The following is a 54,238-nucleotide window of genomic DNA, read 5'->3' on the forward strand; positions in this document are numbered from 1 at the left end:
GACCCTATCCCCACTCAGAGCGCAGAGCCGAAGAGCTGCCGCGCTGGCTCCATCATTACAATTGGCATCGCCCCCACGGCGGAATCCAGGCCAAGACACCCATCAGCAGACTCGCTCGCGACGAGGACAACCTGTTGACGCTCCACAGCGTGATCGACTCTCATAGTTTAGAGCATGCTTTATGCGAAAAACCGTTGCCACTTTTCGCGGCATGCTCTTGGCCTCGCTTCGCTCAGGGCACCAGCACGATCTTGCCGGCCGAACGCCGGCTTTCCAATGCTTCATGCGCCGCGGCCGCCTGCTCCAGGGGAAAGCTGCCGCCGGAAAGCACGGTGAGCTCGCCACGCTCGGCCAGGCCGAATAGCATGGCGAGGTCGGTTTTGACGTTCTCGGCGGTCAGTAGCGGCAGCAGGCTGAAACCGGCAAGCAATTGATTGCTGGAGATGAGCTTCTGCAACTGGGACATGTCCAGTCCAGCATCCCGGGTGTTCAGCGCTCCGAAGAGGACGATCCAGCCAGAGGGAGCGAGCAGCTCCAGACTTGTCACTGCAATCTTTCCGCCCGCTGATTCGTAGATGATGTCGGGCCCCGCGCCGCCGGTCGCGGCCTGGACCTGAACACCCCAATTGGGTTGCGTGTAATCGACGCCCGCATCGGCCCCGAGGTCCCGGGTGAGGGCGAGCTTGTCCTGCGAGCTTGCTGCCGCGATGACACGCTTCGCTCCTGCATGTTTGGCCATCTGCACGAGCAGGCTGCCGACGCCCCCTGCTGCGGCATTGATCAGGACTGTCTTGCCCGCAGGCTGTGCCTGTCGAAAGAGATGGAGGGCTGTCAGGCCCTGCACCATCAGGGCCGCGGCTGTCTCAAACGGAAGGCCCGGGGGGAGCGCAACGACGTGAGCCGCATCGGCTGCGACATATTCAGCGTAGCCGCCTGAGAAGATGCCGGCCGCGAAGAGCGGGACGGCGACCCGATCGCCGCGCTGAAAGCCGGAGGCCCCTTCGCCGAGAGTCTCGATCGTGCCGGCGATCTCGACGCCGGGGATCATGGGCAGAACGGGCGTCGCGCCATAGCGATCCTGCCTCTGTAGCGTCTCGAAGAAGTTGACCCCGGCTGCGCGGACGCGGATCAGCACCTCGCCGGGGCGGGGGAGCGGCTTCGCGACGTCGGTGGGTATGAGCATATCGGGGCCGCCGAAGCGGCTGATCTGGATGGCCTTCATGGGCGCCTCGCGACAGTGAATGATCCTGCCGGGCGTTCTGGGCTATGATGCGGTCCAACGACTACACACCGATTTGTCTCTTACAGACCGGAAGGTAACCATGGCCGATCCGATGAAGCGCCTGCCGGTACAGCCGGTCGAGCGCGCGCTGAAGGTGATTGCGGGACGCTGGAAGGCGATCATCCTCTACCAGCTCTTCGATCAGCCGAGGCGTCTCACGGAGTTGAAGAAGCAGATGCCGCGGATCAGCCAGAAGGTCCTGATCCAGCAATTGCGCGAGATGGAAGAGCATGGGCTCGTCCATCGCGAGATCCTTCAGCAAGTGCCGCCGCGCGTCGATTATTCCGTGACCGCACTCGGGCACAGCCTGGAGCCGATCATCCGGTCCCTATGCGACTGGGGACGCAAGCACGCGGCCGATCTCGACGATCTCGCCAGCCTGTCGGAATGCCGGCTTCCTCCGGCTGAGCGAGCTGCTGCAGCCTGACCTTGCCTTCAATTGGGTGGACCAAGCGGATCCTGGGGAGCTGTTCTGGCCCGATCGGGCCGTCGCCTACAGCATGCTCGGCAGCACGCGGTCCGGCGGCTTGTGACCATCCATGAAGGTCTTGATGTTGACGATGACCTTCTCACCCATATCGGCCCGGCCTTCATGCGTTGCCGAACCCATATGGGGCAGCACGACGATCTTGTGGCTGCGGGCCAGCTTGAGCAGGCGCGGGTTCACGGCGGGCTCGTGCTCGAACACGTCGAGACCGGCGCCGGAAAGTTCTCCCGCTTCCAGCATGCGCGCAAGCGCCGTCTCGTCGACGATTTCGCCGCGCGCCGTGTTCACAAGGATGGCGTCGGGCTTCATCAGCTTCAGACGGCGGGCCGAGAGCAGGTGATAGGTCGCCGGTGTGTGCGGGCAGTTGATCGAGACGATATCCATCCGCGCCAGCATCTGGTCGAGCGAATCCCAGTAGGTCGCGTCGAGTGCCTCCTCGATGCGCGCATCGACGCGCCGGCGGTTGTGATAATGGATCGAGAGGCCGAAGGCCGCGGCCCGCTTCGCCACCGCCTGGCCGATCCGGCCCATGCCGACAATGCCGAGGCGCTTGCCGGTGATGCGCCGGCCCAGCATCCAGGTCGGCGACCAGCCGCCCCACTCGTCGTCCGAGATGATGCGGGCGCCCTCCGAAATCCGTCGCGCCACGGCCAGGATGAGGGCGATCGTCATGTCGGCCGTGTCGTCGGTCAACACGCCTGGCGTGTTAGTCACGGTGATGCCGCGCTGCACGGCGCTGGCGACATCGATATTGTCGACGCCATTGCCGAAATTGGCGATCAGGCGCAACTGATCGCCAGCCTGGGCGATGATCCCGGCATCGATCCGGTCGGTCACGGTCGGAACCAGCACGTCAGCGGTCTTGACCGCCTCGACCAGCGCAGCCTGGCTCATCGGGGCGTCATCGATATTGAGACGGGCGTCGAACAGCTCGCGCATGCGCGTTTCGACGACGGCCGGCAGCTTGCGTGTGACCACGACCAGCGGCTTCTTCTTCGTCATTGACGGCTCCTCTCCCCGCAGCCCTGCGACAACGCCGCCGTTCCGCCTCAACCCGCCATTAACTAAGGCGTATCAGGAATGAGAACGACGTGTTCACGCGCTGGTTCGTGTCTAGAAGGCGGCGCGTCGGATGACAACATGACCCTTCGCCGGGTACCCGGACCATGGCGGAGCACGAACATGATGCGGAGATGGTGCGGATGAGCGGTCTGATGATGCGGAGCCTGGTTTTGGCGGCGGCAATGCTTGCAAATCTCGGCTCAGGCTCGGCTGTTCTCGCCCAGGACATGACGGCCGGTTCCGTGACCGGGCTGCCGATCCCGCGCTATGTCAGTCTGAAGTCGGACCGGGTCAATCTGCGCGAAGGCCCCTCCAAGGAGCATCGCACGAGCTGGGTGTTCCAGCGTGCGGGTCTGCCCGTCGAGATCACCGCCGAATTCGAGACCTGGCGCCGCGTGCGCGATGCCGACGGCTCGGAGGGCTGGGTGCTTCACAGCCTGCTCTCGGGGCGGCGCACGGCCCTTGTCGCCCCCTGGTCGAAGGTCAAGGACGAGGTCTTCACGCTCCATGCGAACGCCGACGCCGGATCGGCCGTGACCGCCCGTCTGCAGCCGGGCGTGATCGTCAATGTGGTGAACTGCGCGAATTCCTGGTGCCGCGTCGGCGTCGCCAAGATGAACGGCTATATCAAGCAGGAGCGTCTCTGGGGGGTCTACCCGAACGAGAAGGTCGACTGATCCCTTTACGCGCTACATCCTGGCGAGACGCATGATCGGCGAGCCGCCCGCATCCAGCAGGACGAGCTTGTCCTGGCGCTGGTCGATGCGCCAGCCGCGAGCGGCTTCCAGCGCTGCGAAGAACTTGCTTTCCTGATTCATCGCAGCCGGCGTGCAGGCCATGCGCGTGGAGGCGAGCGGGCCGAAGGCGATCTGGGGCCCGCTGATCTTAGCGCTGCCGCTCATGCGGTTGCAGCCGCCCGTGCCACTGACCTTGCCGTCCGCCGCGAGCTCAAGCACCGATTGCAGCCGGTCCATCACGCCGCCGCTGCGAATATCCTCGGCGAGCCAGCGCCCGACCGGCGTGGCTGGTCGCGGCGCTTCAGCCTGGTCGCGGGCGACATGTTCGACCCGGATCGTCGTGTCGTTGCGGCCGCCGTCGAAGACGGTGTGGCGGGTCGTGTTGATGAACAGCAGGCGCTCGCCGTCGGTGATGCGCGCCTGCAGGGCATAGGTCCAGCGCGGCTCGATCAGCGCGCGGTCGAAACGCAGCGTGTAACGGATCGGATTGCGGCGCGCCCGAAGGCGTGTCTCGGCAATCGTCTTGGCGGGCGCGTCGGCCAGCGAGACATCGAGCAGGCGGACCTCGACGATCGCCGTCCGTGGCAGCGCGATGCGCTCGCGGAAGAACACCGTTCCACGCAATGTCATCGGCGAGGCGATCGCGCTTCCGGCGGGAGTGACCAGCGCCAGGGCCACGAGGCCGGTCAGACTGCGGCGGGAGATCAGGGCCTTGCTCGGCTCATTGGTCACGCATGGTCTCCTGGCGACGCAACAATGCCCGCGCAGAGGGCTCGCAGCATAGGCATCCTGTGAGTGAAGGCTGGACGCGTTGCGTCAGCCGGCGATCTTGCGCAAACGCACGACGACATCGACGCGAGCGATTTCGTAACCTGTCGGAGGCTCCGGCAGAGCAGCGACGTCGACCGCCGAGGCTGGAATATCGATCACCGTATTCTCGCCATCGACCACGAAATGATGGTGGTCGCTATTGTCTGTGTCGAAAAAGGTCTTGGCGCCGTCGATTGCGAGCTCGCGCAGCAGGCCGGCCTGGGTAAACTGGTGCAGCGTATTGTAGACGGTCGCAAGCGACACCGGCACGCGCGCCTTCATCGCTTCCTCATAGAGCATCTCGGCGTTGACGTGCCGGTCGCCCTTGGCGAACAGCAGCCAACCGAGCGAAACGCGCTGCCGTGTCGGACGAAGCCCGACGCGGCGCAGCCGCTGGCGTACGTCATGGAACGGACAGCCCTGCCGATCGCTCGATCCGTAGCCCTGGTTCTGGGAGATCAGATCGCTCATGCGCAGGCTCGGTCCTTCTGGTTTGCAGTGATCGGCGTGCCGCGATGATGCGGCGCCTAGTTTAGATGAGATGTAAGGCCTTGCTTTCGCCCTCGCAAGCTTCCGCCAGCCTCCTGACAGGATTCGGGTGCCTCTCCACGCATGATCGCGGCTGATGGTTCGGAGGCTGCCATGTCCGAGACCGTACATCTCTGGCTCTTCTTCAGTCTGGTTTTCGGTATCGTCATCGTGCCGGGCATGGATATGGCTTTCGTGCTGGCGAACGCGCTCGCCGGTGGGCGCCGCTCTGGCCTCTATGCGACGGCGGGAGTGATCGCGGCCGGCATCTGCCATGTCGTGGTGGGTGTCCTGGGCGTGAGTGCGGTGCTTCGGCTCGTGCCGATGGCCTTCGACGTCATGCTGCTGCTGGGCTCGGCCTATATCGCCTGGATCGGCCTTGCATTGCTGCGCGGAGGCGCATCCTTCGCGCCGGTCCTGGAGACGCGGCGTTGCAATAGCTGGACAGCGTTCCGGCAGGGGGCCTTGACCAATCTGCTGAATCCGAAAGCCTATCTCTTCATGCTGGCCGTCTTCCCGCAGTTCCTGAGGCCGGAGGCKGGCGCGATCTGGTTGCAGGCCGCGATCCTGAGTCTGATCATCGCCGGGACGCAGTTTGCGGTCTACGGCTCGCTCGCACTCGCTGCGGCAGGCAGCCGCACCGTGCTTGCGGGCAACCGCCAGGCAACCATGCTGGTTGGTCGTGCGGTCGGTGCGTTGCTTGTTCTGGTGGCCGCCATGACGGCCTGGCAAGGCTTGCGCAGCCTGTGATCGCCGATCTTTCGGGCGGAAGACCCGGGTTGCGCCCTTTCGTTTCGGCGCAGGCCCGTGTTACGCACGGCTCCGAGAGCACATGACCATCGCCAATGCCGGATAGGGCTTGGCCAAACGGTCGATACGGAGCGGGGCAGTATGGAGCGTCAGTCGTCATTCAGCTACGAGGAGATCCTCAGCTGCGGTCGCGGGGAACTTTTCGGACCTGGTAATGCGCAGTTGCCGCTGCCGCCGATGCTGATGTTCGATCGCATCACCGAGATCGCCGAGAATGGTGGTCCTCATGGCAAGGGCTTCGTGCGCGCCGAATTCGATGTCCGGCCGGATCTTTGGTTCTTCGATTGCCATTTCAAGGGCGATCCGGTGATGCCGGGCTGCCTCGGGCTCGATGCGCTCTGGCAGCTCACCGGCTTCTTCCTCGGCTGGCTCGGGCTGCCGGGCCGGGGCAGGGCACTTGGCGTCGGCGAGGTGAAATTCGCGGACCAGGTCCTGCCCAGCGTCAAGCAGGTCGTCTACGGCGTCGAATTCAAGCGGGTCTTCAAGTCCAAGCTTGTGCTCGGCATCGCCGACGGCTGGCTGGAGGCGGATGGCAAGCGAATCTATACGGTCTCAGATATGCGCGTTGGCTTGTTCAAGCCTGAAGGCGCCTGAGTAAAACCGCGCACCGGCCTTGCGCTCGCCGTCTGAGCGGTCCATCTGCGCGTGATTGAGAAGATAGACCGGACCTCCGCGAGGTCCGGTCCGTGACGAGAAAGCCGGAGAAACGAGCATGAGACGCGTTGTGGTCACAGGGATGGGCATTGTCTCGTCCATCGGCAACAATACGCAGGAAGTGCTGTCCTCGCTGCACGAGGCCAAATCCGGCATCGCCTTCATGCCAGAATTTGCGGAACATGGTTTCCGCAGCCGCGTCGGCGGCGCTCCGACACTCGACGCCGCCAGCGTGGTCGACCGTCGCGCCATGCGCTTCCATGGCGGCGGTTCCGCCTGGAACCATGTTGCCATGGAGCAGGCGATTGCGGATGCCGGCCTCGAGGCCGGCGAGATCAGCCACGAGCGGACCGGCATCGTCATGGGCTCGGGCGGTCCCTCGACCCGCGCCCTGATCGACGCCTATGACAAGGCCCGCGAAAGCGGATCGTCGAAGAAGGTCGGCCCGTTTGCGGTGCCCAAGGGCATGTCCTCGACCGCGTCGGCTACGCTTGCGACCTGGTTCAAGATCAAGGGCGTGAACTACTCGATCTCCTCGGCCTGCGCGACGTCGAACCACTGCATCGGCAATGCCTATGAGCTGATCCAGTGGGGCAAGCAGGATGTGATCTTCGCTGGTGGCTGCGAGGAACTGGACTGGACGCTCTCCGTCCTGTTCGACGCTATGGGCGCCATGTCGACCAATTTCAACGAGACGCCGTCACGGGCGTCGCGCGCCTATGACGTCAGGCGCGACGGCTTCGTCATCGCCGGCGGGGCCGGCGTGGTGGTGCTTGAGGAACTGGAACACGCCAAGGCGCGCGGCGCACGCATCTATGGCGAGATCGTCGGCTATGGCGCGACGTCGGACGGTTACGACATGGTGGCCCCCTCCGGTGAGGGCGCGGTGCGCTGCATGAGGATGGCTCTGCAGGGCGTGAAGGCCAAGGTCGACTACATCAACCCTCACGGCACCTCGACCCCGGTCGGCGATGCCAAGGAGATCGAGGCGATCCGCGAGGTCTTCGGCGCCGGCGAGAAGAGCCCGCCGATCTCGGCGACAAAGTCGCTGACCGGCCATTCGCTGGGTGCGACCGGCGTTCAGGAGGCGATCTATTCGCTCCTGATGCTCAACAACGATTTCATTTGCGAAAGCGCCCATATCGAGGAGCTCGATCCCGCCTTTGCCGACATGCCGATCGTGCGCAAGCGCATCGACAATGCCGGCCTTGGTTGCGTGCTCTCGAATTCCTTCGGCTTCGGCGGAACGAATGCGACCATCGTGATGAAGCGGCTGGAGGTCTGAGCCTCCATGCTGTTCATGGTCATCGAGCATTTCGACCAGGCGCGGGTGAAGGACATCTATCGTCGCTTCCACGAGCGTGGCCGCATGATGCCCGATGGCCTGCGCTATGTGGACAGCTGGATCCAGGCAGACCTGGCGCGTTGCTTCCAGGTGATGGAATGCGACGATGTCGCGGTGCTGCAGGAATGGGTGCTGGAATGGAGCGATCTCGCGCGCTTCGAGATCGTGCCGCTGGCATCATCCAAGGCGACGGCCGCAGCCATCGCCAAGCATCTGTAGCAAGAGCCAAGCCTACCCGCCTGATCCAGTCTTACTTCCTGTTGCTTAAGTACCCTTCCAAGACCCGAATAGAGTCATCCCATGCTCCCCTTGATGCATAACAAGCGCGGCCTCGTCATGGGCGTCGCCAACCAGAATTCCATCGCCTGGGGCATTGCGCGGACCCTCCACGCCCATGGCGCCGAGATGGCCTTCACCTATCAGGGCGAAGCGCTCGGCAAGCGCGTGAAGCCGCTGGCGGAGAGCATCGGATCGAAGCTGGTCCTGCCTTGCGATGTCGAGGATATCGCAAGCGTCGATGGCGCCTTCGCTGCGATCGACGAGGCCTGGGGTGGGGATCCCGAGCGCAACACGCTCGATTTCATCGTTCACGCCATCGGCTTCTCCGACAAGAACGAGCTCAAGGGCCTCTATGCCGACACCAGCCGCGAGAATTTCTCGCGCACCATGGTGATCTCCTGCTTCTCCTTCACGGAAGCCGCCAAGCGCGCCGCCGAGCGCATGCCCAGAGGCGGCAGCATGATCACGCTGACCTATGGCGGATCGACGCGGGTGATGCCGAACTACAATGTGATGGGTGTGGCCAAGGCGGCGCTCGAGGCGAGCATGCGCTATCTCGCCGCCGATTTCGGTCCGCGCGGCATCCGCGTCAACGCACTCTCGCCCGGGCCGGTGCGCACGCTTGCCGGCGCCGGCATTTCGGATGCGCGCGCCATGTATTCATGGCAGCGGGCCAATTCGCCCTTGCGCAAGTCGGTGACGCTCGAGGAGATCGGTGGCTCGGCGTTGTACTACCTCTCGGATCTGTCGGGCGGCGTGACCGGCGACGTTCATCATGTCGATGCCGGCTATCACGTCACCTCGATGCCGGTGCTCGAAGGTTTGCGCGCGGCTGATAGCGGTAACGGCGAGTAGCCGAAGCCGATTTGGGTCTTCATCATCGGGCCGGCTCGGACTATCTTCGAGGCGGTGGAACCCGAGGGGCGTCCGGCGGTTCCGCTTGTGATCCTCGGAGGACGGCCATGGTCATGGTGAAGTACGAGATCGTCGAGCACGATGGCGGCTGGGCCTACAAGGTCGGCGGTGCGCTATCCGAGACCTTCCGGTCGCATGACGCCGCGCTCAAGGCGGCCAACAAGGCCGCTGCCCGCCAGAAGCGACCAGGCGTCACCGACGGCATCGTCTATCAGGATGCCCGGGGTGATTGGCACGAGGAGCTCGCGCAGGGCAGCGATCGGCCCCATACCTGGATCGTCGACAAGCCGTGACGAAGCTCGGCCACTTCATCTGCGCGGCCTAGGTCACCTGTGCTTGCATCGGCTTTTCCCGAAAACCGCAATCCACTTTTTGGGCCGATGCTCTAGCTGCGCCGGCGCGAGTGCCCTTGGGAGCATCCGAACCGGCACCCCGAGCGCGACAGTGCGTTTCGAGACCAGCCTGCAATGCACCGGCAATCCCCAGGTCGACCTTGAGCCTGAGCCGCCAGCCTTCGGCGCGGCATAGGATACCCAAGGTCCCGAATGACAGTTTCAGTGATCCCGCCGATCGATGCTGTGGCGCAGGCGGTGCCGGCGGCCAGCGAGTTTCGCGAGCCGCCACGCGAAGCCTGGTACTGCGCCAAGAGCAAGGGACGACTTGCTCCCGGCGCCCGCGAGAGCGTGACGATCCTTGGCGAACAGATCGTGATCGGTCGCAGGCGCAGCGGTGAAGTCTTCGCTTTGCGTGATCGTTGCCCGCATCGGGGCGCGCCGCTATCGCAAGGACAATTCGACGGGGTGGCTCTCACATGTCCCTTCCATGGCTGGCGCTTCGGCACGGACGGACAGTGCCTGGCAATGCCGACCCTGGTTCATGATGATGCGACGGATCCCGGACAGGTCAGGGTCCAGGGCTTTCCGGTGCGAGAGGCGGACGGCATCATCTGGGTCTATCTGGGCTCGCAGCCGGCCGAGGCCCCGCCGGTTCCCGAGCTGATGCTGCAGCGCGTACCGCGGTGCCGCGTGTCCGTTTCCGTGCTGGTCGAGGCCTCCTACGATCTATGCGTGCTCAGCCTGATCGATCCTGGCCATGTCGGCTACGTCCATAATTCCTGGTGGTGGCGGCCAACCGCGACGGCGCGGGAGAAGACCAAGGACTTCGCCCCTCTGCCATTTGGCTTCCGGATGACGGCCCATAGGGCAGCGGCGAACTCCAGGGGCTATCGGTTGCTCGGCCGGCCGCAGACCGAAGTGGATTTCCTGTTGCCGGGACAACGGATCGAGCGGATCACCGTGGGCAACCGTACCATCGTGAACGCGACCTTCGCGACGCCGATCGATGCGAAGCGGACGCTGCTGACGAATGTGCTGCTCTCCGACCTGCCGCAACTGGTGCCGCTGGCCCTGCCGATCCGCTGGGCCGCCCGGGCCTTTCTGCGTCAGGACCAGGATATCCTGGAACTTGCCCAGCAGGGTCTCGAGCGCAAGCCGACAATGCTGCTGATGGGTCAGGCCGACCGGCTGGCGCAATGGTATTTCCGGCTGAAGCGTGACTATGCCGCGGCCCGGCGCACGGGCGTGGCATTTCAGAACACGCTGGCACCCGAGCGTTTGCGCTGGCGCACCTGACGCTGTTGCAAGCCTCGTTGATCAGGGCCGGGACGCTCGGCCCGGCCGCTGACTGATCAAGACTATCGGCGCCTCGCTCTGATCGGGCTCAGCCAGCCTGATCGGTTTCGCGCGCGACCGAGCCGTTCTCTTTCATCGCGCGGTCCGGTCCGCGCTGCAGCGGTGAACGCCGCAGCGCGTGAGGGACAAGCCCGATCAGAGACCGAGCTTCTTCTTGCGCTGGCCGAGTGTCCGCAGGCGCAGCGCGTTCAGGCGGATGAAGCCCGCCGCGTCGCGGTGATCATAGGCGACTGCGCCCTCCTCGAAGGTCACCAGATCCTGGTCGTAGAGCGAATAGGGGCTGGAGCGGCCGACAACGTGGACGCCGCCCTTGTACAGCTTCAGGCGAACCTGGCCGGCGACGAATTCCTGGCTCTTGTCGATCAGCGCCTGCAGCATCTCGCGCTCAGGCGAGAACCAGAAGCCATTATAGATCAGCTCCGCATATTTCGGCATGATCTCGTCCTTGAGATGGGCCGCGCCCCGGTCGAGCGTGATCGACTCGATCGCCCGGTGCGCCGCGTGCAGGATCGTGCCGCCGGGCGTCTCATACATGCCGCGCGACTTCATGCCGACGAAGCGGTTCTCGACGAGATCGAGGCGGCCGATGCCGTTGTCGCGGCCGAGATCGTTCAATTTCGCCAGGAGCGTGGCGGGTGAAAGCGAGACGCCGTCGATGGCGACCGCATCACCCTTGGCGAAGTCGATGGTGATATAGGTCGGCTTGTCCGGCGCATCCTCGGGCGAGATCGTGCGCGAGTAGACGTAATCCGGCACTTCCTGCGCCGGGTCCTCCAGCACCTTTCCTTCCGAGGAGGCGTGCAGCAGGTTGGCGTCGACCGAGAAGGGCGCTTCGCCGCGCTTGTCCTTGGCGATCGGGATCTGGTGCTGTTCGGCGAAGGCGATGAGCTGCTCGCGCGAACGCAGGTCCCATTCGCGCCAGGGCGCGATCACCACGACATCGGGCTTCAGCGCATAGGCGGTGAGTTCGAAGCGGACCTGGTCGTTGCCCTTGCCGGTTGCGCCATGAGAGATGGCGTCCGCGCCGACCCTCTCGGCGATCTCGATCAGCTTCTTGCCGATCAGCGGGCGAGCGATCGAGGTGCCGAGCAGGTAGACGCCTTCATAGGCGGCATTGGCCCGGAACATCGGGAAGACGTAGTCGCGGACGAATTCCTCGCGCAGGTCCTCGATATGGATGTTCTCGGGCTTGATGCCGAGCAGCAGCGCCTTCTGGCGAGCGGGCTCCAGCTCCTCGCCCTGGCCGAGATCGGCGGTGAAGGTCACCACCTCGCATTCATAGGTGGTTTGCAGCCATTTCAGGATGATCGAGGTGTCAAGGCCGCCGGAATAGGCGAGCACGACCTTCTTCACGCGCTTGTCGGACATCGATGATCTTCCTGCTCTGACGGCATGTTTCCATGCCGGGGACGCTTCGACTGTGGATGGCCCTGTTTTCGGCTCAATGGCGCACTATCGCAGCCCTCGGGACGACGCAATCGGAACCTTCTGATCGATCAAACGTCATCCCGTGATGGGTCGGTATCAACGATGCCGATTGTGCAACACGCGTCCTGCGTGCTTGCAGTCGCGCCGCGACAGGTCGAAGCTTCCCGAGCGCGACTCAAACCGATGACCGACCTGGAGGCTGAATGCCGAATCGTCCCGTCCTCGACTTCTGGTACGAGTTCGCGTCACCCTATTCCTTTCTGAGTGCCTTGCGGGCTGAAGCCGTGGCAGACGAAGCGGGAGTGGCGCTGCGTTGGCGGCCCTTCCTGCTTGGACCGATCTTTGCCGGCCAGGGCTGGACGACGTCACCTTTCAACCTGTTCCCGAACAAGGGCCGCTATATGTGGCGCGATCTCGAGCGCCAGACCGCCCGTGCCGGCATCAAGCTTGTCCGGCCCAACCCGTTTCCGCAGAATTCCCTCGTCGCGGCGCGCGTCGCGCTCGCAGGGCGCGAGGCGGGCTGGATGCCCGCCTTCTCGAAGGCGCTGTTCAGGGCTGCGTTCTGCGAGGGACGAAACATTGCCGAGGAAGCCGTACTGGTCGCGGCGCTGAAGGAGGCTGGCGCGGATCCCGGCTCCGCGTTCTCGGCCTCGCGAAGCGAGGAGGTCAAGGGCAGGCTGAAGGCCGAGACCGAACTCGCGAAATCGCTCGGGATCTTCGGCGCTCCGGCCTTCGTCACTGGCGATGGCGAATTGTTCTGGGGAGATGATCGGCTGGGGGAGGCCCTCCGCTGGGCCCGGGATGGGTGTTAGATCATGGGGCCGGATCCTGTATCCGGTCCGGTGAACCAACCTTCTGTGTGTGCACCGGCTTTCCAAAGGACTGCAATCCACTTGTCGGACCGATGCCTTGAGCACGAGGCTGCCGCGGGTCAGTCCTGCGGCCTGGCGCCCCACGGACCGCGCGCCGTCCCGACCATGGTCGGCAGATCCTGACGCTCTGACATCCTGGGCGGATGCGGCGGCATCGCCGGCATCCGGCCGCCTGCCGTCTCGACGAGTGCCTGCACGCGTTTGGTGATCGAGGGATGTGTCGAGAACAGGTCGGCGAAATCGTCGGGATCGTTCTCGAAGCACATGTCCATGACGCCCGACGGCACTCCGTCGATATCGGCGCGCCCGGCGATCTTGAGCAGCGCGGAGATCATCGCGTCCGGATTCTTGGTCAGTTCGACCGCCCCGGCATCGGCCAGATACTCGCGCGAACGCGACAGAGACAGGCGGATCACCACGGCGAGCAGCCAGGAGATTGCGATGATTGCGACGCCGAGCAGGATGGCGACGCCGTTGCCTTTCTTGTCATCGTTGGACGAGACCCGCACGCGCCCCACGCTGCGGAAGATGATCTCGCCGATGAGCGAAATCACGCCTGCGATCACCACGGCGATGATCATCATCCGGACGTCGCCATTGCGGATATGGGTCAGCTCATGCGCAAGAACGGCCTCGATCTCATCATCCGTGAGGGTCTGGATCAGGCCGGTCGTGACCGTGACGGTGAACTGCTTGTCGTTGACGCCGCTGGCGAAGGCATTGAGGGCTTCGCTTTCAACGATCGAGAGCTTGGGCACGGTGAGCCCCCGCGAGATGCAGAGGTTCTCCAGCATCCGGTAGAGCTTGGGGTTCTGTTCCCGCGTCACGCCTTTGGCGCCGGTGACCGCGCCGATCAGCCCGACATTGATCTTGAAGCCGATGAAGACCCAGGCCGTGGCCGCGAGCGTGATGAACGGAAACCAGGACCAGAACAGGTGGATCGTCTCTGAATAGACGCTCTGTCCGCGCGCGACCCCACCATAGCCATAGGCAATCAGGATCAGGCCGTAGCTTGTCAGATAGACCAGCAGGAACAGCCCGGCGATCAGGAAACCCGACCGGATCCGGTTGTTGCGCATATGGGTATAGAGCCCGAAGGCCTGACCCGGCATGGCGCCGCTCCGTTGCCGCTCTCGAGCCGGTCAGAACTTCACAGTGGGGGCGACATCGAGCTGCGCGCGTGCTTGCTCGCCGACATCGAAGAACTCCCGCGGGGTGAAACCCATCTGCGGCGCGAAGAACACGGCCGGAAAAGCCTGGATCGCAGCGTTGAACTCGCCGACGGCGTTATTGAAGAAGCGCCGCGCCGCCGCGAGCTTGTCCTCGACATTGCTGAGTTCGCTCTGGAGCTGCTGGAAATTGGCGCTTGCCTTGAGGTCGGGATAGGCCTCGGAAAGAGCGAGCAGGCGGCCCAGCGCGCCGGATAGCTGCTGTTCCGCGGCTGCCTGCGCTTGCGGGCCTTGGGCCGACAGGGCCGCGTTGCGTGCCTTGACGACCGCGTCGAAGGTCTCGCGCTCATGCGAGGCGTAACCCTTTACGGTCTCGACAAGGTTCGGGATCAGATCGTGGCGCTGCTTCAGCTGGACGTCGATATCGGCGAAGGCCTGGTTGACCCGCTGCCGCATCGCAACGAGCCCGTTATAGGTCATGACAAGATAGATGGCAGCGGCCGCAAGGAGCCCGAGAACGATCCAGCCCATGAATTTCTCCTCAGCGCCGGACAGCGCGGCGCGCAAGGTGGCATGAAGAGCAACTCTGGGGAAGCGGGGCCGGGCGCCGAGTTGTAAGGACCTAGGGAGCGCCGACGTCCCGTTTTGTTTCCTCCACATGCCACCATCCGGGCCGCCCGTCGCGATAGCTGTGGGAGGTCGGCATCAGCTCCGCCGAGAGCGGCTTGTCGAAACAGCCGAGGAGCAGCGCCATGACGGGATCGTCATCGACTGCGCCGATGCTGCTTCCACAGGCCGGGCAGAAGGCCCGGCTCGAATAGTCCGACGAACGGAAGAGCGACGGTGCCCCGCCGGGGCCGGTCCAGGCGATTGCGTCCCTGGCGAACTCGACCCAGGCGACTGTCAGTGCTCCGGTATGGCGCTGGCATAGGGTGCAGGAGCAGGTGTGCGGCTTCTCGGCCGGGCCCTTGGCCTCGAAGCGGATCGAGCCGCAAAGGCATCCGCCGGTATAGTGCGTCGGCCTGGCCGTTCGCCGGTCGTCATGATTCACTGCCCCAACTCCCGCGGTGTCCTCACCGCCGGTTCGCCCTATCCCGTCGCCGCGTGGACTGGAACCCCCATCGGTCATCGGAGTATGTCCAACGCGATTGCCGAGTGCTGCGGAGCGATGAATGACTGGATGTGACATGGCCGAAATCACGATCCGCCTCGCCGTGCCGCAGGACGCCGGCCGCCTTCCGGAGGTCGAGCGTTCCGCCGGCCAGATTTTCCGAACCGTACCAGACCTGGCCTGGATCGCGGACGATGCCGTGATGTCGGCCGAGCCCCATCTCGTCAGCATCGTCGCTGGCACGAGTTGGGTTGCTCTTGACGTGACAGGCGAGGTCGTCGGCTTCCTCAGTGCCGAGCGGATCGACACCGAATTGCATGTCTGGGAGCTGGCGGTCCGTGCAGACCGCCAGGGCAGGGGCATCGGCACTCACCTGGTTGGCGCAGCCATCGGCCATGCCAGGGCAAGTGGGCTGCGGGCCCTCACACTCACCACCTTCCGGGCTCTTGCCTGGAATGAACGCTTCTATGTCCGGCTCGGCTTCGTGACGCTCGAGGACGGCGCGATCGAGGGAAGGCTCCGCGCGGTCCTGGAGCGCGAAGAGATACACGGGCTTCCCATCGCGCGCCGCTGCGCCATGCGCTTCGACCTGATTGCGAGCAGCTGACGGGCAAAACTCTTGCCGTGCGTCGCTTGATCGACTACATCCGCCTCGTCCGAAGGGCCGTGATCGATCACAGCCGGGGGCGGCCTTTGAGGCTGGCTCCCGTTTGGTGTTGGAAGCGAGCTCGTCGGATACGGATCATGTTCGACGGCTCAGCGCCGCCAGCCTCCCTGCGAGGCAGCCTCCATGAGGCGCCGTCGGAGACGGTCCGGACCGCAGCACCAACCCAAACGGCGCTTGCCGGCTATCGCGGGATACGCGACCGGCGTCAGGAGAATGCATGTCAGCCGTAGAAAGCTATCACGCGGGTCGCGAGGACTTCGCCGCCCTGCTCGAGGAATCCTTCGCCCGTAACGACGCGCTTGAAGGTTCCGTTATCAAGGGCATCGTCGTCGCCATCGAGAAAGATATGGCGATCATCGATGTCGGCCTGAAGACTGAAGGCCGCGTCGCCCTCAAGGAATTCACCGGCCCCGGCCGCGACCAGGACATCAAGGTCGGCGACGAGGTCGAGGTCTATCTCGACCGGGTCGAGAACGCCCTCGGCGAAGCCGTGATCTCGCGCGACAAGGCTCGCCGCGAAGAAAGCTGGGTCAAGCTCGAGAAGGCCTATGAGGCTCGCGAGAAGGTCACCGGCATGATCTTCAACACGGTCAAGGGTGGCTACACCGTTGACCTCGACGGCGCCGTCGCCTTCCTGCCGCGTTCGCAGGTCGACATCCGTCCGATCCGCGACGTCGGCCCGCTGATGGGCCAGCCGCAGCCGTTCGAGATCCTCAAGATGGATCGTCGTCGCGGCAACATCGTCGTTTCGCGCCGCACGGTTCTCGAAGAGACCCGCGCCGAGGCCCGTTCCGAGCTGGTCGCCAGCCTCGAAGAGGGTCAGGTCATCGACGGCGTCGTCAAGAACATCACCGAATACGGTGCGTTCGTTGACCTCGGCGGCATCGACGGCCTGCTGCACGTGACCGACATGGCCTGGCGCCGCGTCAACCATCCGTCCGAGGTCGTAACCATCGGTCAGACGGTCAAGGTCAAGATCATCAAGATCAACCAGGAGACGCACCGCATCTCGCTTGGCATCAAGCAGCTGCTGGCCGATCCGTGGGATGGCATCGCCGCCCGTTATCCGGTCGGTGCGCGCCTCAAGGGCCGCGTCACCAACATCACGGACTACGGCGCGTTCGTCGAAGTGGAGCCGGGCATCGAAGGCCTCATCCACGTCTCCGAGATGTCGTGGACCAAGAAGAACGTCCACCCCGGCAAGATCGTCTCGACCTCGCAGGAAGTCGACGTCGCGATCCTCGAGGTCGATCAGGTCAAGCGCCGCATCTCGCTCGGTCTCAAGCAGACCCTGCGCAATCCGTGGGAGGTCTTCGCCGAGACCCACCCGTCGGGTTCGGTGGTCGAGGGCGAGGTCAAGAACAAGACCGAGTTCGGTCTCTTCCTGGGTCTCGAAGGCGACATCGACGGCATGATCCATCTCTCCGATCTCGACTGGAACCGTCCGGGCGAGCAGGTCATCGAAGAATACAAGAAGGGCGATATGCTTCAGGCTGTCGTTCTCGATGTGGACGTCGAGAAGGAGCGCATCTCGCTCGGCCTGAAGCAGCTTGGCGGCGATCCCTTCGTGGATGCCGGCGAGTTCAAGAAGGGCCAGGTCGTCACCTGTGAGGTGATCGAGGTCAAGGAAGCCGGTCTCGACGTCAAGATCACCGGCACCGACATGACCACCTTCATCAAGCGCGCCGAAATCGCACGCGAGCGCTCCGAGCAGCGCCCCGAGCGCTTCGCGGCTGGCGAGAAGGTCGATGCCCGCGTCATCCTGTTCGACAAGAAGGCTCGCAAGATCCAGGTGTCGATCAAGGCGCTGGAAATGGCCGAAGAGAAGGAAGCGATCGCTCAGTTCGGCTCGTCCGACTCCGGCGCCTCGCTTGGCGACATCCTCGGCGCGGCCCTCAAGAAGGCCAGCACCGAGAAGAAGTGATCTTCGGGCCGCGTCTCGCGGCCTGACACATCCATCAGCCCGCGCGGAGAAATCCGCGCGGGCTTTTGTTTCGGCGAAAGGAAGCGGCATGAACGACATCGCGATCGGCATCGATTTCGGCACCACCAACAGCGTGGTCGCCCTGGCACGGCCGGATGGTTCGGTCTCGACCCGCAGCTTTGCGACGAAGCAGGGCGCCGTCGACGCCTACCGCTCGGCGCTGATGTTCTGGCGTGAGGGCCGGCCGCCGCAGGCCCGTGTCGTGCATGTCAGCGGACCTGATGCGCTCGACATGGCGCTGGGCATGACGACCGAGCATCGCTTTCTGCAATCGCTGAAGACGCATCTGTCCAGCCGCGCCTTCCAGGAGACGCGCCTGTTTGGAAAGCTGTATCGGCTCGAGGACCTGATCGGCGTCTTCCTCGCCGATCTCAGTGCCGGGCTCGACGATCTCTCGGAGACGCCACTGATCTCGGGCCGCCCGGTCGTCTTCGCCGGCGAGCGCCCGGACGAGGAACTGGCCGTGAAGCGCCTCTCGGCCTCCTATGCGAAGGCTGGCATGCCCAAGGTCGATTTCGCCTATGAACCGCTCGGCGCGGCCTACTGGTATGCGCGCGACCTGAAGACGCCCCAGACCATGCTGGTCGCCGATTTCGGCGGCGGCACGAGCGACTTCTCCGTGATGCGCTTCGAGCCTGGCGGGGCAGGGCGGCTGGAAGCGATCCCGCTCTCGCATGCCGGTGTCGGCGTCGCCGGTGACACCTTTGACTATCGCATCATCGAACACGCCGTTTCGCCGCGGCTCGGCAAGGGCTCGCAGTATCGTTCCTTCGAGAAGCTGCTGCCGATTCCCGCCCATTACCACGCGGCCTTCGCGCAGTGGCACAGGCTCTCGCTGATGAAGAGCCGCGAGACCATGGCCGAGCTCAAGGCGCTGATCCGCGACGCGGTCGAGCCCGGCAAGCTCGAGGATCTGCTGACCGTGATCGAATACGATCTTGGCTATGAACTCTATCGCGCCGTCTCGGCGGCCAAGGTTGCGCTGTCGTCGCAGGACGAGACCGTGCTGAACTTCCGCCAGATGGATGTCAGCATCGAGGGGACGATCCGCCGGACGGATTTCGAAAGCTGGATCGCCGAGGACGTCGCGTCGATCGAGGCGGCGCTCGATCGCGCCCTCGTCGAAGCCAAGGTCGAATCCGGTGCGATCGAGGCCGTCTTCATGACCGGCGGAACATCGCATGTCCCGGCCGTGCGCGCCCTGTTCGATCGTCGCTTCGGCTCGGAACGTGTTCACATCGGTGACGCCTTCCGGTCTGTCGCGAGCGGCCTTGCGCTATTGGCGCTCGATCGGCAAAGAGCGACGCTCGACGCCTGAGGCCGAGCGTCGCCTTGCCCCGTCGCTGCGGCGAGGCTACATCACGGGCCCAGCCAGCGTCCGTGACCACAGGAGCGTTTACCCCATGTCGTCCGATGCAGACCTGCTCGCCGACCGCCGCAACCTGCGGCGTAAGCTGACGCTCTGGCGCCTGCTCGCCGTTCTTGGCGTCATCGCGGCGGCTGTCGTCGCGGGGCTGGCCTGGAGCGGCAACGCGCCCGGTTCGACCTCCCGCGCGCATATTGCGCGGGTCACCATTTCGGGTTTCATCTCAGGGGACAGGCGCACGCTCGATCTCATCAAGTCGCTCGAGGACAGTCGGGCGTCCGCCGTCGTGGTTCGGATCGACAGTCCCGGCGGCACCACCAGCGGTTCCGAGGCCTTGCACATCGCGCTGCGCAGTCTGGCGGCCAAGAAGCCGATGGTGGCGGTCGTTGACGGGCTCGCCGCCTCGGGCGGCTATATCGCGGCCATGGGCGCGGACCGCATCGTGGCGCGCCAGACCTCGCTCGTCGGCTCGATCGGCGTGCTCTTCCAGATTCCCAATGTCGGCCGCCTGCTCGACACCGTCGGGGTCAAGGTCGAGGAGATCAAATCGAGCCCGCTGAAGGCGGCGCCGAACGGCTTTGAGCCGACCTCGCCTGAGGCGCGCGCCGCGCTGCAACGTGTGGTCGAGGATAATTACGATTGGTTCAAGCGCCTCGTCGGGGACCGCCGCAAGCTCGGAGAGACCGAGATTGCCGTCGTATCGGACGGCCGCGTCTATTCCGGCCGGCAGGCCGTCGGCCTTAAGCTGGTCGACGAGATCGGCGGCGAGCCGGAGGCGATCGCCTGGCTCGAGCGCGAGAAGAATGTCGCGAAGGATTTGCCGGTGCGTGACTGGCGCCGCCGCAACGAGGCCTCCGCCTTTGGTCTGTGGAGCGCTGGCGAGGCGATGGCCCGCGCAGCCGGTCTGGAATCGCTGGCCGTGATCCTTGCGCGGGCTGCCGATCAGCCGGTTGGCCTGCGGCTTGACGCGCCCTTGGCGCTCTGGCAGCCTGTCGCCGAAAAGTGATGTTGATACAATCGGTTATATTGGACACATGATAAAATCTGAACTCGTTCAACGCATCGCCGAGCGCAACACTCACCTCTACCAGCGCGATATCGAGAACATCGTCACGGCTATCCTCGACGAGGTCGTCAAGGCGCTGGGGCGTGGTGACCGTGTCGAACTGCGCGGCTTTGGTGCATTCTCCCGCAAGGCCCGCGCCGCAAGGGTCGGCCGCAACCCTCGCACCGGCGATGCGGTCGAGGTCGAAGAGAAGTTCGTGCCGGTCTTCAAGACCGGCAAGGAGCTTCGCCAGAGGCTGAACGGCAAGCACTGACATCCAGCCGGATGTCAGGCTCGCTCGTGCGGCACGCGAGGAAAAATCCATGAAAGCTTTCTTCAAGGCGCTGATCCTCGTGCCGGTCGCCTTGGCGATCGTCCTCTTCTCGATCGCGAACCGGGGCCCGGTGCGGGTCTCGCTCGATCCGTTCAGCCGCGACGCGCCGACGCTGGCCTTCGATCTTCCGCTCTTCGCCGTGGTTCTGGCCGCGATTGCTGCGGGGGTCCTGATCGGCGGCCTCGCCTCATGGATCGCGCAGGGCAAGCATCGCAAGGCGGCGCGACGCAATCGTCGCGAGGCCGAGGCTCTGCGCAGCGAGGCGCAGTCATTGCGGGCCGCTGTGCCCGATTCCGCCCTGCCGGCTCTGACCAGCCGCAACAACTGATTGACGAAAGACAGATGCGCGTTATCCCCGCGGCGGAGATCGACCGCCTTCTCACTTTCCCCGCCTTGATCGATGCGCTGGATGGAGCCTTTCGCGGCGACATCGTCACGCCTGTGCGCCATCACCACGAGATCGAACGGCCGGCCGATCATGCCACGCTTCTGCTGATGCCGGCCTGGACCGGGCCGACCGCGCCGGAGGCTTTCCTCGGCACCAAGGTCGTCACGGTCTATCCGTCGAACGGCTCGCTGAGCCTGCCGAGCGTGATGGGCACATACTTGCTCATGAACGGTTCGACGGGCGCGCCGCTCGCCGCGCTTGATGGCGCGCGCCTCACGGCCTGGCGGACGGCCGCGGCCTCCGCGCTCGCCGCACGCAAGCTCGGGCATCCCCATGGCAAGCGCATGCTGATGGTCGGCTCGGGCGCGCTGGCGCCTTTCCTGATCAAGGCGCACGGTGCCGTGCGCGATTTCGAGGATATCGCCATCTGGGGCCGCCGGCGCGAGGGAAGCGAGGCGGTGGTGGAAGCCCTGGCCGCGGAGGGTATTACCGTGCGCGTCAGCGACGACCTCGAGGGCGACGCACGGCAGGCCGACCTGATTTCCTGCGCGACTCTGTCGCGAGAGCCCATTGTCATGGGCCGCTGGCTGAAGCGCGACGCCCATCTCGACCTCGTGGGCGCCTTCAATCTGTCGATGCGCGAGGCCGATGACGAGGCTCTGCACCGTGCGCGCGTCTTCATCGACACTGAAGCCGCCCTGGTGGAGGGCGGGGATGTGGCGGTCGCGATCAAGGCCGGTGCTTATGAGGCGGACAAGGTCGCCGGCACGCTGGCTCAACTGTGCCGCGGCGAAGTCGCCGGGGCCAATGAGGACGGCGAGATCACGCTGTTCAAGTCGGTCGGTACCGCGATCGAGGATCTCGCCGCGGCCATGCTGGTCTGGCACCTCGCCAATCCTAGCTGAATCCCGTCAGACACGGACGGGCACGCCCCCGATTGCACCTAGCAGCCAAAGCACCAGAACGACCATCAGAACGACGCCGACGACACCGCCGAGGCCGGCATTGCCGTAGCTGCGATGGCCATAATACCCGCCGCCGCCGAGCAGCAGGATGACCAGCAGAACGATAACGAGTGTAGACATGACGCGCCCCTCTCCCTGTCGCATCGCGCTGCCGCGATGCGACAGGATGCGACAGGGAAACGTCTGGGGTGTACCGAGAGTTCCCCAGGAGTGCCGCTTACTCCACCTTGACGCCGACCTCGCGGATCAACTCGCCCCACTTCTTCATTTCCGCCTGCAGAAAGGCGCCGAGCTCTGCCGATGTGTTGCCGACGGGTTCGGCCGCCAGAAGGTCCATCTTGGCCCGAAGCGCTGGATCGGCGAGCCCGGCCTTGGTGTCGGCATGGATCTTGTCGATGACGGCCTGCGGGGTCTTTGCCGGAGCGAAGAGCGCGAACCAGGAGGAGACATCGAAGCCCGGAACGACGTCGGCAATCGGCGCGAATTCCGGAGCGGTCGCCGAGCGCCTCGCCGTGGTGATGCCGAGGCCGCGGATCGACCCCGAGCGGACATGGGGCAGCGCCTGGGTGATGTTGTCGAAGATCAGGTCGACCCGCCCGCCGATCAGGTCCTGCGTTGCCTGCGCGGTTCCGCGATAGGGCACGTGGACCATCTTGGTGCCGGTCAGCTTCTGGAACAATTCGCCGGAGAGATGGACCGAGGTCCCGACGCCGGATGAGGCATAGGTCAACTTGCCGGGATTGGCCTTGGCATAGGCGACGAGCTCAGCCGTGTCCTTGACCGGGAGATCCTTGTTGACGACCAGCAGGTTCGGCACCAGCGCAACCATGGTGATGGGGGCAAGATCCTTGGCCGGGTCGTAGTTCAGCTTGGCGTAGAGATACTGGTTCGTCGCCATGCCGACGGAGACGATCAGGAAGGTGTCGCCATTGGGCTCCGCCTTGGCGACGACATCGGTGCCGATATTGCCACCGGCACCGGGCCGGTTCTCGACGACGATGTTTGTGCCCCATGCCTGGCCGAGCTTGTCGGCGACGAGGCGCCCAAGCACGTCCGTCGCTCCCGCTGGCGGGAAGGGCACGACGAGTTTCAGCGTCCGGCCCTGCGGCCAGGAGCCCTGCGCAAAGCTCGCCGTGCCGGGCAAGGCCAGGCTTGCACCAAGCCCTCCAAGCAGCGCGCGGCGGTTGATCGTGGTGTCCGTCATCAGCGTTATCTCCTCCCATGGGCGCGCGATCTTCTTCTGGGCGAAGGCGCCCGATCGCTGCGTAGCCAAGGCTGCAACCCTGCGTAGGCGTTGTCCATGCCTGATACGTGTGACGTTTCTCGTGCTTGACCTGATCTCCAAAACCCGGCGTTCTCGGGCGATGCAGAGCACGAATCGCCCGCTCCTGGCCCTGTCCGCCTTGCTCCTGGCCGCGCTGACGGCACCGGTCGTGCATGCGCAGTCGACTGCGGAGGAGGAAGCGAAGCGCCGGACGGCCAATATCGCGGCCTTTCCCGAGGCGGCGCGTGCCCTGTTCGGGCAGAAGACGACGCCGGCCAGCATGCAGGCCCGTGCCATCGGCTCCTATGCGAGGGGGTGTCTTGCCGGTGCGACGACGATGCCGGTCGACGGCGAAAGCTGGCAGGTGATGCGGCTGGCCCGGAACCGCAATTGGGGCCATCCTGCGCTGATTTCCTATCTGGAGACGCTTGCCCGCAACGTCCCCAGGATCAACGGCTGGCCCGGCCTGCTGGTTGGCGACATCTCCCAGCCGCGCGGCGGCCCGATGCTGACCGGCCATGCTTCGCACCAGATCGGCCTCGATGCCGATGTCTGGCTCACGCCGATGCCGAAGCAGCGCCTCGACAGTGACGCGCGCGAGAATATGTCGGCGGTGAACATGGCGCGAGCCGACTGGCGCGATGTCGACCCGAAGAACTGGACGCCCGCCCATACCAGGCTGATCAAGTCCGTGGCTGCCGAAGCGCGTGTCGAGCGCATCTTCGTCAATCCCGCGCTCAAGGTTGCATTGTGCCGCGAGGCTGGTGCGGATCGCTCATGGCTCGAGAAGGTCAGGCCGATGTGGGGCCATAACTACCATTTCCATATCCGGCTGAGCTGTCCGGCGGGAATGGAGGGGTGCTCCGGCCAGGAGCCGCCGAATTTTGGCGACGGCTGCGGCGCGGAACTGACCGGCTGGGTCGAGCGGCAATACAAGGCGATCTTCAATCCGCCCAAGCCGCGCCCGGGACCGAAGCCCAAACCGAAGCCGCCGATGTCCGTCGATGCATTGCCGGCGGAATGTCGGCAGGTGCTGGTCTCGCGCTGACGCTGCCCTCAGTAGCGCCGGCCGCCGCCGGTTTGCGCCCGGCCGTAAGCGAAGGGGTCGTTGCCTGGCGAGATCTGCGGCTGTGCCTGCTCCTCGCCCTGCATGTCCATGACGCCATTGCCCTCATCATCGCCTACGATCAGTTCTTCGGCCGGCGGGACGGAGCCCGGCAGCCTCAGCGGGCCTTGCGCCGCGCTCGGTGGTGTCTCCGGTCGGTAGCGCGGCGGGTTGAGCGGCTGCTCGTCGAGATAGCGCCGCTGTGCATCGAGGCTCTGGCCGCCTTGATGGTTTGCGACCGGATAGCCGCCGTTGACCGCGCCGGGGGGGCGCAAGCCGTCGCTGGGCTGCCGTAGCATGCTGCCTGAGGCGCCTGCCACCATGGGTGGGAGGTTGTCGCGCATGGACTTCTGCGCGGTCGAATAGGTGCGTGCCGGGTCCGGCGGCGGCAGGTTGTAGTTCGGGGTGTATTTGATCACCGGCTTGCAGATCTGCCGGCCCTTGGCGTGGCGCGCCAGATCGATGTGGAAGTGATCGTAGTGGAACATGTCCGCACCCGGCCCGAGCACGGTCGAAAACTGCTGGCAAGCGCCGACGAAAACCTCGCGCAGGAAGGCCTGCTCTTCAGGCGAGCCGTGCCAGCCGTCCTTGACGGTGATGTTGCGCCCGTCATTCAGCCGGAAGGAGAACACGTCGACGGCATTGCCGAAGGCATGCTCGGATGTGCGGCTGGTGCCGGTGCCGTTGTTCATCGCCCGGCAGGAATAGGAGCCTGCCCTGAGCTCGATCACCTGCGCGCCGAGTACGTTCTGCGCCGCTGGTTGCACCACTTCGGCCAGCCACTTGTCGGTGGTGGCGACGATGGGGCAACCGAGCGTGGCATTGCTGGTGAGGTGAACCGAGCCACCCGAGAAGGCGGAGACACGGAGCGGCCTGGTCATGCCGCAGGTGCCCGGCCCGTCGATCGGCTTCTCGCGCAGGCTGACATAGGACGAGAGCGGGACCTGACGGGAGGCCATGCAGGCGGCTTCCGCCTGGTCGCGCCAGGCGGCACGCTGTGCTTTCTGGAACTTGCCGCAGCCGGCAAGTCCAGTGGCGCCGATGACGCCGAGCGCGAAGAGGGCGAGATGAACGCGTCGCATGACCGATCAAATGCGACCCGGTTGGTGAACGGTTTCTCAACCCAGTGAGCCCCGTACGCCACAGGCGGATTAACTTTGGAGCGGCGGTTAACGAGTGGTTAGCGGGCCAGTCCGGCCTGACCTAAGGCGATCCGGCGCATCGACGTCATGCGCCAAGGGGGATGTCCGGCGGTATCGCAGCGCGCTGAAATCATGCCAGCATCTGCTCTCAGCATCGGCCCCTAAAAGTGGAATGCAGTTTTTGGGAAAGCCGATGCAACGCAGAAGACATCGGCCCCTAAACGTGGAACGCGGTTTTCGGGAAAGCCGATGCAGACACAGGTGGTTGGATCATCGATCCGACGATCCAACCAAAGCCAGCCCTTCGAGGATCTCGCATGCTGTCCGTTCGCGCCATTGCCCATCAGGTTTCCAGCGGCGCCGTGAGCGCGTCGGCCGCGCTGGCCGATTGCGCCACCCGCATCGCTGCCAAGGAGCCCGACATTCGCGCCTTCGCCAGTCGGCCCGAACGGCTGGAGCCCGGCTCCGGCCCGCTCGCGGGGGTCGCATGCGGCGTCAAGGACATCATCGACACCGCCGATCTGCCGACCGGCATGGGCTCCCCGATCTATGATGGCTGGCAACCGCGCGCCGACGCGCCGATCGTGATGGCGCTCAAGGCCGCCGGGGCGACAATCGCGGGCAAGACCCACACCACCGCCTTTGCCTTCCTCGATCCGGCGCCGACGCGCAATCCGCATGATCTTACCGCGAGCCCGGGAGGGTCGTCGGCAGGTTCGGCGGCGGCGGTCGCAGCCGGTATGATCCCCTTGGCGATCGGTACGCAGACCGGGGGCTCGGTCATTCGGCCCTCGTCCTATTGCGGTGTCGCAGGCATCAAGCCGTCCTATGCGTTGCTGCCGACCGTCGGCATCAAGCCCTTCTCCTGGTCGCTCGATACCGCCGGGCTGATGGCAGCGAGCGCCGACGATCTGGGTTTTGCACTCGCTGCCCTGACGGGCCGGCCTGAGCTGGACGCTGACATGGCGAGGCTGGAGGGCTCGCGGATCGGCGTGACGCGCCAGCCCTTTGCCGGGGAGCCGGAGGCGGGTTCCGAAGCCGCGCTGGCCGCGGCTCTCGCTCTTGTCGCGAAGGCGGGAGCGACCGTGGTCGAGCTCGCGACGCCGCGGGCCCTGGTTGAAGCCTTCCACGCCCATGGCCCGCTGCAGGATTTCGAGGCCGCGCAGGCGCTCTCCTGGGAGTATCGCAACCATCGCGGCGTGATCCCGCCCAAGCTCTCGGCCTATCTCGATGCGGCGGGAGCCGTTTCGCCGACGCAGTATGACGACGCGCGTGCGCTATCGCGCCGCGGGCGTGATGCCTGCCGTGACCTCTTCGCCGGGGTCGACGTCGTCGTGAGCTATGCCGCGCCAGGCGAAGCGCCGGATACGCTGGGCTCGACCGGCGATTCCCGCTTCAACCGATTGTGGACTTTGCTCGGCACGCCATGCCTGACGATTCCAGTGACGACGGGGCCTCGCGGATTGCCGGTGGGGGTTCAGATCATCGGTCGTTTCGGAGCGGATGAGCGCGTCATCGCTGTGGCGAAGGCTTTGGAAAGACTTGTCGTCTCAAGGAGATGATCTTCTTTGTCCACAAATCAAATCAATGATTTAATGAAGTGTTAGGGATACAATAGGCTCTGCCACGCCGCCGTCATGAGGCAGCCCCCTTGCGGCCATCGTCAGTTCTGCTAGCTTCGGTGACAGGTCAATGACAAAGGAGGATGCGATGAGCCTCACGCTGAGTCTCGACCGGTTGGCGATGGGCGCGGCCTTTGTGTTCATGATCGCCATCGTGTTGGGGGCGTTCTGACTGCCGTCAGTCTTAAGTCGAATGGACCGCAAGAGCGTTTGAAAAAAGACGCCGCCGAACACGGGTTCGGCGGCGTTTTTCTTATGCCGGAATGGGTCGATCAGCTTTCCGGGCAGGGATTCTCCGTGATCTGCCAGGACATCATGTTGATGACCCGGCCGCATTCGGCGAGCCGCCGCCCCTGCGTCGTCTTGATGCAGGCGGTCAGCCCTTCCGCAATCTTCCGTCCGTCGCTCCAGCAGAAGCAGAGCGGCTCGGGCGCCTGCGCGAGCCGCGGTGGATCGAGGGCGACAGCCGGTTCACCCGCTCTCGGTGCAGTGAACGGGGCAAGTGTGAGCAGCGTGGCAAGGGCGAGGCAGCGCAGCGCGTGCGGTGCTTTCTGGCGCGGCCTCCGTGACATCCGGATCATGGCACACTCCTTCGCCGGCCCGCGCACGGGCGATTGGGCGAATGAGCCAGTTTAGCACGGCTCCGGGCCCCGCATGAAACATTGATTATTATTTTGGCTCACGCGCTTGGCCGCCCCGACCTTGCGCAAGGGCAGGGCGCGCGCCATATTTCGCGGCAGCGGGCCCAACGGGGGCTCCGGGAGGAACCATGTCACTGATTTCACTTGCTCGGCGTGGCCGGGTCGTCGCCGTGGTCGCTGGTGCGCTTTTGCTCGTTCCCGTGCTGGCCGAGGCTCGTCCTGGTGGCGGCAAGGGTTTCGGCAGCCGCGGCACGCGTACCAATTCGGCTCCGGCCCCGACGAATACAGCGCCGACGGGCGCACAGCCTTTCCAGCGTAGCGCTGCTCCGACGCCGTCTCCGTCGATGGCGGGTCCGGCCGCTGGCGCGGCGGGTGCTGCCGCACAGGCGGCGCGTCCGTCCATGGCACGTAACCTGATGATGGGCGTCGGCGCCGGCCTGCTCGGCGCTGGCCTGTTCGGCATGCTTTCGGGCTCGGGCTTCTTCAGCGGCCTGGCTTCGCTGGCCGGCATCTTCGGCTTCCTGTTGCAGATCGCGCTGATCGGCGGCCTGATCTTCCTCGCGATGCGCTTCTTCCGGCGCCGGTCCGAGCCGCAGCTCGCCACCGCTGGCGGACCGATGTCGCGTGAGGCCGCCCAGCCTCAGCCGAATCCGCGCATGTCTGCGATGGGCGGCCTCGGTGGCGGCGCGCCGCGCGCGGCGTCCAAGCCGGTCGAGATCACGCTCGCGGGCGAGGATTTCAGCAGCTTCGAGCGGCTGCTCGGCGAAGTGAACACGGCCTATTCGAACGAGAACCAGCAGGTTCTCCGCGAGAAGCTGACGCCCGAAATGGCCGGCTATTTCGCTGATGACATTGCCGAGAACGCCGCCAAGGGGCTGGTTGATCGGGTCTCCAACGTCAAGCTGCTGCAGGGCGATCTCTCGGAAGCCTGGCGGGAGGACGATTTCGAGTTCGCAACCGTTGCGATGCGCTTCAGCCTGATCAACGCGCTGACCGAGCGCGCCACCGGTCGCATCGTCGAGGGCAATGCGACCGTCCCGCAGGAGGTCACGGAACACTGGACCTTCGTGCGCTCGCGCGGCGGTGACTGGAAGCTCTCGGGCATCCAGCAGGCTGCCTGACGCGACAGGCATCGTAGCAAGGATCGACGGCCGGGAGCTTCCCCGGCCGTTTTCGTTTCGGCGCTGTGCGGGCCGGTCTTGTCGCCTTGTTCGAGCATCCACCCGGGGACGAAGGCAGAGTGGTTTCGCGTGATGCGGTGATGCTCTATAGCCGCTGCGTCACCATCCTCGACTGGTCAGGAGCTTCCCCTCATGAGCGACATGCGTCTCGTCGTTGTCGGCGCCGCCGGGCGCATGGGGCGAATGCTGATCAAGGCGATCACCGAGGCCGAGGGCTGCACCGTTTCGGCCGCGATCGAGCGTTCGGGCTCCGCTGCGCTGGGGCAGGATGCCGGCATTCTGGCGGGCTTGCCTGCACTGGGGGTGCCGGTGACCGACGATGCGCTGCCGGCCTTCGTTGAAGCTGAGGGCGTGCTGGATTTCACGGCGCCTGAGGCCACGGTCGCTTTTGCGGCCCTCGCCGCGCAGGCCCGCATCGTCCACGTCGTCGGGACCACGGGTATGGAGCCGGTCCATCTCGCCAAGCTCGAGGCGGCTGCGCGCCATGCTGCGATCATCCGCTCCGGCAATATGAGCTTGGGCGTGAACCTGCTGGCAGCCCTGGTCCGCAAGGTTTCTGCCACGCTGGGTACGGACTGGGATATCGAGATCGTCGAGATGCATCACCGGATGAAGGTCGATGCGCCATCGGGCACGGCGGTGCTGCTCGGCGAGGCCGCGGCACAGGGGCGGGATGTCTCTCTCGCTGAGACCCGCGTCGCCTCGCGCGATGGCCATACCGGCGTCCGCCCTCCCGGCGCGATCGGGTTTGCGGCGTTGCGCGGCGGCACCGTCGTTGGCGATCACAAGATCATCTTCGCTGGTGCGGGCGAGCGGCTGGAACTGGCGCATGTCGCCGAGGACCGTGGCCTGTTTGCGCAAGGCGCGGTCAAGGCGGCGCTCTGGGGCAGGGGGCGTAAGCCCGGCCTCTACTCGATGGCTGACGTCCTCGGCCTCGATACCCTGTGACGGCGCGCCCGTGACCAGGCTTGCCGTCGCTCCCGGCGTATTTCATTGGCCGGGCTATCTTTCACCCCAGATGCAGTCGGCGCTGCTGGCCGAACTGCGCGAGGTTGCCCGGCAGGCGCCATTCTTCTCACCGCGGATGCCGAAGACCGGCAAGCCGTTCTCCGTGCGAATGACCAATTGCGGCTCGCTGGGATGGGTGTCGGATCTGGCCGGCTATCGTTACCAGGCCCAGCATCCCGAGACCGGCGCGCCCTGGCCGCCGATGCCGGCCGTGTTGCTCGATGCCTGGCGTGCGCTTGCCTGTTACCCGCACCCTCCTGAGGCCTGCCTGGTCAATTTCTACGAGGCGAGCGCGAAGATGGGCCTGCACCAGGATCGTGACGAGCGGGAGTTCGACGCGCCGGTGCTGTCGCTGTCGCTCGGCGACACGGCGGTCTTCAGGATCGGCGGCACGGAACGCGGCAGCAAGACCGTCTCGCTGAAACTTGCCTCGGGCGATGCATTGCTTTTCGGTGGCGAGGCGCGCCTTGCCTATCACGGGATCGACAGGATACTGGCGGGCTCGTCAGCCCTGCTGCTGCAGGGGGGGCGGATCAATCTGACCTTGCGGCGCGTGACGAAGCCAGGAGGGTGATCGGGGTGAGGCTGATCAGGCAGAACCTGAGCCAGGCAGATTCGGAAACGACCAGCCGAGCAGGATCGAGCCGGCGCGCAAGCCAAATCCGGCTGCTATGCCCCCGAGCATTACCAGGAGCGGGCTGACGCCGAGACCGGACAGGAACGCCGTCATGGTTGCCCCAGTCGCCGCCGCCGTAACGTAGAAATCCCGGCTCCATAGCACCATTGGCCTGTCGCCGGCGAGGATGTCGCGCAGGATGCCGCCGAAGGAGGCGGTCACCGCTCCCAGCGCCACCGCCGAGAGGACCGGGACGCCGGCCATCAGCGCCTTCTGCGTGCCGACGACCGCGAAAAGCGCAAGCCCCGCGGCATCGGCCCAGACGAGCATGCGCTTGCCCATCCAGCCATCAAGCGTGCCGGGACGAAAATAGGCCGTTGCCCAGGCCGCAAGCGCGACGATCGTGCAGACGATCACGTCCGACGGCGCCTGCACCCAGCCGACGCCGCGGTCGAGCACGAGATCGCGCAAGGTGCCGCCGCCGACGCCAGTGACGGTCGCAAGCAGGATGAACCCGAACGGATCCATCCCCTTGCGGACCGCGACCAGCGCTCCCGTCAATGCGAAGACGGCAACGCCGGCAACCTCCAGCACGGTTCAGTGGCCTGTATTGGTGTCGCCGCCGGCCTCGGCCGAAGGCGCCTTCGGAGCGCCGGCGGAGACGCCCACCAAGGCCGGCCGCAACACGCGCTCGCCGATCTTGTAGCCGGTCTGCACGACCTTCGAGACAAGGCCCTTGGCGATGCCGGCGTCGGGCGCCTCGAACATTGCCTGGTGCAGATGTGGGTCGAACTTCTCGCCATGGGGGTCGATGCGGCGCACGCCATGGCGTTCCAGGGTCTTCAGCAGTTCGCGTTCGGTGAGCTCGACACCTTCGACCAACGCCTTCAGGGCCGCTTCGCCCTCGGTGCGAGCGGTCTCCGGCAGGCTCTCAAGCGCGCGGCGCAGATTGTCGGCCGAACCGAGCAGGTCTCGCGCAAAGCTCGTCACCGCATAGGCCTTGGCGTCGGCAATCTCTCGCTCGGTGCGCCGACGCAGGTTCTCCATGTCGGCCAGGGTGCGCAGCAGCTTGTCCTTGAGGTCGTTGCGCTCGGCTTCGACCTGCCCGAGCTGGGCTTCGAGCCCGGACTCGAGCGGGGCCGGCTCGTTTGCCTCTTGGGCGGCCATCTGGGCGGCCATGTCCGGCTTCGGTTCGTCGGTCGCAGGGTTCCGCGTCATCGCCTCATCCAATTCAAATCATGGGGCTGGTCGTCACTCGGGAGCGCGACAGCGTTCGAGGCCGATATCGGCCTTGTGGTCCGCGAAATCAAGCACGGGCGGGCACGCGCGTCTTTCCGCCCTGCGCCTTCTCGTGGTCAAAAGCGAAAACCTCCAGCAATGCCTTGCGGATGCTGAGCTGCCGCGCCGTGCCGGTGATCTTGGCGTTGGTCAGGTCGGTCACGTAGAAAACGTCGACGGCCTTCTCGCCGAACGTGGCGATATGGGCCGAGGCAATATTGAGGTTGAGCTTTCCGATCGCGGTGGTGAGATCGTAGAGCAGGCCCGGGCGGTCGAGGCCGGAAACCTCCAGGACAGTGTGCCGGGTCGAGAGCACGTTGTCGATGATCACCTCCGGCGCGACCTGGAAAGTGGCGCCACGCGGCGGCGGCGCGCGGCGCTGCGCCACCAGATCGGCGATCTTGATCTCGCCCTTCAGCGCCCGTTCGATCGCGGCGGCGATGCGGCCGGCCCGGCGTAGCTCGTCGTCATCGCGCTCGAACGCGCGCGAGATGAAGATGGTATCGAGCACGAGGCCGTCGGTAGTCGTGAAGATCTGGGCGTCGACGATGTTGCCGCCGGCCGCGGCGCAGGCGCCGGTGACGATGGCGAGCAGGCGCGGATGGTCGGGCGCCAGAATGGTCAGCTCCGTGATGCCGCGGAACTGGTCTGTCTCGACCAGGGTTGCCGTGGTGCGCCCTTCAGCCTCGGCCCCGCGCAGGAAGCGCGCCTGCTTCTCCTGACGCGGCAGGTCGACCTTGATCCAGTAGGGCGGGTAATGGCGCGCGAGATAGGCCTCGCGTTCCTCCTCGTCCCAGTCGGCCAGCGCCGCCCTCAGCGCATCCTGTTTCTGTTCGACGCGCGCGCGGCGCTCGATGCCGGAATGACCGCCGGCCAGCACGATTTCGGTCTCATAGTAGAGCGTGCGCAGGAGTTGGCCCTTCCAGCCGTTCCAGACGCCGGGCCCGACCGCCTTGATATCGGCAACCGTCAGGATGAGGAGGAGCTTCAGCCTTTCGAGGGTCTGCACGGTGGCCGCGAAGCTCTCGATCGTCTTGGGGTCGCCGAGGTCGCGGCTCTGGGCGACGGTCGACATGTCGAGATGGTGCTGGACCAGCCAGGCGACCGTCTCGGTCTGCGCCTCGCTGAGCCCGAAGCGTGGGCAAAGCTTGCGCGCGATCCGGCTGCCGGCTTCCGAATGATCTTCCGGCTTGCCCTTGGCGATATCGTGCAGAAACAGCGCGACATAGAGCGCCCGGCGGTTGGTGATGGTCGGGAAGATCGAGTTCGAGAGCGGATGCTCCGCCTCGAGCGCACCGGCCTCGATTTCGGAGAGAACGCCGATCGACCGGATCAGATGCTCGTCGACGGTGTAGTGGTGATACATGTTGAACTGCATCATCGCGACGACGCGCCCGAATTCGGGCACGAAGCGGCCGAGCAGCCCCGACTCGTTCATGCGGCGCAGCACCGCCTCCGGCGCGCGCCGCGACGTCAGGATATCGAGAAAGATCCGGTTCGCTTCGCGGTCGTTGCGCAAATGCGGCGTGACCAGTTTGAGGGATTGCGTCACCAGGCGGCTTGCATCGGGATGAATGGCGACGTCGTTTCGGCTGGCGATCTCATAGAGCCTGAGCAGGTTGATCGGGTCGCGCTTGAAGGCGTCGCCGTCGACGACGTTGAGCCGCTGGCTCTTCAGCGTGAAGTCGGGATGGCCGAGCGCACGCACCTGCCGCCGCTTGGTGAAGGTGCCGAGCAGGCTAGACAGGCTCGCCCGCGGCTTCTGCTGGCGCGCCTCGAGGGCGGCGCAGACGATCGCGGTCAGGTCGCCGACATCCTTCGCCACCAGGAAATAGGCCTTCATGAAGCGCTCGACCGGGGCCTGGCCGCTGCGGCCGGCATAGCCGATCGCCGTCGCTACCTGCCGCTGCAGGTCGAAGGAAAGGCGCTCCTCTGCCCGGCCTGTGATGAAATGCATCCAGCAGCGCACCCGCCAGAGGAACTCCTCCGAGCGCTGGAACATCAGCAGTTCCTTGCGGTCGAACAGCCCGGCGGTGACCAGTTCATCGGCGTCATGGACGCGGTAGGCGTATTTGGCGATCCAGAACAATGTGTTGAGGTCGCGCAGGCCGCCCTTGCCGTCCTTGACGTTGGGCTCGACGAGATAGCGCGATGATCCCGCGCGGCGCACGCGTGCTTCGCGTTCGGCAAGCTTGGCTTCGGTGAAGGCGGGCGCCGAGCCTTCGACCACCTCGGCGTCGAAGCGGTGCACCATCTCGTCGAAGAGCGCCCGGTCGCCGGTGAGGAAGCGGGCCTCGAGCAAGGCGGTGCGGATCGTCATGTCGGCGCGCGCTTCGCGGATGCAGTCGTCGACCGAGCGCACGGAATGGCCGACCTTCAGCTTCAGGTCCCAGAGGGGATAGAGCATCGCTTCGACCACGCTCTCGCCCCAGGCCGTCTGCTTGTGCGGGAACAGGAAGAGCAGGTCGACATCCGATCCTGGCGCCAGTGTACCGCGGCCATAGCCGCCGACGGCGACGACCGCGATCCGCTCGGAGGAGGACGGGTTTACGGCGGGGTAGAAGTGCTCGCTCGCCGCCACATGCAGGCAGCCGACGATGCCGTCCATCATCGCCGACAGGCGCTGGGCACAGGCGAGGCCATTGCGCTCCTCGCTCAGGATTTCCTTGGCGGAGGCGTGACCTTCCTCGAGTGTATGGCGCAGGCAGGCGACCAGTTCCTGCCGCAGATCGGCGGCCGATGCCTTGCGCATCTTGCCCGCCAGCCGGGCAACGGCGGCGGCAGGGTTCGCCAGCACCTCCGCGAGGGCAAAGTAAGGGGTATCGGCGCTGATCGACACGGACGGCATGACCTTCGGATATCGCGCAGGACGGCTTCGAACCAAGCCGCTCGTAACATGGTGACGGGATTCCCAGAAACCAGAAATTACACGCAACAGAACGTGTATTATATCATTTAACAGTCTATCTGAGTTTGTTTGACAAACAGAACGATCGGACCTAGAAAGAGGACACGCGCCGATTTGAGCCACCAGCTTGCGGGCGCGAAACAAGTGCAGCTAAAGCGTGGGGTAGGATAGGCTCGACCTCTCCCGATCCCTTCGCGTCACCGAAATGGGGATCGACAATGAACGTCATCAAGGCAGTCAGCCGCCGTCTTGTACTCGCCGGGCTTGCCATGGCCGGTGCAGGTCTGGGCGCTCTCAGCGCCAATGCCCAGGCGCCGAAGGAAATCCGCATCGATTACGCCACCTACAACCCCGTCAGCCTGGTGCTGAAGGAGCGTGGCACGCTGGAGAAGGCACTCGCTTCCGAGGGCATCACGGTGCGCTGGGTGCAATCCGCCGGATCGAACAAGGCGCTCGAATTCCTCAATGCCGGCTCGATCGATTTCGGTTCGACGGCCGGCGCTGCCGCCTTGATCGGCAAGATCAATGGCAACCCGATCAAGTCGATCTATGTCTATTCGCGGCCTGAATGGACGGCGCTGGTTACCGGGGCCAAGAGCGAGATCACGAGGGTTGCCGATCTCAAGGGCAAGCGCGTCGCCGTCACCCGCGGCACCGATCCGCATATCTTCCTGGTACGGGCACTCGCTGAGGCCAAGCTGACCGAGAAGGACGTCAAGCTCGTGCTGCTTCAGCATGCCGATGGCCGCCTCGCGCTTGAGCGCGGCGATGTCGACGCCTGGGCCGGGCTCGACCCCCTGATGGCTGCAGCCGAGGTCGAGAGCGGTGCAAAGCTGTTCCACCGGAAGGCCGAGGACAACACCTGGGGCATCCTGAATGTCCGCGAGGCCTTCGCCAACGAGCATCCGGCGCTGGTCCGCAAGGTGCTGGCCGCCTACGAGGAGGCCCGTGCCTATGCGTTGGCCAACCCGGCCGAGCTGAAGAAGGTGCTCGTCGACTATACCAAGCTCTCCGACGCGGTCATCGAGCGCCAGCTTACCCGCACCGAACTGACCCATTCCGCGATCGGGCAGGCCCAGGCCGACACCATCCTTGCTGCTGGTCTCGCACTCAAGGAGGCGGGCGTCCTGCCGGCGACGACCGACGTCAAGGCGGTGGTCGACAGCCTGCTCGACCGTCGCTTCGCTGCCGCCAATAACTGAGCCCGGACGAGCAGACACAAGCCGGAACGATGAGCACGCTGGGACTCGATACGGTTGCCGAGGGTAGGGGGCGTCCGGATGTCTTCCGGAAACCCCGCGGCCTCGGTTTGGCCGGCCTGCTGCTGCCGCTTCTTCTGGCTGCTCTCTGGGAGTTCCTGGTCGGTGCCGGCTTGGCCAATGGTCGTCTGATGCCGCCGCCGAGCGTGGTCGGCAAGACGCTCTGGCAACTCGCCGTCTCGGGCGAACTCCTGACCCATGCGTCGGCCACGCTCTGGCGTGTTGCCGCCGGCTTCGGGCTGGGAGCGGCTGTCGGCACGCTGCTCGGCGCGCTGACGGGGGCCCTGCCTCTGGCGCGCAGCGTGCTCGATCCGACCTTGCAGGCTCTGCGAGCGATTCCCTCGATTGCCTGGGTGCCGCTCTTCATCCTCTGGTTCGGCATCTTCGAAGCGTCGAAAATCGCGCTGATTGCCGTTGGCGTGTTCTTCCCCGTCTATCTCGGCGTGGCGGCGGCGATCCTCTCGATCGATCGCAAGATCATCGAGGTTGGGCGCGTCTTCCGGCTCGGCCGCTTCGCCATGGTGCGGCGGGTGCTGCTGCCGGCGATCCTGCCCGCCTGGTTCACCGCGCTGCGCTCGGGCCTCGGCCTTGGTTTCATGTTCGTGGTTGCGGCCGAGATCATGGGAGCGAGCGAGGGCCTTGGTTATCTGCTTGTGGACGGCCAGCAGCTTGGCCGTCCCGACACCATCATCGCGGCCATCATCGCCTTCGCCGTGCTCGGCAAACTGGCGGATGGCCTGCTTCTCGCCATCACGCGGCCTTTCCTCGCCTGGCAGGATCTGGGTCGCGACAAGCTCTGAAAGGCATCCTCGATGCTGAGCTTCGACAGCCTCTCCAAAACCTATGCCGACGGCACACAAGCACTGTCTGCTGTCACCACCACCGTGGCCGCCGGCGAGATCCTCGCGCTTGTCGGCGGCTCCGGTTGCGGCAAGACCACCTTACTGCGGCTCGTCGCCGGGCTGGACCAACCAAGCGCCGGCCGCGTCAGCCTCGACGGCGAGGCGATCCTGGCGCCACGCGCCGATGTCGGCGTGATCTTTCAGGAGCCGCGCCTCTTCCCCTGGCTCAGTGTCTCCGAGAATGTCTCCTTCGGCCTGTCGCATCTGACGCCCTTCGCACGCGAGGGACTGGTCGCGAATGCGCTCGTGCGTGTCGGGCTCGCCGGCTACGAGAAGCGCTGGCCGCGCGAACTGTCCGGCGGGCAGCAGCAGCGCGTCGCCATCGCGCGCGCCCTGGTGACACGGCCAAAGCTGCTTTTGATGGACGAGCCCTTCTCGGCGCTCGACGCCACGACGCGGGCAAGCCTGCACGGCCATCTGCTGGCGCTCTGGGAGGAGAGCCGGCCGACCGTCGTCATGGTCACCCATGATGTCGAGGAGGCGGTGACATTGGCAGATCGCATCATCGTCATGCAGCCGAACCCCGGCCGCATCTTCGATGAATTCGACAATCCTCTCGCCCGTCCGCGCGACAGGCTCTCTCCAGCCTTCGAGGCGAGCAAGCGCGAGGTCCTGCGCACTCTCGATCGCTCCCTCGCGAACGGAGAGCCGCATCAGCACAAGGCCGCCGAGACCGCAGGCATGTGGTGGTGAGGCGCGAGACGCCCATGCCGGGTTGGGGCTGGCCCCGCGTCGGCGACAGGCTTATCACGGCGGCACATCGCCGCTCGTCTGAAGAAGGTTGAGAACCATGGACGTCACCGCGCTTCGCGCCCTCCAGGCTCCGCTCAAGGACAAATACCGCGAGGCGCCCGACGCCGCGGTGATCACGCTGAAGGCCCGTGGCGAACTCGACGACCAGCATATCGCCTGCAAGGTCGAGACCGGCCGCGCGATCGCCCTGGCCGGGCTGCACCCGGCGACCGGCGGAACCGGTGCCGAGCTCTGCTCCGGCGACATGCTGCTTGAGGCGCTGGTCGCCTGCGCCGGCGTCACGCTGAAGGCGGTCGCGACCGCCCTTGAAATCGAACTGAAGAAGGGAACTGTCAGGGCCGAGGGCGATCTCGATTTCCGCGGCACGCTCGGCGTCGTCAAGGATGCGCCCGTCGGCTTCAAGGCGATCCGCCTGTCCTTCGATGTCGAGAGCGACGCCCCACAGGACAAGCTCGACACTCTGCTCAAGCTGACCGAGCGCTACTGCGTCGTCTTCCAGACGCTGAACGTCAAGCCGGAGCTTTCGGCCGTGCTCAACCGCGGCTGATCACTCGGCGGCCTTCAGCTCGAGCCCCTTGGCGAAGGGTAGCGACGGCTCGCTCTTCGCCGGCTCATCGAATTCGAGCGCGCCGATCTTGTCGCCGCGGCTGGTGATCTTGCCGGCCGAGGTGCGGATGCCGGCGACATCCTCCTGCGCCTGGCGAAAATGCTGGTCGAGCTTCTCGGCCCGCTCGCCGAGCCGGCGGACATCGGTCAGGAGCCTGCCAACCTCGGTCTGGATGACGCGAGCCTCCTCGCGCATGCGGGCATCGCGAATGAGCGACTGCATCAGCTGGATCGCCAGGGCGAGCAGGGACGGCGACACGACCATGACGCGGGAGCGATGGGCCTTCTGGATCACGTCGTCGAAATGCTCGTGCAGGTCGGCATAGATCGATTCGGACGGCACGAAGAGCAGGGCCATGTCCTGCGTTTCGCCGGGCACGAAATAGCGCTCGGCGATATCCTTGACGTGCTGGCCGACATCGCCGCGCACGCGCACGCCCGCTGCCTTCTTTGCCTCCTCGCCACGCGCTTCGCGCAGCATGGTGAAGCTCTCCAGCGGGAATTTGGCGTCGATGACGAGGCCGCGCCCGTCTCCTGGCAGGGTGACGAGGCAGTCCGGCCGGTTGCGGTTCGAGAGCGTCGGCTGGAACGAGAAGAAGGCGGCGGGCAGCCCGTCGCGGATGATCGCCTCCATCCGGCCCTGGCCATAGGCGCCACGTGCCTGCTTGTTGGAGAGCACGTCCTTGAGGGTCACCACTTCGCTGGTCAGGTCGGTCAGGTTCTTCTGGGCAGCGTCGATGACCGCAAGCCGTTCCTGCAGCTTGCCGAGGCTCTCCGTGGTCTGCTTGACGTTCTGCTCGAGCCCGGAGCCGACCTGCTGGCGCAGGCCGTCCATCCGCTCGGCGACGAGGCGGGCAAGGTCGGCCTGCCGCGTCGAGAGAATCTCGGCCATCGTCTGCATCCGGCCCGTCATCTCGGCTTGCATGCGGTTCATCTCGGCGACCTTGTCGTCCATCTCGCGGGCGCGTTCGGCAGCGATGACGGCCTCGATCGCTCGCCCGCGCGAACTGCGCCAGAGCGACAACGCGACGAGCACAAGCAGAAACAGGCTGCTACCGGCGAAGGCAAGGGCGGCCTCGCTCCAGGTGACCGGCCGCTCGAGCAGCGTGAAGGCAATTCCGTTCATGACGGCAGATTAGCCGATTCGCGTGCGCATGCCGAACGAAAGCGGAACGGTTTGACCACCCGCCAACAAGTGCTTATGTCCGCGGCGTCAGCAAGAAAAACCGGTTCGAGCGCCCTATGGCTATTCGCCCTCTCGTCATCCTGCCCGATTCAGTCCTGCGCCAGGTCTCGAAACCTGTCGAGGCCGTCACGCCCGAGATCAAGGCGCTCGCCGCCGACATGCTCGAGACCATGTATGACGCACCCGGCATCGGCCTGGCAGCGATCCAGATCGGCGTGCCGCTGCGCCTGCTGACGATCGACCTCGCCAAGCCGGAGGAGGAGAAGGCGCCGATGACCTTCATCAATCCGGAAATCACCTGGTCTTCCAAGGAGCTGAACATCCATGAGGAAGGCTGCCTTTCGATCCCCGAATATTACGAGGAGGTCGAGCGTCCGGCGCGGGTGAAGGTTCGCTATCTCGATCTCGACGGCAAGGTGCAGGACATCGAGGCGGACGGCCTGCTCGCCACCTGCCTTCAGCACGAGATCGACCATCTCAATGGCGTGCTCTTCATCGATCACCTGTCGCGGCTGAAGCGCGAGCGTGTCACCAAGCGTTTCGCCAAGGCGGCGCGTCGCGACAGCGCGGCCTGAATGATCCGTATCGATCAGAAAGCGGCGCTGTTCGCATGAGTTTGCGCGTCATCTTCATGGGCACACCGGATTTCGCCGTGCCGACCCTGACCGAGATCATCGGCCAGGGCCACGAGGTTGTGAGTTGCTACACCCGCGCCCCGGCGCAGGCCGGTCGTGGTCTCGATCTGAAGCCGTCCCCGGTGCATCGCGCCGCCGAGCGCTTCGGCATTCCGGTGTTCACGCCGAAGACGTTGAAGACCGACGAAGCTGCCGAGGTGATCGCCTCGCATCAGGCCGACGTCGCGGTCGTCGTCGCCTATGGCATGATCCTGCCGCAGGCGATCCTTGATCTGCCGGAACTGGGCTGCCTCAACCTGCACGCGTCGCTTCTCCCGCGCTGGCGCGGCGCTGCCCCGATCCAGCGGGCCATCATGGCGGGCGATGCCGAGAGTGGCATCTGCGTCATGAAGATGGAGGCGGGGCTGGATACCGGCCCGGTCGGCATGGTCGAGAAGCTTGCGATCGGCCCCGATATGACGGCCGGCGAACTGCATGATCGGCTGGCTTCGCTTGGCGCCGACCTGATGGTGCGCGCCCTGGCTGCGCTCGGGCGTGGCGGGCTGCAGTTCACTCCACAACCCGTCGAGGGGGTGACCTACGCTGCCAAGATCGCCAATGCCGAGGCGAAGCTGGACTGGGCGCGTCCAGCGCAGCAGGTCCATGACCTCGTGCGCGGGCTCTCGCCCTTTCCAGGCGCCTTTGCCGAGGTCGATCTCGGAAAGGGGCCGGAGAGGCTCAAGATCCTGCGTACGGCGCTGGCTGGCGGCGCTGCCGAGCCGGGCACGCTGCTGGACGGTGAGGGCACGATCGCCTGCGCCGAGGGCGCAGTGAGGTTGCTTCAGGTTCAGCGCGCCGGCCGTGCGCCCATGAGCGGGAGCGAATTCCTGCGCGGCGCGCGGCTCGATCCCGGCCATCGGATCTAGGGCGCCCGCATGATGTCGCCCAAAGTTCGGTTCCCAGTTTTCGGCATCATATTCTGATGCCCCGCTACAAGCTCGTCATCGAGTATGATGGAACGCCGTTCTCCGGCTGGCAGCGTCAGCTCAACGGTCCGTCGGTTCAACAGAGCATCGAGGAAGCGGTCGAGGCCTTTTGTGGTCATGCCGTCCGCCTGCACTGCGCCGGGCGCACCGATGCCGGCGTCCATGCGACGCATCAGGTCGCCCATGTCGTTCTGGACAAGGAGTGGCGCACCGATGTCGTGCGTGACGCGAGCAATGCCCGCCTGAAGCATCTCCCGGTCGCGGTTCTGAGCGCCGAGGCTGTGTCCGACGAATTCGATGCGCGCATCTCGGCTAGGCGCCGCTATTACATCTACCGCATGCTCGACCGACGCGCACCGCCGGCGCTCGATCGGGACCGACTCTGGCATGTCCCCTTCAGACTTGATCATGAAGCCATGGACCGCGCTGCCAAGGCGCTCGTCGGTCACCACGATTTCACGACATTTCGGGCCGCCGAATGTCAGGCGAACGGGCCTGTTCGGACGCTCGACCGGCTCGATGTGACGCGGGAGGGTTCGGAGATCGTGATTTACGCCCATGCCCGCTCCTTCCTGCATCATCAGGTCCGCTCGATGGTCGGCTGTCTGAAGATGGTGGGAGCGGGGCGCTGGCCTGAAAACAAGGTCGGCAAGGTGCTGGCCGCGCGCGACCGCTCGCAATGCGCGGCGCTTGCTCCATCCTGCGGGCTCTATCTCGCCGGCGTCGATTACTGAGCCGGGCTCAGATGCCCGCCAGGCCGAAGACGCGGATGATCGAATAGTCGGCCATCACGCTCGCCAGCAGGATTGCGGGCGCGACATGGCCTTGCGCGCCGAAGGCGGCACGCGCCACGCAATAGCGAAGGCGCAGCACGATGACCGCGAAGGCGATCGCCTGCATCGTCGCGATGGCGGGGTTCGACCAGCCGATTGCAAAGACAGTGGCGGGTACCGCCATCAGGCTGGCCGAGACGATGCCGGCCCAGTTCCAGGCGATGACGAAACTGGTCAGCCGCGGCGAATGGGCGAGGTTCGGGGCGAGGCCTATCAGCAGCGCCGGTACTGCGATGATCGCCAGGCACTGGGCGCCCAGCACGCGGGCAATGAGGGCGGGGGAATCGAACATGTTCCCGGCGTTGGACAGCCCGGCAATCTGCCGTTCGGCCGCCAGGATCGCGACCAGCGCTGGCACGGTGAGCACGAGCGCGGCAAAGGAGCGCCAGAACCCGTCGCGGCTGAGATCGAGTTCCTTCAGCGCCTCGGCGCCGTCGGTCATCAGGCGCCATGAACCGCGTAGCGAGCGCAGCACGTCATCGGCAGCAAGAGCCATGGCCGGGTACTCCGGATACGTGGCATTAGACTTTCGTCTAATGCAGTAAACGGCGTATCCGGTTTGGGGTCAAGCGCCTTGTTGCGTTGCAGCAAAGTAGCTTTCGAGCAGGCGGTGCGTGATCCGTTCCAGGCAGAGCAGGTCGGAGACCGCGACCCGTTCGTCGATCTGATGCATGGTCTGGCCGACCACGCCGAACTCGACGACCGGGCAATAGCTCTTGATGAAGCGGGCATCGGAGGTGCCGCCCGTCGTCGAGAGTGCCGGGCGCGTGCCGGTCTCGGCTTCGACCGCATCGGCGACCAGCGCGACGAACGGCCCCGGCTCGGTCAGGAAAGCGACCGCATTCGTCGGCTGAACTTCGAGCTCGTAGCGCACCTGGTTGCCGGCAGCGTCCCGCAGCCGCCGGTCGAGCTCGGCGGCGAGGCTCTCTGGCGTCCAGATATCGTTGAATCGGATGTTGAAGACAGCCTTTGCCTGGGCTGGAACGACATTCGTCGCGGGATTGCCGACATCCAGAGTGGTCACCTCGAGATTGCTCGGATCGAAATAGGCCGTTCCGGTATCGAGTGGCGTCGCATCGAGCGCTGCCAGCAGGCGCACCATGCCGCGGATCGGATTGTCTGCGAGGTGCGGATAGCCGACATGGCCCTGCTTGCCGTGAACGACCAGCCGGCCGGTCAGCGAGCCGCGGCGGCCGATCTTGATCATGTCGCTCATCGTCGCCGGGTTGGTCGGCTCGCCGAGCAGGCAATGGTCGAAGCGTTCGCCGCGTGCCTTCGCCCAATCCAGCAGCTTGACGGTGCCGTTGACGGCAACCGATTCCTCGTCCCCCGTGACGAGAAAGGCGATCGAGCCCGGCGCATCCGGATAATCGCGGCGGAAGCGCAGCGCAGCCGAGATCATCGAGGCGAGCCCGCCCTTCATGTCGCAGGCACCGCGTCCATGCAGGACACCGTCTTCGACCTGGCCGGAGAACGGGTCGCGCGACCATTGCGCGAGGTCGCCCGGGGGAACGACATCGGTATGGCCGGCTATGACCAGAACGGGCCCCTCGGTGCCGATCCGGGCATAGAGGTTTTCGACATCCGGCGTGTCGGGCTCGCTGAATACCGGCCGATCGACCGAGTACCCAGCCGCGCTCAGAACGGTGTCGAGCAGAGCAAGTGCTCCCCCCTCAACTGGTGTCACGGAGGGGCATCGCACGAGCGCCTGCGTCAGGGCGACGGGATCGAGCGGGTCGAAGGGAAGTGGAGGAGGGAGCGGCTTCATTCCGCCGGTTTAGCACCCGCTTCTGTCTCTGCAACGGACTCGGGCGCAATGCAGCCCGGCAGCAAACCGAGATCGATCAGCGCAACGAGCCAGAGCAGCAGGGAGAAGGTGCCGAGTGTTTTGGCCGCTGCTGCTTCGAGATGGCCGGGGCCAAGTCCGGACAGTACGATCGCGATGACCAGCGTCGGCCCGTAATACCACGGCCGTCCGCGGTCCCGGCCGCGTTTGGCGGCAAGCGCCGACCAGGGAAACAGGGCGAAAGCCCCGGCAAAGGCCGTGATCTGGGGGCCATGCTCCGCGCCAAGGCGAGCGCTGCCGATGTCGGCGAGGACGAGCGCGAGAGCAACCAGGGCCGTGCCCGACCAGAAGGCGGGGCGTCCGATGCGGCCCTCGAAGCCGGTCAGGAGGGTGAGAAGCGGCAAGGCGATGATTCCGTTTCGGAGACTGTCTCACGCCGGCCCTCAGCCCTGAAGCTCAGGGTGAAGAATGCGTTAACGCGATGGCCCCGCGGCGATCCCGGCGCGCAGAAAAGGCTTGAACGTGGGCTCGGCGCCCGCTAGCTGCGGCAGGGGCCTTGTCCCGCGTGTTTTGGCCCAGTGAGGTTCTTGTCATGACCATCCGTCTGCATCGCGGTGATCTGCCGGATGATTTCCTGCCGGGCTCCGTCGTTGCGATCGACACCGAGACGCTTGGTCTCAACCCGCATCGCGACCGGCTCTGCGTGGTCCAGCTCTCGCGCGGCGATGGCTCTGCCGATGTGGTCCAGATCCTTCGGGACGGTCCTGCGCCTGCGAACCTGATCCGACTGCTGTCGGACCCTTCCGTGCTGAAGCTGTTCCATTTCGCGCGGTTCGACGTTGCCGTTCTGAAGAACGCCTTCGGCGTCACCACCGGCCCGGTCTACTGCACCAAGATCGCCTCGAAGCTGGTGCGGACTTATACCGACCGGCACGGCCTGAAGGACCTTGTCAGGGAACTGCTCGGCATCGACTTGTCGAAGCAGCAGCAATCCTCGGATTGGGGCGCCGATACGCTGTCGGAGGCACAATTGGCCTATGCGGCTTCGGACGTGCTGCATCTCCACGCCCTGCGCGAGAAGCTCGAGGCCATGCTGGTGCGCGAGGGGCGCTCGCATCTCGCCGAAGCCTGTTTCAATTTCCTTCCGTTCCGCGCGGAGCTCGATCTTGCCGGCTGGGCCGAGAACGACATCTTCGCTCACGCTTGACAAATTCTAAGTCTTCTTGCGTCAGTCTCCACGCGAACGAAGCGCGTAGGGGCCCGCAGGTCGTTCGCCGGCTGACACGAAAAAGCCGTTAGCGACTGCCATTGCGCGGGGCATGACTGTGGCGATGACAACGGGCGACTGGACCGCCCCCGAATCGAAACGTGCGAGTCGACGTCGCGCTGCGTTCAAGGCAGCGCAGCGGCACACCATGCTCGTCCGCTTCCTCCGCCGCGCGATTCCCGTCGGTGCGGTCGTGGCCGTGCTCGGCCTGATCGTGACGCCGTTCCTGCATCCATTGTCTGGCGTCTCCGGCGTGTCGATCGGTTCCGTCGGCATTTCGGGCGGCAAGGTCAAGATGGAGTCGCCGCGCCTCTCGGGCTATCGCAAGGACAACCGGCCCTACGAGGTGACGGCGCTCGAAGCGCTGCAGGACATTCGCAATCCGACCGAAATCGAGCTGTCGACAATGACAGCCAGGATTCAGATGCAGCAGGAGGGCTGGGTCACGGTCAACGCCCGCACCGGCCTGTTCAACTCCCAGAAGGAGAAGCTGAAACTGGTCGATGACGTGAAGGTCCGTACCGAGTCCGGCTATGATATGCGGATGCGCAGCGCCGATATCGATTTCAAGGCGGGGACCGTCGTATCGCGGGAGCCGGTCAAGGTTCTGCTCGGTTCGACCACCGTCGAGGGCGATACCCTGGACGTGAAGGACAATGGCGCGCTGATCGTCTTCGACGGCCGTGTCCGAGTCGTGATAGAGAATGCACCGGCTCGCGCCTTGGCCGGACCTGAACGCGAAGGCAGCACGCCGGCTCCGGAACTGCTAGGACCGGTCAAGGCGCCTGCCGCGCCGAACCGGGAACCGGCAGCGGTCGACGGTAGTTCTCCGGGCAATGCCCCTGCAACTGGGACGAGACAGTGATATGCGGTCCGCATTCGAAGCTGCATCAGTGAATCCTGCGATGTCGAAGGGCTGGCAGCCGGTATGGCTACTTGCGGCAGCGCTGAGTCTTTCATGCGTTGCCGAGGCGGTCGCCCAGACCCCGCAGCCACGCTCCGATGCCTCCAAGGTTGCGCAGGCGACACCGCCTGCGGCTGGAAAGGCCAAGCCCGCCCGCGGCGGCGGGGGGGCGAATTCGCCTCTTGGCGGCCTTGGTGGCGACAGCAAGGAGCCGATCAAGATCGATGCTGACAAGCTCGATGTGCTCGACAAGGAAAATCGCGCGGTCTTCACCGGCAATGTCGTGGCGGTGCAGGGCGAGACCACGGTGCGGTGCTCGGTCATGACCGTGTTCTACGAGGGGCGCGGCGCTGGGACCGTACCAGGAGCATCGCGTCCTGCAACGCCGGCGCCAGCCGCAGCGGGGGGCGCGCCGCAATCCAATGATAGCAGCATCAAGCGCATCGAATGCGATGGTCCGGTGACCGTGGTCTCGAAGACGCAGGCTGCGACCTCAGACAAGGCGGTGTTCGACCGCGCCAACAACAAGGTCATCATGACCGGGAATGTCGCCCTGAATGACGGGCCGAACATCACCCGTGGCGAGCGACTGGTCTATGACACGGAGACCGGCGTCGCCAATATCGAGAACAACAAGGGGCGCGTGCAGGGCTTCTTCGTTCCGAATTCCGGCGAGGCCGGCAAGGACGCGGGCAAGAACACTCCGCCCAAGCCCGGTGCCGCGGCCCCCGCTCGCCCGGCGAGCCCGCCGACCAACTAGCCGCTCCGGTCCGGCGCATGCCGGGCCGACTGCCTTTCACATCAGCGAGCCCTGCTCTCAGTGACAGTCCATTCCATGCCGCAATCCGACAGTTCGACCCTGCCCGCTCAGGCTACGGCACCCCGGAGCGAGCAAAGCCCCGGCATGTTCGGGCGCTTGCGCGGACTGTTCGGCGCAAAGGCGCGGGACAGCGAGGCCGAGCCGGCAACATCATCTGCCGCATCGATCGGTGGACCGGGTATTCTCGCTGTCAGCGGCCTGCGCAAGAGCTATGGCGGCCGCACGGTGGTGAGCGAGGCGAGCCTCTACGTCCGGCAGGGCGAAGCGGTGGGCCTGCTCGGTCCAAACGGCGCCGGCAAGACCACGATCTTCTACATGGTCACTGGTCTGGTGCCCGCCGATCTCGGGGTCATTTCGCTGGAAGGCAACGATATCACCGGCTTGCCGATGTATCAGCGCGCGAGGCTTGGAATTGGCTACCTGCCGCAGGAGGCCTCGATCTTTCGTGGCCTCACTGTCGAGGACAACATCCGGGCCGTCCTTGAAGTCGTGGAGCCGAACCGCAAGAGCCGTGAGCGTCAGCTCGATACGCTTCTGGAAGAGTTCACGATCTCTCGCCTGCGCAAGGCTCCTTCCATCGCGTTGTCGGGCGGCGAGCGCCGCCGTTGCGAGATCGCCCGCGCCCTGGCCGGGCGGCCGTCCTTCATTCTTCTCGACGAGCCCTTCGCCGGCATCGATCCGATCGCCGTTGGCGACATTCAAGCGCTGGTGCGCCAGCTGACCGATCGTGGCATCGGCGTACTGATCACCGACCACAATGTCCGTGAGACGCTCGGCCTCGTCGATCGCGCCTATATCATCCATTCCGGCCGCGTGCTCACCGAGGGCTCTCCGGCCGAGATCATCGCCAATCCGGACGTCCGCCGTGTCTATCTCGGCGAGGATTTCAAGCTCTGATCCAGCCGGCCGTGATGCCGCTGCCATAATCTCGGCAGAATGCTGCACTGCATTAATTTCTCTGCACAAAGCGCGTGCAGAGGCTTTGACGCGCCCGCGTTGTGCGGCTAGGCTTTGTTCCGAAGGCAAGAAACATGCCGAGGCGGATGAGAGGTCAAGAGCGCAATGGCGATGATGCCGCGCATGGAGCTGCGCCAGGGACAGTCCCTGGTGATGACGCCGCAGCTGCTGCAGGCGATCAAGCTCCTGCAACTCTCGCATCTCGAACTTCAGAACTTTGTCGAGGGTGAGCTGGAGCGGAATCCGCTGCTGGAGCGCGACGACGCGCCTGAGGCTCCTATACAGCTCAATGGCGGCGATAGCCCCCTGGCGGCTGATCCAGAGAGTTTTGCGCGTGCCGAGAGCCTGAACACCCAGGACGGCATGGAAGGCCGGCTCGGCACCGGGCTCGACAACGTCTTCCAGGGTGAACAGCCGACAATCGCCCGCCTCGACACGAAGGGGGCCGACAGCCTGCCGATCACCGGCGGCGCCTATGGCGGCTCCGGTGGTTCGTTCGAGGACGGGTCGGAAGGCTTCGAGTCCAGCCTGACCTCGGAACTGTCCCTGCGCGATCACCTCAGCGCACAGCTCGATCTCGCGATGACCGATCCTGCGGAGCGACTGATCGGCAGCCACCTCATCGATGCGGTCGATGATTCCGGCTATCTCGGCGAGCCGGTGCCTGAGATCGCAGAGCGGCTCGGTGTGAGCACGGACAAGGTCGAGCACGTGCTTGGCGTCATCCAGGGCTTCGACCCCTCCGGTGTCGGGGCGCGCGATGTTCGCGAATGCCTGTCGATCCAGCTGCGGGAGCGCGACCGCTTCGACCCGGCCATGCAGGCTCTGGTCGCCAACCTCCATCTTGTCGCCAAGCGTGATTTCTCGGCGCTCAAGCGCATCTGCGGCGTCGACGATGAGGATATCGCCGACATGGTCGCAGAAATCCGCAGGCTTGACCCCAAGCCTGGACGGGGTTTCGGCGGCTCGGCGGCCGAGACCGTCGTTCCGGATGTCTTCATCAGGCCGGCGCCGGACGGTTCCTGGCTGGTCGATCTCAATCCGGATACCCTGCCGCGCGTGCTGATCAACCAGACCTATCATGCCCGCGTCTCCCGGGCGGCGCGGAACGACCTGGACAAGGCCTTCATCGCCGAATGCCTGCAGACGGCGAACTGGTTGACGCGTAGCCTCGAGCAACGCGCCCGCACCATCCTCAAGGTCGCAAGCGAGATCGTGCGCCAGCAGGATGGCTTCTTCGCGCATGGCGTCGAGCATCTGCGGCCGCTGAACCTGAAGACGGTCGCGGATGCCATTGGCATGCACGAATCGACAGTCTCGCGCGTCACCTCGAACAAATATCTGATCTGTTCGCGCGGTGTGTTCGAGATGAAATATTTCTTCTCGGCAGCGATCGCCGCGACCGGTTACGGCGAGGCGCATTCCGCGGAAGCCGTTCGCTTCCGCATCAAGCAGATGATCGACGACGAAGTCCCCGCCGAGGTGCTGTCCGACGACGCGATCGTCGCCCGGTTGAAGGAAGGCGGCATCGATATTGCTCGGCGCACCGTGGCGAAATACCGCGAGTCCCTGCGCATTCCGTCCTCTATGGAGCGTCGGCGCGAGAAGGTGGCGATGGCGCTGGGAGGGCGCTGAACCCGCTCGGCTTTTTCTCCGCCCGAGTGAGCCCGATCGGATGCCTTTCGCTGCCGTCGGCTGGCGGCGACTATTCCGCAGCGCTCATTGACAATGGCGACTCCCCGTCCTTACCTCAGTGAGATGATCGATCACTGATCATGGCGACAAGAAGGGGAAGCACTCCATGAGCTTGCGAATCTCCGGCAAGAATCTCGATGTCGGCGAGGCCCTGCGGGGCCAGGCCGAGGAGCGCGTGGCCGCCGCCCTCAGCAAGTATTACGAGGGCGGATATCAGGGCCATGTCACCGTCGACAAGGACGGTACCGCCTTCCGGACGGACGGGGTCTTGCATCTCTCCTCCGGCATCACACTCGAAGCGTCCGCTACGGCGCATGATCCGTATGCGAGTCTCGACAAGATGGCGGAGCGCATTGAGAAGCGGTTGCGTCGGTACAAGCGGCGGTTGAAGGATCGCTCATCCGCAATGAATGGTCGTGCCTCCGGGGTGGAAATCCCCAGCTATGTGATTGCGGCCCCTGATGATGAAATCGAGGAGGCTGAGGCCGTTTCTGGCGGTGACAACCCTGTTATCGTGGCGGAATCGACCAAATCCTTCCACGAATTGACCGTTAGTGATGCAGTCGCCGAGCTTGACCTCACTGGTGCGCCCGTCGTKATCTTCCGCCATGCTGGCAATGGGCGGATGAACGTCGTATACCGCCGCCGCGATGGCAACATCGGCTGGATTGACCCGCCGGCCTCGCTGTCTTGAGCCCCGGCAGGCGGTAGCCCCGGTTATCACTCCTGACCCGTGGCGCTGGGTGAGAACCCGGCACGGGACATGCATGGACTGGCGCATGACCCTCACTGATCTTCTGACGCCCGCAGCCGTGGTCTCCCCGCTGCGGGCCAATGGCAAGAAGCAGGCGCTGCAGGAACTGTCCCAGCACGCCTCCGTGCTCACTGGGCTGCCTGAGCGCGAGCTTTTCGAGGCCCTGCTGCAACGAGAACGCCTTGGCTCGACCGGGATTGGCGACGGCATCGCGATCCCCCACGGGCGCATGCCTGGAATCGACCGGCTCGTCGGGCTGTTCGCCCGCGCCGAGAAGCCGATCGATTTCGAGGCGCTGGATGGCCAGCCCGTCGATATCATTTTCGTGCTGATCGCGCCGGAAGGGGCGGGGGCTGATCATCTGAAGGCGCTTGCCCGCGTCGCGCGCGTCCTGCGCAATCAGGCCGTGCTGGAGCAGGTGCGGCGCGCCCATGACCCGGCCGCCATCTATGCGATCCTGGCGGAGACCGCCGCGAAGGCTGCCTGACACTGGAACCGTTCAAGCCTGGGCTTGGACTGGAGGGCGCAAGCCGCTATGACGCCGGCATGACCGGCGCCGCATGCTGTAGCCGCGGCGCATCCTGTTTCGGAGCCAGTTCCTCATGGCCTACACGCATGTCGATCTCTTCCCTCTCGGCGAGGACAAGACCCCCTATCGCAAGCTCGGCGACGCGGGCGTCACAGTCGAGACGATTGGTGACCGCGAGGTCCTGAGCGTTTCGCGCGAAGCGATCCGCCAGCTCAGCGAACAGGCCTTCATCGACATCAACCACCTGTTGCGCCCGGGCCATCTTGCCCAGCTGGCCAAGATCCTCGACGACCCCGAGGCGACCTCGAATGACAAGTTCGTTGCCTTCGATCTCTTGAAGAACGCCAATATCGCGGCTGGCGGCGTGCTGCCGATGTGCCAGGACACCGGCACCGCGATCATCATGGGCAAGCGCGGTCGCAAGGTCTGGACCGATGGCGATGATGAGTCGGCGCTGGGCGAGGGCGTGGCCGATGCCTACTACAAGCGCAATCTGCGCTATTCGCAGGTCGCGCCCCTCTCCATGTTCGAAGAGAAGAACACGGCGACCAACCTGCCGGCGCAGATCGATATCTATGCCGAGGGAGAGGACGCCTACAAATTCCTCTTCGTGGCCAAGGGCGGCGGTTCGGCCAACAAGACTTTCCTGTTCCAGGCGACGCCCTCGCTCCTCACCAAGGACCGCATGATCGCGTTCCTGAAGGAGAAGATCCTGACGCTGGGCACGGCCGCCTGCCCGCCCTATCACCTTGCCATCGTCATTGGCGGCACCTCGGCCGAGCAGAATCTCAAGACCGTCAAGCTCGCCTCGACCAAATATCTCGACGAACTTCCGACAAAGGGTTCTCCCTCGGGGCACGCTTTCCGCGATCTCGAGATGGAGGAGGAGATTCACAGGCTGACGCAGTCGCTCGGCGTCGGTGCACAGTTCGGCGGCAAGTATTTTTGCCATGACGTTCGCGTCATCCGCCTGCCGCGTCACGGCGCCTCGCTGCCGATCGGCCTTGGCGTGTCCTGCTCGGCCGATCGCCAGGCCAAGGGCAAGATCACCCGGGAGGGCATCTTCCTCGAGGCTCTCGAGACCAATCCGGCCAAGTACCTGCCTGAGGTCGAAGACGCGTCGCTCGGTGGCGATGTCGTCAAGGTCGATCTCAACCGGCCGATGAGCGAAGTCCTCGCGACGCTCAGCAAATACCCGGTCAAGACCCGGCTTTCGCTGACCGGCACCATCGTCGTCGCCCGCGATTCGGCCCATGCCAAGATTCGTGAGCGGCTCGAGAACGGGCAGGGCATGCCCGATTATTTCAAGAACCATCCGGTCTATTACGCCGGTCCGGCCAAGACGCCCGAGGGTTTGGCCTCCGGCTCCTTCGGTCCGACGACGGCCGGGCGCATGGATTCCTTCGTCGATCAGTTCCAGTCCTTCGGTGGCTCGATGGTCATGCTCGCCAAGGGCAACCGCTCCTCGGCGGTGCGCGAGGCTTGCGCCCGGCATGGCGGCTTCTATCTCGGCTCGATCGGCGGCCCGGCGGCGCGCCTCGCTCAGGACTGCATCCGCAAGGTCGAGATCCTGGAGTATCCGGAGCTCGGCATGGAGGCGGTCTGGCGCATCGAGGTCGAGGATTTCCCCGCCTTCATCGTCATCGACGACAAGGGCAACGACTTCTTCAAGGAGCTGAACCTCGGATGATGCGGCTTTCGGCTGGCCTTGCCCTGATCCTTGTTCTCGCGGCGCCTCCCGTCCTGGCGCAGGGGAGGGCTGGCGCTCCGGCGGACTGCCAGCGGGATCTCTTCCAGAACGAGGCCGGCATGCGCCGTKAACTCACCCGCCTGCAATCTGCCGGCACAGCCGACCAGGCCACGCAATGCCGCGTCTGGCGCGAGCATGTCACCTATCTTCAGGGCGCGCGCTCCGTCTTCGCAACCTGCCAGGCTGGACGGCAGCGCGAGGAGAATGTCGCGCAGATGGACACCTCCATCTCCGAATACCGGGTGCTTCTCGCCAATCGCTGCAAGGCGCGCTGAGCAGGTGCCCACCCCTTACGGAAAGGCAAAGATCGCATGACCGAGCAGGCTGCCACCCCCCTGAATGTCGCCGTCGTACCGGTGACTCCGTTCCAGCAGAATTGCTCGGTCATCTGGTGCACCCGCACCAAGGAAGCAGCGGTGGTTGATCCCGGTGGTGATGTCGACCGCATTCAGGACGCGCTGAAGGAACTCGGCGTCAAGCCGGTCGCGATCTGGCTGACCCATGGCCATATCGACCATGCCGGCGGTGCGGCCGATCTTGCCGATGCGCTCGCTGTGCCGGTCATTGGTCCGCATGAGGCCGACAAGTTCCTGCTCGACGACCTGCCGGCTTCGGGGCTGCGCTTCGAGATGCGCGGCATTCGTCCGGTCACGCCGACGCGCTGGCTTGCCGAGGGCGAAACGGTGTCGATCGGCGATGTCGCCTTTTCGGTGCAGCATGTGCCCGGCCATACGCCCGGCCATGTCACCTTCTTCCAGAAGGACGCGCATTTCCTGCTTGCGGGCGATACGGTGTTCGCAGGCTCGGTGGGGCGCACCGATTTTCCCTATGGCAGCCATGAGACGCTGATTGCCGGCATCAAGGCCAAGCTCCTGCCGCTGGGCGACGATGTCCAGTTCCTGCCGGGACACGGGCCGGCGAGTACGCTCGGTGAGGAGCGGCAGAACAACCCATTCCTGCAGGATTGAGGGCACAGGCGCTCCGCGCCCGGTGCTCGTACAGGTTGTGGAGGGCGCGCGCCACAGCGATTGACGTAAGGGCGTAGCTCACTAGTTTGGCGGCATAGCACGGAGCGCCGCCATGAGCCTCGAATTCCTAATCACCTCCCTCATCATCGTTGCCTCGCCGGGCACGGGCATGATCTACACCGTGGCAGCGGGCCTCTCGCGGGGCGCGCGCGCAAGCGTCGTCGCGGCCTTCGGGTGCACGCTCGGCATCGTGCCCCACATGCTCGCGGCGATCATGGGATTGGCGGCGCTGCTGCACACGAGCGCGCTTGCCTTCCAGATCTTCAAATATCTCGGTGTGGCCTACCTGCTCTACATGGCCTGGAACACACTCCAGGAACGCGGGGCCCTGCAGGTCGAGCAGAAGGTCGACACGCGCTCTGCACTGCGCGTGACGATCGATGCGGTTCTGGTCAACCTGCTCAATCCGAAGCTCTCGATCTTTTTCTTCGCATTCCTCCCACAGTTCGTCAGCGCGGATGCGACCAATCCCATGCCGGAAATGCTCGCGCTGAGCGGCGTGTTCATGCTGCTGACCTTTGTGGTCTTCGTGGTCTATGGGTTGTTCGCAGCGTCTGTCCGCAACCACGTCATCTCCCGGCCGCAGGTGATGACCTGGATGCGGCGCATCTTTGCCGGCGCCTTCGTTGCACTCGGTGCGAAGCTTGCCGTGGCGGATCGCTGAAACCTGCGTCCCGGGGCCCTCGGGCCCCGGAAACGCCAACGGCCATGTCCAGAACGGGCGCGCGTACATCCGGCGTCACACGTTCGGCTCATGGCCGTCTTCAACGAGGATGGAGGACAGTGGAACGCCCTCGACATCGCCGTGAACATCAAATGGGGAGGGGCTGTCCCGATTTCAAGGGCTTATGACGCGCTCGGCCGCCATTCATAGAGAATGTCCGGCTCTCCTTCGACATTTCGGCAGCCATCGTT

59 protein-coding genes and 2 pseudogenes (1 of these 61 cut by a window edge) are annotated in these 54,238 nt (G+C 65.1%); 41 read left to right on the plus strand and 20 right to left on the minus strand.

Going from position 1 to position 54,238, the window contains the following annotated elements:
- A pseudogene (locus tag AC1DGP_RS24360) lies at positions 1-146 on the plus strand (integrase core domain-containing protein); the annotation flags it as partial.
- A gap of 86 nt (positions 147-232) precedes the next feature.
- Here AC1DGP_RS24360 and AC1DGP_RS24365 read toward each other — a convergent pair.
- Positions 233-1,222 (minus strand): quinone oxidoreductase family protein, encoded by a 990-nt coding sequence (locus AC1DGP_RS24365; RefSeq protein ID WP_441507300.1) that lies wholly within the window; start codon positions 1,220-1,222, stop codon positions 233-235.
- Positions 1,223-1,322: 100 nt separating this feature from the next.
- On the opposite strand from AC1DGP_RS24365, the gene AC1DGP_RS24370 reads away from it, so the two are divergent.
- The gene (locus tag AC1DGP_RS24370) at positions 1,323-1,709 is read left to right on the plus strand and encodes a winged helix-turn-helix transcriptional regulator (RefSeq protein WP_441507299.1); all 387 of its coding nucleotides are present in this window, start codon (positions 1,323-1,325) and stop codon (positions 1,707-1,709) included.
- A 66-nt stretch (positions 1,710-1,775) separates the two neighbouring features.
- Here the strand turns inward: AC1DGP_RS24370 and AC1DGP_RS24375 are convergent, their stop codons facing one another.
- The gene (locus AC1DGP_RS24375; protein ID WP_113517994.1) at positions 1,776-2,771 is read right to left on the minus strand and encodes a 2-hydroxyacid dehydrogenase; all 996 of its coding nucleotides are present in this window, start codon (positions 2,769-2,771) and stop codon (positions 1,776-1,778) included.
- A gap of 191 nt (positions 2,772-2,962) precedes the next feature.
- Between AC1DGP_RS24375 and AC1DGP_RS24380 the strand changes: the two genes are divergently transcribed.
- Positions 2,963-3,508, plus strand: a complete 546-nt coding sequence (locus AC1DGP_RS24380; protein ID WP_441479940.1) for an SH3 domain-containing protein — start codon at positions 2,963-2,965, stop codon at positions 3,506-3,508.
- A gap of 12 nt (positions 3,509-3,520) precedes the next feature.
- On the opposite strand, the gene AC1DGP_RS24385 is transcribed toward AC1DGP_RS24380, so the two are convergent.
- Both AC1DGP_RS24385 and irrA read right to left on the minus strand, forming a co-directional pair.
- On the minus strand, positions 3,521-4,300 hold the full coding sequence (locus AC1DGP_RS24385) for an META domain-containing protein (protein WP_441507298.1): 780 nt from the start codon (positions 4,298-4,300) through the stop codon (positions 3,521-3,523).
- An 84-nt stretch (positions 4,301-4,384) separates the two neighbouring features.
- Positions 4,385-4,849 (minus strand): iron response transcriptional regulator IrrA, encoded by a 465-nt coding sequence (irrA, locus tag AC1DGP_RS24390; RefSeq protein ID WP_069877765.1) that lies wholly within the window; start codon positions 4,847-4,849, stop codon positions 4,385-4,387.
- 171 nt (positions 4,850-5,020) lie between these two features.
- On the opposite strand from irrA, the gene AC1DGP_RS24395 reads away from it, so the two are divergent.
- The 7 genes from AC1DGP_RS24395 (at position 5,021) to AC1DGP_RS24425 (ending at position 10,540) form a co-directional block, all read left to right on the plus strand.
- On the plus strand, positions 5,021-5,656 hold the full coding sequence (locus tag AC1DGP_RS24395; protein WP_441507297.1) for a LysE family translocator: 636 nt from the start codon (positions 5,021-5,023) through the stop codon (positions 5,654-5,656).
- A gap of 141 nt (positions 5,657-5,797) precedes the next feature.
- Positions 5,798-6,310, plus strand: a complete 513-nt coding sequence (fabA, locus tag AC1DGP_RS24400; RefSeq protein ID WP_043231524.1) for a 3-hydroxyacyl-[acyl-carrier-protein] dehydratase FabA — start codon at positions 5,798-5,800, stop codon at positions 6,308-6,310.
- A gap of 118 nt (positions 6,311-6,428) precedes the next feature.
- Entirely contained in the window at positions 6,429-7,655 is a 1,227-nt protein-coding gene (gene fabB / locus AC1DGP_RS24405; protein WP_441490241.1) for a beta-ketoacyl-ACP synthase I, read from the plus strand.
- Positions 7,656-7,661: 6 nt separating this feature from the next.
- The gene (locus tag AC1DGP_RS24410; protein ID WP_069877763.1) at positions 7,662-7,934 is read left to right on the plus strand and encodes a DUF3303 domain-containing protein; all 273 of its coding nucleotides are present in this window, start codon (positions 7,662-7,664) and stop codon (positions 7,932-7,934) included.
- An 81-nt stretch (positions 7,935-8,015) separates the two neighbouring features.
- Entirely contained in the window at positions 8,016-8,849 is an 834-nt protein-coding gene (gene fabI, locus AC1DGP_RS24415) for an enoyl-ACP reductase FabI (protein WP_069877762.1), read from the plus strand.
- Positions 8,850-8,956: 107 nt separating this feature from the next.
- The gene (locus AC1DGP_RS24420) at positions 8,957-9,202 is read left to right on the plus strand and encodes a DUF2188 domain-containing protein (protein ID WP_069877761.1); all 246 of its coding nucleotides are present in this window, start codon (positions 8,957-8,959) and stop codon (positions 9,200-9,202) included.
- Positions 9,203-9,454: 252 nt separating this feature from the next.
- Positions 9,455-10,540: a Rieske 2Fe-2S domain-containing protein gene (locus AC1DGP_RS24425; protein WP_441507296.1), complete on the plus strand. Its 1,086-nt coding sequence runs from the start codon at positions 9,455-9,457 to the stop codon at positions 10,538-10,540.
- A 195-nt stretch (positions 10,541-10,735) separates the two neighbouring features.
- Here the strand turns inward: AC1DGP_RS24425 and AC1DGP_RS24430 are convergent, their stop codons facing one another.
- Positions 10,736-11,968 (minus strand): argininosuccinate synthase, encoded by a 1,233-nt coding sequence (locus AC1DGP_RS24430; protein ID WP_069877759.1) that lies wholly within the window; start codon positions 11,966-11,968, stop codon positions 10,736-10,738.
- A 263-nt stretch (positions 11,969-12,231) separates the two neighbouring features.
- On the opposite strand from AC1DGP_RS24430, the gene AC1DGP_RS24435 reads away from it, so the two are divergent.
- Entirely contained in the window at positions 12,232-12,840 is a 609-nt protein-coding gene (locus AC1DGP_RS24435; protein WP_441490239.1) for a 2-hydroxychromene-2-carboxylate isomerase, read from the plus strand.
- Positions 12,841-12,959: 119 nt separating this feature from the next.
- On the opposite strand, the gene AC1DGP_RS24440 is transcribed toward AC1DGP_RS24435, so the two are convergent.
- From AC1DGP_RS24440 to AC1DGP_RS24450, 3 genes are all read right to left on the minus strand, one after another.
- Entirely contained in the window at positions 12,960-14,012 is a 1,053-nt protein-coding gene (locus tag AC1DGP_RS24440) for a M48 family metallopeptidase (protein WP_441507295.1), read from the minus strand.
- Positions 14,013-14,042: 30 nt separating this feature from the next.
- Positions 14,043-14,600 (minus strand): LemA family protein, encoded by a 558-nt coding sequence (locus tag AC1DGP_RS24445; RefSeq protein ID WP_069882216.1) that lies wholly within the window; start codon positions 14,598-14,600, stop codon positions 14,043-14,045.
- A gap of 91 nt (positions 14,601-14,691) precedes the next feature.
- Positions 14,692-15,120, minus strand: a complete 429-nt coding sequence (locus AC1DGP_RS24450; protein WP_441507294.1) for a GFA family protein — start codon at positions 15,118-15,120, stop codon at positions 14,692-14,694.
- 136 nt (positions 15,121-15,256) lie between these two features.
- Here AC1DGP_RS24450 and AC1DGP_RS24455 point away from each other — a divergent pair, with 136 nt between their 5' ends.
- The 7 genes and pseudogenes from AC1DGP_RS24455 (at position 15,257) to lhpI (ending at position 21,869) form a co-directional block, all read left to right on the plus strand.
- Positions 15,257-15,787, plus strand: coding sequence for a GNAT family N-acetyltransferase (locus AC1DGP_RS24455; protein WP_441507293.1), 531 nt, complete (start codon positions 15,257-15,259; stop codon positions 15,785-15,787).
- 271 nt (positions 15,788-16,058) lie between these two features.
- Positions 16,059-17,771 (plus strand): annotated as a pseudogene (gene rpsA, locus AC1DGP_RS24460) (30S ribosomal protein S1); the annotation flags it as partial.
- Between the two features lie 88 nt (positions 17,772-17,859).
- Positions 17,860-19,149 (plus strand): Hsp70 family protein, encoded by a 1,290-nt coding sequence (locus tag AC1DGP_RS24465; protein ID WP_441507292.1) that lies wholly within the window; start codon positions 17,860-17,862, stop codon positions 19,147-19,149.
- 85 nt (positions 19,150-19,234) lie between these two features.
- Complete coding sequence (gene sppA, locus AC1DGP_RS24470; protein ID WP_441507291.1) at positions 19,235-20,203, plus strand: signal peptide peptidase SppA; 969 nt, start codon at positions 19,235-19,237, stop codon at positions 20,201-20,203.
- Positions 20,204-20,231: 28 nt separating this feature from the next.
- Complete coding sequence (gene ihfB / locus AC1DGP_RS24475) at positions 20,232-20,516, plus strand: integration host factor subunit beta (protein ID WP_043231503.1); 285 nt, start codon at positions 20,232-20,234, stop codon at positions 20,514-20,516.
- 49 nt (positions 20,517-20,565) lie between these two features.
- Positions 20,566-20,904: a LapA family protein gene (locus tag AC1DGP_RS24480; protein ID WP_441490233.1), complete on the plus strand. Its 339-nt coding sequence runs from the start codon at positions 20,566-20,568 to the stop codon at positions 20,902-20,904.
- A gap of 14 nt (positions 20,905-20,918) precedes the next feature.
- Positions 20,919-21,869: a bifunctional Delta(1)-pyrroline-2-carboxylate/Delta(1)-piperideine-2-carboxylate reductase gene (gene lhpI / locus AC1DGP_RS24485; RefSeq protein WP_441490232.1), complete on the plus strand. Its 951-nt coding sequence runs from the start codon at positions 20,919-20,921 to the stop codon at positions 21,867-21,869.
- A 6-nt stretch (positions 21,870-21,875) separates the two neighbouring features.
- On the opposite strand, the gene AC1DGP_RS24490 is transcribed toward lhpI, so the two are convergent.
- On the minus strand, positions 21,876-22,049 hold the full coding sequence (locus tag AC1DGP_RS24490) for a DUF3309 family protein (RefSeq protein WP_441507290.1): 174 nt from the start codon (positions 22,047-22,049) through the stop codon (positions 21,876-21,878).
- A 97-nt stretch (positions 22,050-22,146) separates the two neighbouring features.
- Complete coding sequence (locus AC1DGP_RS24495) at positions 22,147-23,133, minus strand: Bug family tripartite tricarboxylate transporter substrate binding protein (protein ID WP_441507289.1); 987 nt, start codon at positions 23,131-23,133, stop codon at positions 22,147-22,149.
- A 160-nt stretch (positions 23,134-23,293) separates the two neighbouring features.
- On the opposite strand from AC1DGP_RS24495, the gene mepA reads away from it, so the two are divergent.
- A complete protein-coding gene (mepA, locus tag AC1DGP_RS24500; protein ID WP_441507288.1) occupies positions 23,294-24,241 on the plus strand; it encodes a penicillin-insensitive murein endopeptidase in 948 nt (315 codons plus the stop codon).
- Between the two features lie 8 nt (positions 24,242-24,249).
- Here mepA and AC1DGP_RS24505 read toward each other — a convergent pair whose 3' ends face one another.
- Complete coding sequence (locus AC1DGP_RS24505; protein ID WP_441507287.1) at positions 24,250-25,380, minus strand: extensin-like domain-containing protein; 1,131 nt, start codon at positions 25,378-25,380, stop codon at positions 24,250-24,252.
- A 377-nt stretch (positions 25,381-25,757) separates the two neighbouring features.
- On the opposite strand from AC1DGP_RS24505, the gene AC1DGP_RS24510 reads away from it, so the two are divergent.
- Entirely contained in the window at positions 25,758-27,002 is a 1,245-nt protein-coding gene (locus tag AC1DGP_RS24510; RefSeq protein WP_441507286.1) for an amidase, read from the plus strand.
- Between the two features lie 332 nt (positions 27,003-27,334).
- Here AC1DGP_RS24510 and AC1DGP_RS24515 read toward each other — a convergent pair whose 3' ends face one another.
- Complete coding sequence (locus tag AC1DGP_RS24515) at positions 27,335-27,643, minus strand: hypothetical protein (RefSeq protein WP_441507285.1); 309 nt, start codon at positions 27,641-27,643, stop codon at positions 27,335-27,337.
- A 188-nt stretch (positions 27,644-27,831) separates the two neighbouring features.
- Here AC1DGP_RS24515 and AC1DGP_RS24520 point away from each other — a divergent pair, with 188 nt between their 5' ends.
- The 3 genes from AC1DGP_RS24520 to AC1DGP_RS24530 all read left to right on the plus strand — a co-directional run bounded on the left by AC1DGP_RS24520 (position 27,832) and on the right by AC1DGP_RS24530 (position 30,466).
- A complete protein-coding gene (locus tag AC1DGP_RS24520) occupies positions 27,832-28,824 on the plus strand; it encodes a Tim44 domain-containing protein (RefSeq protein WP_441507284.1) in 993 nt (330 codons plus the stop codon).
- 201 nt (positions 28,825-29,025) lie between these two features.
- Positions 29,026-29,832 (plus strand): 4-hydroxy-tetrahydrodipicolinate reductase, encoded by an 807-nt coding sequence (gene dapB / locus AC1DGP_RS24525; RefSeq protein WP_441507304.1) that lies wholly within the window; start codon positions 29,026-29,028, stop codon positions 29,830-29,832.
- Between the two features lie 10 nt (positions 29,833-29,842).
- Positions 29,843-30,466 carry an alpha-ketoglutarate-dependent dioxygenase AlkB family protein gene (locus AC1DGP_RS24530; RefSeq protein WP_476832629.1) on the plus strand — a complete coding sequence of 208 codons (624 nt, stop codon included), beginning with the start codon at positions 29,843-29,845 and terminating at the stop codon, positions 30,464-30,466.
- 15 nt (positions 30,467-30,481) lie between these two features.
- Here the strand turns inward: AC1DGP_RS24530 and AC1DGP_RS24535 are convergent, their stop codons facing one another.
- From AC1DGP_RS24535 to AC1DGP_RS24545, 3 genes are all read right to left on the minus strand, one after another.
- Positions 30,482-31,102 (minus strand): trimeric intracellular cation channel family protein, encoded by a 621-nt coding sequence (locus tag AC1DGP_RS24535; RefSeq protein ID WP_441490223.1) that lies wholly within the window; start codon positions 31,100-31,102, stop codon positions 30,482-30,484.
- Positions 31,103-31,105: 3 nt separating this feature from the next.
- Positions 31,106-31,726 (minus strand): nucleotide exchange factor GrpE, encoded by a 621-nt coding sequence (grpE, locus tag AC1DGP_RS24540; protein WP_441490222.1) that lies wholly within the window; start codon positions 31,724-31,726, stop codon positions 31,106-31,108.
- Between the two features lie 88 nt (positions 31,727-31,814).
- Positions 31,815-34,634 carry a [protein-PII] uridylyltransferase gene (locus AC1DGP_RS24545; RefSeq protein ID WP_441507303.1) on the minus strand — a complete coding sequence of 940 codons (2,820 nt, stop codon included), beginning with the start codon at positions 34,632-34,634 and terminating at the stop codon, positions 31,815-31,817.
- Positions 34,635-34,921: 287 nt separating this feature from the next.
- Between AC1DGP_RS24545 and AC1DGP_RS24550 the strand changes: the two genes are divergently transcribed.
- From AC1DGP_RS24550 to AC1DGP_RS24565, 4 genes are all read left to right on the plus strand, one after another.
- Entirely contained in the window at positions 34,922-35,896 is a 975-nt protein-coding gene (locus tag AC1DGP_RS24550; RefSeq protein WP_441507302.1) for an aliphatic sulfonate ABC transporter substrate-binding protein, read from the plus strand.
- A 29-nt stretch (positions 35,897-35,925) separates the two neighbouring features.
- Positions 35,926-36,753, plus strand: a complete 828-nt coding sequence (locus tag AC1DGP_RS24555) for an ABC transporter permease (RefSeq protein WP_441490220.1) — start codon at positions 35,926-35,928, stop codon at positions 36,751-36,753.
- Positions 36,754-36,765: 12 nt separating this feature from the next.
- Positions 36,766-37,548 (plus strand): ABC transporter ATP-binding protein, encoded by a 783-nt coding sequence (locus tag AC1DGP_RS24560; protein ID WP_441507282.1) that lies wholly within the window; start codon positions 36,766-36,768, stop codon positions 37,546-37,548.
- A 97-nt stretch (positions 37,549-37,645) separates the two neighbouring features.
- Positions 37,646-38,155: an OsmC family protein gene (locus tag AC1DGP_RS24565; protein WP_069877739.1), complete on the plus strand. Its 510-nt coding sequence runs from the start codon at positions 37,646-37,648 to the stop codon at positions 38,153-38,155.
- Here the strand turns inward: AC1DGP_RS24565 and AC1DGP_RS24570 are convergent, their stop codons facing one another.
- Positions 38,156-39,340, minus strand: coding sequence for a DNA recombination protein RmuC (locus AC1DGP_RS24570; RefSeq protein WP_441507281.1), 1,185 nt, complete (start codon positions 39,338-39,340; stop codon positions 38,156-38,158).
- 116 nt (positions 39,341-39,456) lie between these two features.
- On the opposite strand from AC1DGP_RS24570, the gene AC1DGP_RS24575 reads away from it, so the two are divergent.
- The 3 genes from AC1DGP_RS24575 to truA are packed head-to-tail and all read left to right on the plus strand — an operon-like array spanning position 39,457 to position 41,734.
- A complete protein-coding gene (locus AC1DGP_RS24575) occupies positions 39,457-39,975 on the plus strand; it encodes a peptide deformylase (protein ID WP_441490217.1) in 519 nt (172 codons plus the stop codon).
- Positions 39,976-40,010: 35 nt separating this feature from the next.
- Positions 40,011-40,940, plus strand: a complete 930-nt coding sequence (fmt, locus tag AC1DGP_RS24580) for a methionyl-tRNA formyltransferase (RefSeq protein WP_441490216.1) — start codon at positions 40,011-40,013, stop codon at positions 40,938-40,940.
- 56 nt (positions 40,941-40,996) lie between these two features.
- On the plus strand, positions 40,997-41,734 hold the full coding sequence (gene truA / locus AC1DGP_RS24585; protein ID WP_441507279.1) for a tRNA pseudouridine(38-40) synthase TruA: 738 nt from the start codon (positions 40,997-40,999) through the stop codon (positions 41,732-41,734).
- Positions 41,735-41,741: 7 nt separating this feature from the next.
- Here truA and AC1DGP_RS24590 read toward each other — a convergent pair whose 3' ends face one another.
- The 3 genes from AC1DGP_RS24590 to AC1DGP_RS24600 form a co-directional block, all read right to left on the minus strand.
- Positions 41,742-42,329 (minus strand): hypothetical protein, encoded by a 588-nt coding sequence (locus tag AC1DGP_RS24590; protein ID WP_441507278.1) that lies wholly within the window; start codon positions 42,327-42,329, stop codon positions 41,742-41,744.
- Positions 42,330-42,398: 69 nt separating this feature from the next.
- On the minus strand, positions 42,399-43,601 hold the full coding sequence (dapE, locus tag AC1DGP_RS24595; protein WP_441490213.1) for a succinyl-diaminopimelate desuccinylase: 1,203 nt from the start codon (positions 43,599-43,601) through the stop codon (positions 42,399-42,401).
- A complete protein-coding gene (locus AC1DGP_RS24600; RefSeq protein WP_441507277.1) occupies positions 43,598-44,023 on the minus strand; it encodes a DUF805 domain-containing protein in 426 nt (141 codons plus the stop codon). The genes dapE and AC1DGP_RS24600 overlap by 4 nt, the downstream gene beginning before the upstream one ends.
- A 188-nt stretch (positions 44,024-44,211) precedes the next feature.
- Between AC1DGP_RS24600 and AC1DGP_RS24605 the strand changes: the two genes are divergently transcribed.
- The 11 genes from AC1DGP_RS24605 (at position 44,212) to AC1DGP_RS24655 (ending at position 53,987) form a co-directional block, all read left to right on the plus strand.
- Complete coding sequence (locus tag AC1DGP_RS24605) at positions 44,212-44,826, plus strand: ribonuclease D (protein ID WP_441507276.1); 615 nt, start codon at positions 44,212-44,214, stop codon at positions 44,824-44,826.
- 208 nt (positions 44,827-45,034) lie between these two features.
- Positions 45,035-45,751, plus strand: a complete 717-nt coding sequence (gene lptC / locus AC1DGP_RS24610; RefSeq protein WP_441490210.1) for an LPS export ABC transporter periplasmic protein LptC — start codon at positions 45,035-45,037, stop codon at positions 45,749-45,751.
- A 1-nt stretch (position 45,752) separates the two neighbouring features.
- On the plus strand, positions 45,753-46,550 hold the full coding sequence (locus AC1DGP_RS24615) for an LptA/OstA family protein (RefSeq protein ID WP_476775449.1): 798 nt from the start codon (positions 45,753-45,755) through the stop codon (positions 46,548-46,550).
- Positions 46,551-46,694: 144 nt separating this feature from the next.
- Complete coding sequence (gene lptB / locus AC1DGP_RS24620) at positions 46,695-47,507, plus strand: LPS export ABC transporter ATP-binding protein (protein WP_441490208.1); 813 nt, start codon at positions 46,695-46,697, stop codon at positions 47,505-47,507.
- Positions 47,508-47,672: 165 nt separating this feature from the next.
- A complete protein-coding gene (rpoN, locus tag AC1DGP_RS24625; protein ID WP_441507275.1) occupies positions 47,673-49,202 on the plus strand; it encodes an RNA polymerase factor sigma-54 in 1,530 nt (509 codons plus the stop codon).
- 166 nt (positions 49,203-49,368) lie between these two features.
- Positions 49,369-49,956 carry a ribosome hibernation-promoting factor, HPF/YfiA family gene (hpf, locus tag AC1DGP_RS24630; RefSeq protein ID WP_113514942.1) on the plus strand — a complete coding sequence of 196 codons (588 nt, stop codon included), beginning with the start codon at positions 49,369-49,371 and terminating at the stop codon, positions 49,954-49,956.
- An 85-nt stretch (positions 49,957-50,041) separates the two neighbouring features.
- Positions 50,042-50,503, plus strand: a complete 462-nt coding sequence (ptsN, locus tag AC1DGP_RS24635; RefSeq protein ID WP_441507274.1) for a PTS IIA-like nitrogen regulatory protein PtsN — start codon at positions 50,042-50,044, stop codon at positions 50,501-50,503.
- Positions 50,504-50,618: 115 nt separating this feature from the next.
- Entirely contained in the window at positions 50,619-52,235 is a 1,617-nt protein-coding gene (locus AC1DGP_RS24640) for a fumarate hydratase (protein ID WP_441507273.1), read from the plus strand.
- Positions 52,232-52,570: a hypothetical protein gene (locus AC1DGP_RS24645; RefSeq protein WP_476832630.1), complete on the plus strand. Its 339-nt coding sequence runs from the start codon at positions 52,232-52,234 to the stop codon at positions 52,568-52,570. The genes AC1DGP_RS24640 and AC1DGP_RS24645 overlap by 4 nt, the downstream gene beginning before the upstream one ends.
- A 36-nt stretch (positions 52,571-52,606) precedes the next feature.
- Entirely contained in the window at positions 52,607-53,263 is a 657-nt protein-coding gene (locus AC1DGP_RS24650; RefSeq protein WP_441507271.1) for an MBL fold metallo-hydrolase, read from the plus strand.
- Between the two features lie 112 nt (positions 53,264-53,375).
- Complete coding sequence (locus AC1DGP_RS24655) at positions 53,376-53,987, plus strand: LysE family translocator (RefSeq protein ID WP_441507270.1); 612 nt, start codon at positions 53,376-53,378, stop codon at positions 53,985-53,987.
- Between the two features lie 182 nt (positions 53,988-54,169).
- Here AC1DGP_RS24655 and AC1DGP_RS24660 read toward each other — a convergent pair whose 3' ends face one another.
- Positions 54,170-54,238, minus strand: the 3' end of a protein-coding gene (locus tag AC1DGP_RS24660) for a GNAT family N-acetyltransferase (RefSeq protein ID WP_441507269.1). Its footprint extends 417 nt past the window's final position; the window shows 69 of its 486 coding nt (coding positions 418-486); its start codon lies beyond the right edge, outside the window — the gene reads right to left on this strand; its stop codon occupies positions 54,170-54,172.

The sequence above is a fragment of the Allobosea sp. 05T433 genome, assembly GCF_056396065.1.

Bases quoted from the DNA above. Each gene is read 5' to 3' on its own strand.
- AC1DGP_RS24365 (WP_441507300.1), bottom strand. From the start codon at position 1,222: ATGAAGGCCATCCAGATCAGCCGCTTCGGCGGCCCCGATATGCTCATA.
- AC1DGP_RS24370 (WP_441507299.1), top strand. From the start codon at position 1,323: ATGGCCGATCCGATGAAGCGCCTGCCGGTACAGCCGGTCGAGCGCGCG.
- AC1DGP_RS24375 (WP_113517994.1), bottom strand. From the start codon at position 2,771: ATGACGAAGAAGAAGCCGCTGGTCGTGGTCACACGCAAGCTGCCGGCC.
- AC1DGP_RS24380 (WP_441479940.1), top strand. From the start codon at position 2,963: ATGGTGCGGATGAGCGGTCTGATGATGCGGAGCCTGGTTTTGGCGGCG.
- irrA (WP_069877765.1), bottom strand. From the start codon at position 4,849: ATGAGCGATCTGATCTCCCAGAACCAGGGCTACGGATCGAGCGATCGG.
- fabA (WP_043231524.1), top strand. From the start codon at position 5,798: ATGGAGCGTCAGTCGTCATTCAGCTACGAGGAGATCCTCAGCTGCGGT.
- fabB (WP_441490241.1), top strand. From the start codon at position 6,429: ATGAGACGCGTTGTGGTCACAGGGATGGGCATTGTCTCGTCCATCGGC.
- AC1DGP_RS24410 (WP_069877763.1), top strand. From the start codon at position 7,662: ATGCTGTTCATGGTCATCGAGCATTTCGACCAGGCGCGGGTGAAGGAC.
- fabI (WP_069877762.1), top strand. From the start codon at position 8,016: ATGCTCCCCTTGATGCATAACAAGCGCGGCCTCGTCATGGGCGTCGCC.
- AC1DGP_RS24420 (WP_069877761.1), top strand. From the start codon at position 8,957: ATGGTCATGGTGAAGTACGAGATCGTCGAGCACGATGGCGGCTGGGCC.
- AC1DGP_RS24425 (WP_441507296.1), top strand. From the start codon at position 9,455: ATGACAGTTTCAGTGATCCCGCCGATCGATGCTGTGGCGCAGGCGGTG.
- AC1DGP_RS24430 (WP_069877759.1), bottom strand. From the start codon at position 11,968: ATGTCCGACAAGCGCGTGAAGAAGGTCGTGCTCGCCTATTCCGGCGGC.
- AC1DGP_RS24435 (WP_441490239.1), top strand. From the start codon at position 12,232: ATGCCGAATCGTCCCGTCCTCGACTTCTGGTACGAGTTCGCGTCACCC.
- AC1DGP_RS24440 (WP_441507295.1), bottom strand. From the start codon at position 14,012: ATGCCGGGTCAGGCCTTCGGGCTCTATACCCATATGCGCAACAACCGG.
- AC1DGP_RS24445 (WP_069882216.1), bottom strand. From the start codon at position 14,600: ATGGGCTGGATCGTTCTCGGGCTCCTTGCGGCCGCTGCCATCTATCTT.
- AC1DGP_RS24455 (WP_441507293.1), top strand. From the start codon at position 15,257: ATGGCCGAAATCACGATCCGCCTCGCCGTGCCGCAGGACGCCGGCCGC.
- AC1DGP_RS24465 (WP_441507292.1), top strand. From the start codon at position 17,860: ATGAACGACATCGCGATCGGCATCGATTTCGGCACCACCAACAGCGTG.
- sppA (WP_441507291.1), top strand. From the start codon at position 19,235: ATGTCGTCCGATGCAGACCTGCTCGCCGACCGCCGCAACCTGCGGCGT.
- ihfB (WP_043231503.1), top strand. From the start codon at position 20,232: ATGATAAAATCTGAACTCGTTCAACGCATCGCCGAGCGCAACACTCAC.
- AC1DGP_RS24480 (WP_441490233.1), top strand. From the start codon at position 20,566: ATGAAAGCTTTCTTCAAGGCGCTGATCCTCGTGCCGGTCGCCTTGGCG.
- lhpI (WP_441490232.1), top strand. From the start codon at position 20,919: ATGCGCGTTATCCCCGCGGCGGAGATCGACCGCCTTCTCACTTTCCCC.
- AC1DGP_RS24490 (WP_441507290.1), bottom strand. From the start codon at position 22,049: ATGTCTACACTCGTTATCGTTCTGCTGGTCATCCTGCTGCTCGGCGGC.
- AC1DGP_RS24495 (WP_441507289.1), bottom strand. From the start codon at position 23,133: ATGACGGACACCACGATCAACCGCCGCGCGCTGCTTGGAGGGCTTGGT.
- mepA (WP_441507288.1), top strand. From the start codon at position 23,294: ATGCAGAGCACGAATCGCCCGCTCCTGGCCCTGTCCGCCTTGCTCCTG.
- AC1DGP_RS24505 (WP_441507287.1), bottom strand. From the start codon at position 25,380: ATGCGACGCGTTCATCTCGCCCTCTTCGCGCTCGGCGTCATCGGCGCC.
- AC1DGP_RS24510 (WP_441507286.1), top strand. From the start codon at position 25,758: ATGCTGTCCGTTCGCGCCATTGCCCATCAGGTTTCCAGCGGCGCCGTG.
- AC1DGP_RS24515 (WP_441507285.1), bottom strand. From the start codon at position 27,643: ATGATCCGGATGTCACGGAGGCCGCGCCAGAAAGCACCGCACGCGCTG.
- AC1DGP_RS24520 (WP_441507284.1), top strand. From the start codon at position 27,832: ATGTCACTGATTTCACTTGCTCGGCGTGGCCGGGTCGTCGCCGTGGTC.
- dapB (WP_441507304.1), top strand. From the start codon at position 29,026: ATGCGTCTCGTCGTTGTCGGCGCCGCCGGGCGCATGGGGCGAATGCTG.
- grpE (WP_441490222.1), bottom strand. From the start codon at position 31,726: ATGACGCGGAACCCTGCGACCGACGAACCGAAGCCGGACATGGCCGCC.
- AC1DGP_RS24545 (WP_441507303.1), bottom strand. From the start codon at position 34,634: ATGCCGTCCGTGTCGATCAGCGCCGATACCCCTTACTTTGCCCTCGCG.
- AC1DGP_RS24555 (WP_441490220.1), top strand. From the start codon at position 35,926: ATGAGCACGCTGGGACTCGATACGGTTGCCGAGGGTAGGGGGCGTCCG.
- AC1DGP_RS24560 (WP_441507282.1), top strand. From the start codon at position 36,766: ATGCTGAGCTTCGACAGCCTCTCCAAAACCTATGCCGACGGCACACAA.
- AC1DGP_RS24565 (WP_069877739.1), top strand. From the start codon at position 37,646: ATGGACGTCACCGCGCTTCGCGCCCTCCAGGCTCCGCTCAAGGACAAA.
- AC1DGP_RS24570 (WP_441507281.1), bottom strand. From the start codon at position 39,340: ATGAACGGAATTGCCTTCACGCTGCTCGAGCGGCCGGTCACCTGGAGC.
- AC1DGP_RS24575 (WP_441490217.1), top strand. From the start codon at position 39,457: ATGGCTATTCGCCCTCTCGTCATCCTGCCCGATTCAGTCCTGCGCCAG.
- fmt (WP_441490216.1), top strand. From the start codon at position 40,011: ATGAGTTTGCGCGTCATCTTCATGGGCACACCGGATTTCGCCGTGCCG.
- truA (WP_441507279.1), top strand. From the start codon at position 40,997: ATGCCCCGCTACAAGCTCGTCATCGAGTATGATGGAACGCCGTTCTCC.
- AC1DGP_RS24590 (WP_441507278.1), bottom strand. From the start codon at position 42,329: ATGGCTCTTGCTGCCGATGACGTGCTGCGCTCGCTACGCGGTTCATGG.
- dapE (WP_441490213.1), bottom strand. From the start codon at position 43,601: ATGAAGCCGCTCCCTCCTCCACTTCCCTTCGACCCGCTCGATCCCGTC.
- AC1DGP_RS24605 (WP_441507276.1), top strand. From the start codon at position 44,212: ATGACCATCCGTCTGCATCGCGGTGATCTGCCGGATGATTTCCTGCCG.
- lptC (WP_441490210.1), top strand. From the start codon at position 45,035: ATGCTCGTCCGCTTCCTCCGCCGCGCGATTCCCGTCGGTGCGGTCGTG.
- AC1DGP_RS24615 (WP_476775449.1), top strand. From the start codon at position 45,753: ATGCGGTCCGCATTCGAAGCTGCATCAGTGAATCCTGCGATGTCGAAG.
- lptB (WP_441490208.1), top strand. From the start codon at position 46,695: ATGTTCGGGCGCTTGCGCGGACTGTTCGGCGCAAAGGCGCGGGACAGC.
- rpoN (WP_441507275.1), top strand. From the start codon at position 47,673: ATGGCGATGATGCCGCGCATGGAGCTGCGCCAGGGACAGTCCCTGGTG.
- ptsN (WP_441507274.1), top strand. From the start codon at position 50,042: ATGACCCTCACTGATCTTCTGACGCCCGCAGCCGTGGTCTCCCCGCTG.
- AC1DGP_RS24640 (WP_441507273.1), top strand. From the start codon at position 50,619: ATGGCCTACACGCATGTCGATCTCTTCCCTCTCGGCGAGGACAAGACC.
- AC1DGP_RS24650 (WP_441507271.1), top strand. From the start codon at position 52,607: ATGACCGAGCAGGCTGCCACCCCCCTGAATGTCGCCGTCGTACCGGTG.
- AC1DGP_RS24655 (WP_441507270.1), top strand. From the start codon at position 53,376: ATGAGCCTCGAATTCCTAATCACCTCCCTCATCATCGTTGCCTCGCCG.